Source organism: Butyricicoccus faecihominis (genome assembly GCF_024462775.1).
GTDB classification, from domain to species: domain Bacteria; phylum Bacillota; class Clostridia; order Oscillospirales; family Butyricicoccaceae; genus Agathobaculum; species Agathobaculum faecihominis_A.
Genome location: NZ_JANGCE010000009.1, coordinates 1 through 57,058, shown reverse-complemented (window position 1 = coordinate 57,058; position 57,058 = coordinate 1). Strand labels below are relative to the sequence as shown.

54 protein-coding genes, 1 other RNA gene and 1 pseudogene (1 of these 56 cut by a window edge) are annotated in these 57,058 nt (G+C 58.1%); 23 read left to right on the top strand and 33 right to left on the bottom strand.

Translation table 11 applies throughout. The features are described from left to right. From NE562_RS06845 to NE562_RS06825, 5 genes are all read left to right on the top strand, one after another. On the top strand, positions 1–691 hold the 3' portion of the coding sequence (locus tag NE562_RS06845; protein WP_280961668.1) for a GNAT family N-acetyltransferase. It extends 170 nt beyond the left edge of the window; 691 of the gene's 861 nt are visible here — the last part of the coding sequence; its start codon lies off the left edge, out of view; its stop codon occupies positions 689–691. After that, a complete protein-coding gene (locus NE562_RS06840) occupies positions 684–2,018 on the top strand; it encodes an MATE family efflux transporter (RefSeq protein WP_280961667.1) in 1,335 nt (444 codons plus the stop codon). Before NE562_RS06845 ends, NE562_RS06840 begins: the two co-directional genes overlap by 8 nt. Before the next feature lie 88 nt (positions 2,019–2,106). Then, positions 2,107–2,934, top strand: a complete 828-nt coding sequence (locus tag NE562_RS06835; protein ID WP_280961666.1) for a helix-turn-helix domain-containing protein — start codon at positions 2,107–2,109, stop codon at positions 2,932–2,934. A 1-nt stretch (position 2,935) separates the two neighbouring features. Next, positions 2,936–3,850 (top strand): DMT family transporter, encoded by a 915-nt coding sequence (locus NE562_RS06830; protein ID WP_280961665.1) that lies wholly within the window; start codon positions 2,936–2,938, stop codon positions 3,848–3,850. Then, entirely contained in the window at positions 3,834–4,259 is a 426-nt protein-coding gene (locus NE562_RS06825; RefSeq protein WP_280961664.1) for a DUF2000 domain-containing protein, read from the top strand. The genes NE562_RS06830 and NE562_RS06825 overlap by 17 nt, the downstream gene beginning before the upstream one ends. A gap of 44 nt (positions 4,260–4,303) precedes the next feature. Here NE562_RS06825 and NE562_RS06820 read toward each other — a convergent pair whose 3' ends face one another. From NE562_RS06820 to NE562_RS06800, 5 genes are all read right to left on the bottom strand, one after another. Further along, the gene (locus NE562_RS06820) at positions 4,304–5,128 is read right to left on the bottom strand and encodes a zinc ribbon domain-containing protein (protein ID WP_280961663.1); all 825 of its coding nucleotides are present in this window, start codon (positions 5,126–5,128) and stop codon (positions 4,304–4,306) included. A gap of 79 nt (positions 5,129–5,207) precedes the next feature. Beyond that, entirely contained in the window at positions 5,208–5,876 is a 669-nt protein-coding gene (locus tag NE562_RS06815; protein ID WP_280961662.1) for a putative ABC transporter permease, read from the bottom strand. A gap of 84 nt (positions 5,877–5,960) precedes the next feature. Then, positions 5,961–6,773, bottom strand: a complete 813-nt coding sequence (locus NE562_RS06810) for a hypothetical protein (protein ID WP_280961661.1) — start codon at positions 6,771–6,773, stop codon at positions 5,961–5,963. Next, positions 6,767–7,474 (bottom strand): ABC transporter ATP-binding protein, encoded by a 708-nt coding sequence (locus NE562_RS06805; protein ID WP_280961660.1) that lies wholly within the window; start codon positions 7,472–7,474, stop codon positions 6,767–6,769. Before NE562_RS06805 ends, NE562_RS06810 begins: the two co-directional genes overlap by 7 nt. Then, positions 7,458–7,847: a GntR family transcriptional regulator gene (locus NE562_RS06800; protein WP_280961659.1), complete on the bottom strand. Its 390-nt coding sequence runs from the start codon at positions 7,845–7,847 to the stop codon at positions 7,458–7,460. The genes NE562_RS06805 and NE562_RS06800 overlap by 17 nt, the downstream gene beginning before the upstream one ends. A 147-nt stretch (positions 7,848–7,994) precedes the next feature. Here NE562_RS06800 and NE562_RS06795 point away from each other — a divergent pair, with 147 nt between their 5' ends. Beyond that, positions 7,995–8,573, top strand: a complete 579-nt coding sequence (locus NE562_RS06795) for a hypothetical protein (protein ID WP_280961658.1) — start codon at positions 7,995–7,997, stop codon at positions 8,571–8,573. A gap of 191 nt (positions 8,574–8,764) precedes the next feature. Here NE562_RS06795 and NE562_RS06785 read toward each other — a convergent pair whose 3' ends face one another. The 7 genes from NE562_RS06785 to NE562_RS06755 form a co-directional block, all read right to left on the bottom strand. Beyond that, positions 8,765–9,448, bottom strand: coding sequence for a MarR family winged helix-turn-helix transcriptional regulator (locus tag NE562_RS06785; protein WP_280961656.1), 684 nt, complete (start codon positions 9,446–9,448; stop codon positions 8,765–8,767). 131 nt (positions 9,449–9,579) lie between these two features. Further along, positions 9,580–11,175 carry a peptide chain release factor 3 gene (locus NE562_RS06780; protein WP_280961655.1) on the bottom strand — a complete coding sequence of 532 codons (1,596 nt, stop codon included), beginning with the start codon at positions 11,173–11,175 and terminating at the stop codon, positions 9,580–9,582. Positions 11,176–11,225: 50 nt separating this feature from the next. After that, positions 11,226–11,825, bottom strand: a complete 600-nt coding sequence (gene recR / locus NE562_RS06775; RefSeq protein ID WP_280961654.1) for a recombination mediator RecR — start codon at positions 11,823–11,825, stop codon at positions 11,226–11,228. After that, positions 11,825–12,187, bottom strand: a complete 363-nt coding sequence (locus NE562_RS06770) for a YbaB/EbfC family nucleoid-associated protein (protein WP_280961653.1) — start codon at positions 12,185–12,187, stop codon at positions 11,825–11,827. The genes recR and NE562_RS06770 overlap by 1 nt, the downstream gene beginning before the upstream one ends. A 31-nt stretch (positions 12,188–12,218) precedes the next feature. Then, entirely contained in the window at positions 12,219–13,838 is a 1,620-nt protein-coding gene (gene dnaX / locus NE562_RS06765) for a DNA polymerase III subunit gamma/tau (RefSeq protein ID WP_280961652.1), read from the bottom strand. A 111-nt stretch (positions 13,839–13,949) separates the two neighbouring features. Next, positions 13,950–14,216, bottom strand: an RNA gene (ffs, locus tag NE562_RS06760) — signal recognition particle sRNA large type. Positions 14,217–14,276: 60 nt separating this feature from the next. Next, on the bottom strand, positions 14,277–16,751 hold the full coding sequence (locus NE562_RS06755) for a transglycosylase domain-containing protein (RefSeq protein ID WP_280961651.1): 2,475 nt from the start codon (positions 16,749–16,751) through the stop codon (positions 14,277–14,279). Between the two features lie 313 nt (positions 16,752–17,064). Between NE562_RS06755 and NE562_RS06750 the strand changes: the two genes are divergently transcribed. The 3 genes from NE562_RS06750 to NE562_RS06740 all read left to right on the top strand — a co-directional run bounded on the left by NE562_RS06750 (position 17,065) and on the right by NE562_RS06740 (position 18,889). Beyond that, complete coding sequence (locus tag NE562_RS06750) at positions 17,065–17,400, top strand: BofC C-terminal domain-containing protein (protein WP_280961650.1); 336 nt, start codon at positions 17,065–17,067, stop codon at positions 17,398–17,400. Between the two features lie 75 nt (positions 17,401–17,475). Then, on the top strand, positions 17,476–18,321 hold the full coding sequence (locus NE562_RS06745; protein ID WP_280961649.1) for a tyrosine-type recombinase/integrase: 846 nt from the start codon (positions 17,476–17,478) through the stop codon (positions 18,319–18,321). Between the two features lie 295 nt (positions 18,322–18,616). Continuing rightward, positions 18,617–18,889 carry a hypothetical protein gene (locus NE562_RS06740; protein WP_280961648.1) on the top strand — a complete coding sequence of 91 codons (273 nt, stop codon included), beginning with the start codon at positions 18,617–18,619 and terminating at the stop codon, positions 18,887–18,889. Between the two features lie 137 nt (positions 18,890–19,026). Here the strand turns inward: NE562_RS06740 and NE562_RS06735 are convergent, their stop codons facing one another. Further along, positions 19,027–20,895: a copper amine oxidase N-terminal domain-containing protein gene (locus NE562_RS06735; RefSeq protein ID WP_280961647.1), complete on the bottom strand. Its 1,869-nt coding sequence runs from the start codon at positions 20,893–20,895 to the stop codon at positions 19,027–19,029. A gap of 184 nt (positions 20,896–21,079) precedes the next feature. Here NE562_RS06735 and NE562_RS06730 point away from each other — a divergent pair, with 184 nt between their 5' ends. The 4 genes from NE562_RS06730 to NE562_RS06715 all read left to right on the top strand — a co-directional run bounded on the left by NE562_RS06730 (position 21,080) and on the right by NE562_RS06715 (position 24,119). Beyond that, entirely contained in the window at positions 21,080–21,916 is an 837-nt protein-coding gene (locus tag NE562_RS06730) for a polysaccharide deacetylase family protein (RefSeq protein ID WP_280961646.1), read from the top strand. A gap of 72 nt (positions 21,917–21,988) precedes the next feature. After that, entirely contained in the window at positions 21,989–23,104 is a 1,116-nt protein-coding gene (locus NE562_RS06725) for a DUF362 domain-containing protein (protein ID WP_280961645.1), read from the top strand. After that, entirely contained in the window at positions 23,101–23,592 is a 492-nt protein-coding gene (locus NE562_RS06720) for an AAA family ATPase (RefSeq protein WP_280961644.1), read from the top strand. Before NE562_RS06725 ends, NE562_RS06720 begins: the two co-directional genes overlap by 4 nt. Beyond that, positions 23,586–24,119: an ECF transporter S component gene (locus NE562_RS06715; protein WP_280961643.1), complete on the top strand. Its 534-nt coding sequence runs from the start codon at positions 23,586–23,588 to the stop codon at positions 24,117–24,119. Before NE562_RS06720 ends, NE562_RS06715 begins: the two co-directional genes overlap by 7 nt. Positions 24,120–24,207: 88 nt before the next feature. On the opposite strand, the gene aroF is transcribed toward NE562_RS06715, so the two are convergent. Both aroF and NE562_RS06705 read right to left on the bottom strand, forming a co-directional pair. Next, positions 24,208–25,227, bottom strand: coding sequence for a 3-deoxy-7-phosphoheptulonate synthase (aroF, locus tag NE562_RS06710; protein ID WP_280961642.1), 1,020 nt, complete (start codon positions 25,225–25,227; stop codon positions 24,208–24,210). 263 nt (positions 25,228–25,490) lie between these two features. Next, on the bottom strand, positions 25,491–26,894 hold the full coding sequence (locus NE562_RS06705) for a spore germination protein (RefSeq protein WP_280961641.1): 1,404 nt from the start codon (positions 26,892–26,894) through the stop codon (positions 25,491–25,493). A 188-nt stretch (positions 26,895–27,082) separates the two neighbouring features. Between NE562_RS06705 and NE562_RS06700 the strand changes: the two genes are divergently transcribed. The 3 genes from NE562_RS06700 to NE562_RS06690 all read left to right on the top strand — a co-directional run bounded on the left by NE562_RS06700 (position 27,083) and on the right by NE562_RS06690 (position 32,025). Beyond that, the gene (locus NE562_RS06700) at positions 27,083–29,077 is read left to right on the top strand and encodes a DNA gyrase/topoisomerase IV subunit B (RefSeq protein ID WP_280961640.1); all 1,995 of its coding nucleotides are present in this window, start codon (positions 27,083–27,085) and stop codon (positions 29,075–29,077) included. A 232-nt stretch (positions 29,078–29,309) separates the two neighbouring features. Continuing rightward, positions 29,310–29,531 carry a hypothetical protein gene (locus NE562_RS06695; RefSeq protein ID WP_280961639.1) on the top strand — a complete coding sequence of 74 codons (222 nt, stop codon included), beginning with the start codon at positions 29,310–29,312 and terminating at the stop codon, positions 29,529–29,531. 286 nt (positions 29,532–29,817) lie between these two features. Beyond that, positions 29,818–32,025 carry a DNA gyrase/topoisomerase IV subunit A gene (locus NE562_RS06690; RefSeq protein ID WP_280961638.1) on the top strand — a complete coding sequence of 736 codons (2,208 nt, stop codon included), beginning with the start codon at positions 29,818–29,820 and terminating at the stop codon, positions 32,023–32,025. A 56-nt stretch (positions 32,026–32,081) separates the two neighbouring features. Here the strand turns inward: NE562_RS06690 and NE562_RS06685 are convergent, their stop codons facing one another. The 6 genes from NE562_RS06685 to pepV all read right to left on the bottom strand — a co-directional run bounded on the left by NE562_RS06685 (position 32,082) and on the right by pepV (position 39,094). Continuing rightward, a complete protein-coding gene (locus NE562_RS06685; RefSeq protein ID WP_280961637.1) occupies positions 32,082–33,437 on the bottom strand; it encodes an MATE family efflux transporter in 1,356 nt (451 codons plus the stop codon). Between the two features lie 102 nt (positions 33,438–33,539). Further along, on the bottom strand, positions 33,540–34,115 hold the full coding sequence (locus NE562_RS06680) for a TetR/AcrR family transcriptional regulator (protein WP_280961636.1): 576 nt from the start codon (positions 34,113–34,115) through the stop codon (positions 33,540–33,542). 448 nt (positions 34,116–34,563) lie between these two features. After that, positions 34,564–35,493 (bottom strand): cysteine synthase A, encoded by a 930-nt coding sequence (cysK, locus tag NE562_RS06675; RefSeq protein ID WP_280961635.1) that lies wholly within the window; start codon positions 35,491–35,493, stop codon positions 34,564–34,566. A 596-nt stretch (positions 35,494–36,089) separates the two neighbouring features. Beyond that, positions 36,090–36,593, bottom strand: a complete 504-nt coding sequence (locus NE562_RS06670) for a hypothetical protein (protein ID WP_280961634.1) — start codon at positions 36,591–36,593, stop codon at positions 36,090–36,092. A gap of 25 nt (positions 36,594–36,618) precedes the next feature. After that, positions 36,619–37,710 carry a dipeptide epimerase gene (locus tag NE562_RS06665; protein WP_280961633.1) on the bottom strand — a complete coding sequence of 364 codons (1,092 nt, stop codon included), beginning with the start codon at positions 37,708–37,710 and terminating at the stop codon, positions 36,619–36,621. Positions 37,711–37,729: 19 nt separating this feature from the next. Then, positions 37,730–39,094: a dipeptidase PepV gene (pepV, locus tag NE562_RS06660; protein ID WP_280961632.1), complete on the bottom strand. Its 1,365-nt coding sequence runs from the start codon at positions 39,092–39,094 to the stop codon at positions 37,730–37,732. A gap of 216 nt (positions 39,095–39,310) precedes the next feature. Here pepV and NE562_RS06655 point away from each other — a divergent pair, with 216 nt between their 5' ends. From NE562_RS06655 to NE562_RS06640, 4 genes are all read left to right on the top strand, one after another. Continuing rightward, complete coding sequence (locus tag NE562_RS06655; RefSeq protein ID WP_280961631.1) at positions 39,311–40,474, top strand: DUF819 domain-containing protein; 1,164 nt, start codon at positions 39,311–39,313, stop codon at positions 40,472–40,474. 71 nt (positions 40,475–40,545) lie between these two features. Further along, positions 40,546–41,136 (top strand): tRNA (mnm(5)s(2)U34)-methyltransferase, encoded by a 591-nt coding sequence (locus tag NE562_RS06650; RefSeq protein WP_280961630.1) that lies wholly within the window; start codon positions 40,546–40,548, stop codon positions 41,134–41,136. Positions 41,137–41,142: 6 nt separating this feature from the next. Then, positions 41,143–41,676: a hypothetical protein gene (locus NE562_RS06645; protein ID WP_280961629.1), complete on the top strand. Its 534-nt coding sequence runs from the start codon at positions 41,143–41,145 to the stop codon at positions 41,674–41,676. A gap of 24 nt (positions 41,677–41,700) precedes the next feature. Then, complete coding sequence (locus NE562_RS06640) at positions 41,701–41,949, top strand: hypothetical protein (RefSeq protein ID WP_280961628.1); 249 nt, start codon at positions 41,701–41,703, stop codon at positions 41,947–41,949. A 171-nt stretch (positions 41,950–42,120) separates the two neighbouring features. On the opposite strand, the gene NE562_RS06635 is transcribed toward NE562_RS06640, so the two are convergent. From NE562_RS06635 to putP, 6 genes are all read right to left on the bottom strand, one after another. Then, positions 42,121–43,272, bottom strand: coding sequence for an IS481 family transposase (locus NE562_RS06635; RefSeq protein WP_280961627.1), 1,152 nt, complete (start codon positions 43,270–43,272; stop codon positions 42,121–42,123). A 140-nt stretch (positions 43,273–43,412) separates the two neighbouring features. Then, a complete protein-coding gene (locus tag NE562_RS06630; RefSeq protein WP_280961626.1) occupies positions 43,413–43,790 on the bottom strand; it encodes a hypothetical protein in 378 nt (125 codons plus the stop codon). Then, positions 43,756–45,021, bottom strand: coding sequence for a diaminopimelate decarboxylase (locus NE562_RS06625; RefSeq protein ID WP_280961625.1), 1,266 nt, complete (start codon positions 45,019–45,021; stop codon positions 43,756–43,758). The genes NE562_RS06630 and NE562_RS06625 overlap by 35 nt, the downstream gene beginning before the upstream one ends. Positions 45,022–45,059: 38 nt before the next feature. Beyond that, the gene (locus tag NE562_RS06620) at positions 45,060–45,293 is read right to left on the bottom strand and encodes a DUF3006 domain-containing protein (protein WP_280961624.1); all 234 of its coding nucleotides are present in this window, start codon (positions 45,291–45,293) and stop codon (positions 45,060–45,062) included. Next, complete coding sequence (locus NE562_RS06615) at positions 45,290–46,177, bottom strand: ComEC/Rec2 family competence protein (RefSeq protein WP_280961623.1); 888 nt, start codon at positions 46,175–46,177, stop codon at positions 45,290–45,292. The genes NE562_RS06620 and NE562_RS06615 overlap by 4 nt, the downstream gene beginning before the upstream one ends. A gap of 4 nt (positions 46,178–46,181) precedes the next feature. Continuing rightward, complete coding sequence (gene putP / locus NE562_RS06610) at positions 46,182–47,681, bottom strand: sodium/proline symporter PutP (RefSeq protein ID WP_280961622.1); 1,500 nt, start codon at positions 47,679–47,681, stop codon at positions 46,182–46,184. A 216-nt stretch (positions 47,682–47,897) separates the two neighbouring features. Between putP and NE562_RS06605 the strand changes: the two genes are divergently transcribed. Next, a complete protein-coding gene (locus tag NE562_RS06605) occupies positions 47,898–49,289 on the top strand; it encodes a glutamate synthase-related protein (protein WP_280961621.1) in 1,392 nt (463 codons plus the stop codon). Positions 49,290–49,348: 59 nt separating this feature from the next. Here the strand turns inward: NE562_RS06605 and NE562_RS06600 are convergent, their stop codons facing one another. The 6 genes from NE562_RS06600 to NE562_RS06575 form a co-directional block, all read right to left on the bottom strand. After that, positions 49,349–49,837 carry a transposase gene (locus NE562_RS06600; RefSeq protein WP_280961620.1) on the bottom strand — a complete coding sequence of 163 codons (489 nt, stop codon included), beginning with the start codon at positions 49,835–49,837 and terminating at the stop codon, positions 49,349–49,351. 89 nt (positions 49,838–49,926) lie between these two features. Then, entirely contained in the window at positions 49,927–50,520 is a 594-nt protein-coding gene (locus tag NE562_RS06595; protein ID WP_280961619.1) for a CYTH domain-containing protein, read from the bottom strand. Next, positions 50,520–51,767, bottom strand: a complete 1,248-nt coding sequence (locus NE562_RS06590; protein ID WP_280961618.1) for a glutamate-5-semialdehyde dehydrogenase — start codon at positions 51,765–51,767, stop codon at positions 50,520–50,522. Before NE562_RS06590 ends, NE562_RS06595 begins: the two co-directional genes overlap by 1 nt. Then, positions 51,764–52,729, bottom strand: coding sequence for an alpha/beta fold hydrolase (locus NE562_RS06585; RefSeq protein WP_280961617.1), 966 nt, complete (start codon positions 52,727–52,729; stop codon positions 51,764–51,766). Before NE562_RS06585 ends, NE562_RS06590 begins: the two co-directional genes overlap by 4 nt. 24 nt (positions 52,730–52,753) lie before the next feature. Further along, positions 52,754–53,557 carry a glutamate 5-kinase gene (gene proB / locus NE562_RS06580; RefSeq protein ID WP_280961616.1) on the bottom strand — a complete coding sequence of 268 codons (804 nt, stop codon included), beginning with the start codon at positions 53,555–53,557 and terminating at the stop codon, positions 52,754–52,756. 110 nt (positions 53,558–53,667) lie between these two features. Continuing rightward, positions 53,668–54,462: a ZIP family metal transporter gene (locus tag NE562_RS06575; RefSeq protein WP_280961615.1), complete on the bottom strand. Its 795-nt coding sequence runs from the start codon at positions 54,460–54,462 to the stop codon at positions 53,668–53,670. Positions 54,463–54,641: 179 nt separating this feature from the next. Between NE562_RS06575 and NE562_RS06570 the strand changes: the two genes are divergently transcribed. After that, positions 54,642–55,718: a glycosyltransferase gene (locus tag NE562_RS06570; RefSeq protein ID WP_280961704.1), complete on the top strand. Its 1,077-nt coding sequence runs from the start codon at positions 54,642–54,644 to the stop codon at positions 55,716–55,718. Positions 55,719–55,776: 58 nt separating this feature from the next. Further along, a pseudogene (locus NE562_RS06565) lies at positions 55,777–57,058 on the top strand (collagen-like protein); the annotation flags it as partial.

The following is a 57,058-nucleotide window of genomic DNA, read 5'->3' as shown; positions in this document are numbered from 1 at the left end:
CCGCAGACTGACCGAGGCCGCCAAGCTTCTGGTATTCTCGGATCGCCCGATCATCGAGATCGCGCTGCTCGCGGGCTATGAAAGCCAACAGGCCTTCACGGACACCTTTCGGGCCATGTATAAAAAGGCGCCGGGCCAGTTTCGGGACGAGGGAGAGTTTTATCCGTTGCAGCTTCGATACGAACTGCACGCCTCGCCCACGCCGGTCAAGGGCGAGATCGATTGGCGACGCGATATCGTGCCCGCCGCGGAGCGCGACATCCCCGCTTGGATGGCGCTGGTGCGCATGGTCGTGGACGGCTTTCCGCATTTGAACGAAGCGGAATATTTGCGGACGCTGCACCGGCGGATCCAAGAAAAGCGGGCGCTGATCATGAAGGACGGCGAGGTCGCGATCGGCATTTTAGCCTTTTGCCCGGAAATGGGCAGCATCGACTTTTTCGGCATACACCCCCAGTACCGAGATCGCGGCATAGCCCAAGCGTTCGTGCGGCGGGTACTGGACGAGCTGACCGAGCAAACGCCCGTCAGCATCACGACCTTCCGCGAGGGCGATAAAGCCGATCCCGGCCACCGCGCGGTCATCAAGAGCCTCGGCTTTGCCGAGGCCGAGCTTTTGACCGAGTTCGGCTATCCGACGCAGCGCTTTATTCTGCGCAATAAGCAAACGGAGGGCGACGGCGATGTGTAAACCGGAAAACGCCCTTGCGCGTGATTTTGATCTGTTTTCCCTGCTGCGCTTTGCCGCGCCCACCATCGTGACCATGCTGTTCATGGGCCTTTATACGATCACCGACACGATATTCGTCGCGCGGTTCGCCGGGACGGACGCGCTGTCCGCGCTCAATATCGTATGCCCCATGATCAATCTGATCGTCGGGTTGGGCGCCATGCTGTCCACCGGCAGCAGCGCGGTCATCGCCCGGCAAATGGGCGCGGGCGCGCACACAAAGGCGCGGCAGAATTTTACGCTGGTCGTGCTGACCGGCGCGGCGCTCGGCGTGCTCGTCGCCCTGTTGGGCACGGTATTCGCCGACCGCATCATTTACGCGCTCGGCGCGAGCGAACGGCTGGTTCCCTATTGCCGGGCGTACCTCGTTCCCCTGCTGCTCTTCACTCCGGCCAGCATGCTGCAGGTGCTTTTTCAAAGCCTGATCGTGGCGGCCGGCCGCCCCGGCCTCGGCATGGCGTTGTCCACCGCAGCGGGCGTAATCAATATCGCGCTCGACTATTGTTTCATGGCGCCGCTGGGTCTGGGCATCACCGGCGCGGCGCTCGGCACCGGCGCGGGGTATCTGGTGTCCGCCGCGGCCGGGCTCTTATTCTTCCTTGGCAGCAGGGGGCCGCTTCGGTTTTGCCGCCCCAAATGGGATTTTCGCATGCTGGCGCAAAGCTGCCTGAACGGTTCGTCCGAGCTTGTCAGCCAGCTTGCGGCGGCTGTTACCACCTTCCTCTTCAACGCCGTCATGATGCGGCTGCTGGGCGAAGCGGGCGTTGCCGCGATCACCATCCTGATCTATACGCAGTTTTTACTGACCACGTTTTTTATCGGCTTTTCCATGGGTGTGGCCCCGGTCGTCAGCTACCAATACGGTATGGGCGATCATACCCGTTTAAGGCAGCTGTTTCGGGTCTGCCTTACGGTTATCAGCGCGGCGTCGCTGCTTATTTTTTTGCTTTCTTTTGTTTTTGGCGCGCCCTTGGTCGGTATTTTCGCGCCGCCCGGCACCGCAGTCTACCAGATCGCGCGCCATGGTTTTTTCATTTTTCCCTTCAGCTTTCTCTTTTGCGGGATCAATATTTTTGCTTCGGCGTTTTTTACCGCGCTGTCAAACGGCAAGATATCCGCCGGCATCTCCTTTCTCCGCACCTTTTGCCTGCTGCCGTTGGGGATTTTAACGCTGCCTCTGTTTTTTCAGGCGACCGGGGTATGGCTGGCCGTGCCGCTGGCCGAGTTGACGGCGCTGTTCGTTTCCTGCCTATGCCTGCGCCGTTACCGCGCGGTGTACCATTACTAATTTTTTCTTTGCCATAAAATGAAGATATTGTACAAGCCTTTTTACCCTTCAGGGTGGTACAATAGGAAACGGCAAGGAGGAAACACCCATGAAAAAAGAAACGCGCACCGTGGTGTACGATGAGGAGCTGCGGATCGAAGCCTACCGGCTGGAAGGCATTGTGCAATGCTTCCCCAACCATTTTCACGAATATTTCGTGGTGGGCCTGATCGAGGGCGGCCAGCGCCACCTGTGCTGTAAAAATAAGGAGTACAATCTAGAGCGGGGCCATCTTGTCCTTTTCAATCCCGGCGACAACCACGCCTGCTCCCCGATCGGCGACAGTCTGCTGGATTACCGGGCGCTCAATATTCCAACCGATGTGATGCTGGAATTGGCGGAAGAGGTGACGGGCAAGCGCGAGCTGCCCGGTTTTTCCGAAACCATTGTGATCGACGAGGAGATCGCGTGTTGCCTGCACCCGCTGCACGAAATGATCATGAACGGCTCGCGCGAATTTTCCAAGGAAGAAGAGCTGCTTTTTCTGCTTTCCCTGCTGATACAGAAATACGGTGGGCCGTTCGCGAGCTGCATCCCCGAATGCCGCGAGGAGATCGAGCGGGCCTGCGCTTTTCTGTCCGCGCACTACGCCGAGCGCATATCGCTCGACCAAATCTGCGATTGCGCCGGGCTGAGCCGGTCGACGCTGCTGCGCGCCTTTACCAAATCCAAGGGCGTGACGCCCTACCGCTATTTGGAAACCGTGCGCGTGGGCGAGGCGAAAAAGCTGCTGGAAAAGGGGCTTTCGCCGCTTGAAGCCGCGATGCAAACCGGCTTTTCCGACCAAAGCCATTTTACAAGCTATTTCAGCCGCTTTATCGGGCTGACGCCCGCCGCTTACCGGGATATCTTCAAAGAACAGACGGGGGGCAAATAATATGGAACGCCAAGGCACGTTGGGCCATCTCGCCGCCCTCGTCACGATCTTGATCTGGGGCACGACCTTTATCTCCACCAAGCTTTTACTGACCGTGTTCCAGCCGGTGGAAATTTTGTTTTTCCGCTTTTTGATCGGCTTTTTCGCACTGCTGCTCATCTGTCCGCGCCGCCTGACCGGCACAGACCGCCGGCAGGAGCTCACCTTTGCCGCCGCCGGTCTGTGCGGCATCTGCCTGTATTACTTGCTCGAAAACATCGCGCTGACCTATACGTTCGCTTCCAATGTGGGCGTGATGATCTCGATCTCGCCGTTTTTCACCGCCATGCTCAGCCATTTCGTCATCAAGGACGGCGAAAAGCTGCGGGGGCAGTTCTTCATCGGCTTTGCCGTCGCTATGACCGGCATCTGCCTGATCAGCTTCAGCGGCGCGCGGCTGGAACTCAACCCCATCGGCGATCTGCTGGCGGTACTGGCGGCTTTTGTCTGGGCCTGCTACGCGGTGCTGACCAAGCGGATCAGCTCCTTTGGCCAGCCCATCCTGCTCACGACCCGGCGGGTGTTCTTATACGGCATGCTCTTCATGCTGCCCACCCTGTTCTTTTTTGACTTTCAGTGGGGCTTCGCGCGCTTTGCCGATCCGAAAAACCTATTCCAGATCCTGTTTTTGGGTCTGGGCGCGTCCGCTCTGTGCTTTGTCACTTGGAACTTCGCGGTACAGGTGCTGGGCGCGATCAAGACCAGCCTGTATATTTACATGGTGCCCGTGATCACCGCCGTCGCCTCCGTGCTCGTTCTGCACGAAAGGGTCACCCCGCTCGCCTGCGTGGGCATTGTTTTGACACTGACGGGCCTGCTTCTCTCGGAGCGCCGAACAACTGCAAAGGAAGGGAAAACAAATGGACTACCAGAATGAAAAATGCGTGATGGTGATCGATGAGAATCTGCCGCTCGGCCTGATCGCGAACACCGCGGCGATTTTGGGCATCACCTTGGGCAAGAAAATACCCGAAGCCGTCGGGGCCGACGTGACCGACGGCACGGGCAGCGAGCACCTCGGCATCGTCGCGCTCCCCGTGCCTATTCTAAAAAGCAACGCGGAACAGATCAAGTCGATCCGCCAGCGGCTTTACGAGCCCGATTTCGCCGATTTGACCACGGTGGATTTCTCCGATGTGGCGCAGGGCTGCAATACCTACGACATATTTATTGATAAAATGAAAGCGGCGAGCGAAAACGATCTAACCTACCTTGGCGTCGCCATTTGCGGCGCCAAGAAAAAGGTGAACAAGCTTACCGGCAGCCTACCCCTGCTGCGCGACTAACTGCATAAAAAAAGCTGCTCAAAATCCTTTGAGCAGCTTTTACTTTATCCTTTTTGTATCGATTGCAGCGGCAGGAATTGGTTGCCGCCGAAAAACACACCGGCGTCGCCGTAGGCGTCGTCCAGCACGATCGATCCGTCTGTTTGCGACACGTAGACAAGCATCCACATTTCGCCTTGCTCGATATGCGCCGCGATGGTTTCAGGCTGCGTGCCGCCTACATCGCCGGCTTCCTCAAAATCCAAACACAGCGTATAGCTATCATACTGATCCGGCGTGTAGATATCCTGATACAGTTCTTGCTCGGGCGGGTTATAGACGCACCATGCCCAGCCGGACTCGTCATAGCGCCAGCCATCGCCCTCAAAAGCAAAAATATAATTATCCTCATCATCAAGCATCAGGATAAAATCGCCCAATCCCGTGTCCACCGCCTGATATTCGCCTAGCACCTCCGCCGGTACAACGCGATTGGCTTCGTAATCATAATAGTCCGATTCCGGCTCGGGTTCCGGGGTGCCTCCTTGCGCGCTCCAGCCGACTTGCTCGACGGCCTGCCGCATTTCCTGTAAAACTTCCGGTATCACGGAAAGCAGCATGCCCAGCACGATCACCACCACGATGACCAGCACGTTTTTGGAAGAGTTTTTTCTCTGCCCCGCGCCGGACGACGCGGAACGCGCGGGCTGCTTGCTTGTATATTTTTGCGTAAAGGTGCGATGGGTGCAGGAGCCGTCCGTGTGATCCGTATGTCCATACTCGGTGTAATGCGGCATATACCGCTTTTTACCCGCGCCGGCCGGTGTGCCGCACATAGGACATACGCGATCCTCATCGTCGAAATTAACGCCGCAGTTATTGCATTTCATAAAAAGCGCGCCCCCTTTCTCTCACAGTTATCATACCAGAGAAAAAGGGGGCGCGCAAGCCTTTCGGCTCAAACGAAATTTATTGGTGCGGGTATACGACCGTAAGCGCCATTAGGTTCAGCTGCGACACTTCGGTAGGGTCCACCTGCACAAAGGCCTGACCCGGGCCGTCGTCTGTGATGCCCTTGCCCGTGTTCGGGGAAATGGTGGAATACACAAAATCCGCGGCAAACAGCAGGATCAGAGCGGCGCACAGAACGCGCCTTGCCGTTTGCGGCAAGCTGCCCAGCCGGTTCGCGATGGCAGGCGCCGCGATATAAAGCGCGATGCAGCAGCCGATGCCGAAGCCCACCGTCGTTTCCAGACAGACGCGGCCGTCGATGTTGAAGGTGTAGGCGCTGTAATCCCACCAGCGCAGTCCGTACACCGCTTCCAGATAAACGCTTGCGATAAACTCGATGGCGGCGCACAGGGCGGACGAAGCGAAGAACACCGCGACGGGGCGGTCGGCCAGCCGCCGCAAAAGCGCCGTCACGATAGCGCCGCCCACACCGTAGATCGGCAGCCACGGGCCTAGCATTGTCCCGCGGTTGACAAGCTCGCCGTCAAACATGATGTGCAGGAAAACCTCCCACACCCAGCCGATCATCGCAAAGGCGAAGAACAGCATGGCAAGCTCGTAGGCGTTGTAGCGCCGCGCCGCGCGCGCGGTGTGTCTTTTCAGCGTTTGTGTGATAACGGCTGTCATGCGGTTCCCCTCCCTTCCATGGTCTTATCATACCGTGAAATTCTTTCGCCGGACGTGGTATATTTCTTAAGAAATCCGTATTATTTATTCAAGATTTAATTTATTTTTCAGCACATAGCGCGTACCGAGGAAAAAGATCGCCCCGGGAATCGCCGCGCCAAGGCACAGTACCAGCAGGCCCACATGGATAGCGACCGCCTCTGGGATATGATTGACCCAGCGGAACATTGCTTCAAAGACGTTCTGGCCGCCCGTGGTGAAGAAGATCATGCTGAACAGGAACTGCATCACCGTGGTGAGCACAAAGTACCAGACGATGGCCATGGCCACGCGGTGTTTTTTCGCCAGATGGCCGAGCGCGATGCACAGATAGATAAACAGCAGGCCGGCCAAGCTGAACAGTACGACCAGCAGGATGGCTTCGATCATATAGAACACACTGTTTGCCGCGCCGTACTCCGATCGGGCGAACATATGGAAAATTTCGGAGATAAACTGCGCGATATCGCGCGGCAGCCTGCTGTTTGCCGACAGGATCACCACGCTGAGCACAGAAGCGACGCAGCTTAAAAAGCTCATCACAAGCGCGATGATGGACTTGGCCCAGATGTGCTGGGTCACGGTGACCGGCAGGGTGAACATCAGATAACCCTCGTCGCCGAGCAGGCTTTTGTAAAAGCGCTGGATGAGGATGACTGTCGTGACGACGAACACCGCCACCATAACGCCGAAGTAGGCCATGGCGGCCAGCACCTCGGGCATGCCGCCCAAAAAGCGGCCCATGTCTAAAGCGGAAAATACGCGGTTGATCAGCGCCACTACCAGCAGCGCGCCGTACACCGGCAGGCAGGCGCGCGCGCACGCCTTCCACTCGTACCCTATCAGTTTCCTTAGCATGCGAACACCTCCCTGAACAGCATATCGACGGATTTTCCGTGCTCCTCGCGAATGGTATCCACGCTCTCATGCAGCGTCAGCACACCGTTTTTCAGGAAGATCACCTCGTCGAGCACGCGCTCGATATCGGCGATCAAATGCGTGGACAGCAGCACGGTCGCGTCCTCGCTGTAATTGGAAAGAATTGTGTTGAGAATATAGTCTCGCGCGGCCGGGTCAACGCCGCCGATCGGTTCGTCGAGCAGATAAAGCTGCGCCTTGCGGCTCATGACCAATATGAGCTGTACCTTTTCCTTGGTGCCCTTGCTCATCGTTTTCAGCCGGTCGAACGGGCTGATCTGCAAAGCCTTAAGCATATCGTTGGCCTTTACCTTGTCAAAATCCTTATAGAAGTTGCCGATAAAGTCCAGCAGATCGCAAACCTTCATCCAGTCGTTCAGATAGGGCCGGTCGGGCAGGTAGCTCACCACGCTGTGGGTGTGTACGCCGGGCGCGTGTCCATCGATCGTGACCGTTCCGCTCGTCGGCTGCAGCAGACCGTTGAGCAGCTTGATCGCCGTGGTCTTGCCCGAGCCGTTCGGGCCGAGCAGGCCGATAAAGCGGCCGCGCTCCAAATTCAAATTCAGGTTGTCGAGTGCGCGCACTGTGCCAAATACCTTGGTCAGCCCTTGGCAAACGACAAGATCATTTGTTTTCTCCATGCTTCTCCCCCTCCTTGATGCTGCTCTTATCCAGCAGCGCTATGATTTGTTCCTTGGTAAACCCCAGTTGATTCATGCCGGATAGAAACTCCGCGATGCGGTCGGCCGCTATCCGTTCGCGTACCGAATCGATCATTTTCTTATCCTCCGTAACGTATCGTCCGCTTGTTCGGTTGGTATACAGCAGGCCTTCCCGCTCTAAATCTGCCAGCGCGCGCTGCATTGTGTTTGGGTTCACGCCCGCTTCCGCCGCAAGCTCGCGCACCGGCGGCACTTTGTCGCCCGCCCCAAGTACTCCGCTTACGATCTGCTCGGTCAGCTGTTCCATCAGCTGCTGATAGATCGGCCGGTCGCCCCTCAGTTGCCATTGCATAGCCGTGCTCCTCTCTGTACTTCTGTACTATGATGGTAATACAATAATACATTCGCACACACTTGTCAAGAGGTTTCCCAAAAATAATTTAATTTTTCTTATTTCCATGTTATACTATAGGAAGATTAAAGGAGGCAAATAAACCCTATGAAAATCTATACGAGCCTGCGCGCCATCTGGATCGCCCTGTTGATCTCGGCGCTGGCAGGGCTGACCGGGCTGACCGATTCTTTTGCCGTAAACGTCGCCGGCAGCCTGCTTTCCCTCGCGGCTTACGCCATCATGGTGCTTCATCTCAAGCGCCTTGCGGACGAATCCGTGCGCTTTGGCCGCGCCTTTGCGTATCAGATCATCACGGTCGTGCTGCTTGCCCTTTCGATCGTCTGCTCGCTGCTGATGCAGCGTCAGATCGCGGTCGACACGCTTTCCATCTTCGCGCTGCTGCTGATCATGACCGGGGGCATCTTCAACCTGCTCAGCGAATTCAATTTGTTTTGGGCGCTGGATGAGCGCATCATCCCGCAGGGCTACGCCTTTCCCGCGCGCCGGATTCGCTGGTGCTTCTACGCGCCGCTGCTTTGCTCGGTCGTCGCGGCGACCTTTCAGATGATGGAGCAGTACATGCTGAGCATCGCGGCGCAGTATGTGGGCTATATCATCATGCTCGCGCTGTTTTGGCTGTATCTTCGCGCGGTAAAGGCCCGTGAGGACGATCCCCTCACATAAACACAAATAAAACGCGGCCCGTATGGAACCCATTCCATGCGGGCCGCGTTTTCTTCAGTTATCCGCCGCGAGCAAGCTTAAAACACCCGCCCGGTCAAACTGTTCGGGCAGCGGTATCCGAACGCCATCGGCGTGATGGCAATGGCTATCACGCCGTCGCTGAATTCCTTAACACGCATAGCAAGCCCCCTTTACGGCTGCTCACGGCCGTCGTCCTCGGGAGGTTGCCCCTCATCGGACGCATCGGCCCAGCCGCGGGGAAAGGGCGGCCTTCCATGCGGCGCGCCCCATCCGCCCATCCGGTCAAGCGGGCCGCGGGGACCATGCGGCTCATGCGGACCGCCGAACGCTAAACGCGGGTCCGGGCCGCCGTGGTGCGGGCCACGGTGCGGCGGGCCGTCGAAGCCCGGCCGCCGGTCGTCCGCGCCGGCTTGCGCCAAGGTTTCCTCCAGCGAGGCGATCAGGCGGGCCAGATATTCCTCCAGCTCGGCCTTCTCTTCGTCGGACAGGGAAGCAAAAAGCTTATCGGTATCGCCTTGGTCGTCCCCCACGCTGTTTGCCGCGGCTTCGCCCTCCGGCGTCAGCTCGATCATGGCCGTGCGCCGGTCGGTCTCCGACGGCTTGCGGGTCAGGTAGCCCTTTTGCTCCAGCTTGCCCAGCAGCTCGCCCAGCGACTGGTTGCGCATATCAAGCAGATAGCTCAATTCCTTCTGGCTGATTTTGGGTTGCAGCTTTAAAATAGACAGCACCCGCCCCTGCCCACGGTGCGGATTGCCCAGCGGCCCGCGATCCCGGTAGCGCAGTATCTGGAACCGGTGCAGCTGTGCGCTGAGTTGCAAAAGCTGTTCCAGTAATTGTTCGTTCAGATCAGACATGGATCACGCCTCCTAAAAAAATAATAGCAAGGTACCTTGTATTTTCATTATACAGGTACCTTGCTATTATGTCAAGTTTATTTTTGAAGGTACCTTTCTTTCCTAGGCACCTCTTTTGATCGGCAGAACGCTCAGGTGTTTTCCGAAAATTCGGCCAAGCGCAGGCCCTCGTTGTGGTCGGTCGCATAGGTGACGTTCCAAGGCGAGGTGAACAGGAGCAGATAATTGCCCCGGAAGTCCTGCACCGGCTTGGTATCGCTCGTGAGCACGAGCGACTTGATATCAAAGTCCTCCTCGTCGTTTTCGACCCAGCGGAGGTGCTCATAGGGAAGCATCTCACGGATGATTTCGACGTTATACTCGTTTTTCAGGCGGTATTCGAGCACTTCAAACTGCAAAACGCCCACCACGCCGACGATGACCTCCTCCATGCCGGAGTTCGGCTCGCGGAAGATCTGTATCGCGCCTTCCTGCGCGATCTGTTCCACGCCCTTGACGAACTGCTTCCGCTTAAGCGTGTCCTTTTGCCGGACGCGCGCGAACAGCTCGGGCGCAAAGGTCGGAATGCCGGAATAGACGCATTTGCGCTTGGGATCGCACACCGTGTCGCCGATGGAAAACACGCCGGGATCAAAAATACCGATGATATCGCCCGCGTACGCCTCGTCGACGACCGAGCGGTCCTGCGCCATCAGCTGCTGCGGCGCGGCAAGGGACATTTTTTTACCCGACTGTACATGCAGCACATCCTGCCCGCGCTCGAACTTGCCCGAGCAGATGCGCATAAAGGCCACGCGGTCGCGGTGGGCCTTGTTCATATTGGCCTGAATTTTAAAGACAAACGCGGAAAAATGCTCGTCAAACGGGTCGATCACGCCGATATCAGCCTTGCGGGGGGACGGCGGCGTGGACATTTCAAGGAATTTTTCCAAAAACGGCTCCACGCCGAAATTGGTCAGCGCCGAACCGAAGAATACCGGCGACAGCTTGCCCGCGTGCACCGCTTCCAGATCGAACGCATCCCCCGCGCCGGAGAGCAGCTCAATATCGTCGCACAGGGTATCATACTGTTCCTTTGGCATCGTGCCTTCCAGAATCGGGTCGTCGATCGACAGGCGGGTCGCCTTGATCTCATGCCGAAAATCCGCGCCGTCAAATTGGATCACCTGATCGTCCATGCGGTCATACACGCCGCGGAAACGCGGGCCGGAGCCGATGGGCCAGTTGACCGCATAGGTGCCGATGCCGAGCTCGTTCTCGATCTCCTCCAGCAGCTCGTACGGGTCGCGCGCTTCACGGTCCATCTTGTTGATGAAGGTAAAAATGGGCACGCCGCGCATCGCGCACACCTTGAACAGCTTGCGCGTCTGCATTTCCACGCCCTTGGACGCATCGATGACCATAACGGCGGAATCCGCCGCCATCAGCGTGCGGTAGGTATCCTCAGAAAAGTCCTGATGGCCCGGCGTGTCCAGAATATTGATGCACTTGCCGTTATACTGGAACTGCAAAACCGAGCTGGTGACTGAAATACCGCGCTGCTTTTCGATCTCCATCCAGTCGGACACGGCGTGGCGGCTGTTTTTCTTGCCCTTTACCATACCGGCTTCCTGAATGGCGCCGCCGTACAGCAGGAATTTTTCCGTGATTGTGGTTTTGCCGGCGTCAGGGTGCGAAATGATCGCAAATGTGCGCCGGTTTTCAATTTCTTTGACTAGGTTTGACACAGGTTGGTTTCCTCCCGGTGGATGAATTAAAGCAGGTGGCGGGCGGGGCGTTACAGCTCGCGGCGGCCCTCTAGGGCGCGGGTCAGCGTGACCTCGTCCACATATTCCAAATGGCCGCCGACCGGCACGCCATAGGCCAGCCGCGTGATTTTGATCTCAAACGGGCTTAAAAGGCGCGAAATATACATCGCGGTCGCCTCGCCTTCGGTATCCGGATTGGTGGCCAGAATGACCTCCTGCACATCCTCGTCGGCGACACGCTGCACCAGCTCGCGGATGCGGATATCATCCGGCCCGACGTGGTTCAGGGGCGACAGCGTGCCATGCAGCACATGGTACAGCCCCCCGTACTCCTTGGTGCGCTCAAACGCGATCACATCGCGCGGATCGGCCACCACGCAAACCGTTTTCTGGTCGCGCGAAGCGTTGGCGCAGATGGGGCAGGTCTCGCTGTCCGACAGGTTCTGGCACCGCTTGCACAGGCAGGTCTTCGCCTTCGCGTCGCGGATAGCGTCCGCAAAGCGGTCGGCCGCTTCGATGGGCAGCGTCAGAACATGAAAAGCCAGCCGCTGGGCGGTCTTTTGTCCGATGCCCGGTAGCTTGGCAAATTCTTCGATCAGCCGCTCCACGGGCGGCGCAAAGTAGTCCATCAGAACAGGCCGCCGCCCATGCCGCCTAAGCCGCCCATACCGCCGGTGATCGCGGACATCTGGCTCTGGCTCTTCTGCTGGGCCGTGCGGAACGCCTCGTTCACCGCCGCGAGAATCAGATCCTGCAGCATTTCAATATCGTCGGGATCGACCACCTCGGGCTTGATCTCGATTTTTTTCAGTTCGCTCGTGCCGGAAACGGTCACGGTCACCGCGCCGCCGCCGGCGGTCGCCTCAGTCTCCATCTGGGCGATCTCTTCCTGCGCCTTGACCATATCGGCCTGCATCTTCTGCGCCTGCTTCATCATCGCCTGCATGTTCATGCCGCCTCCGCCGAAGCCGCCAAATTTTCCCTTTGCCATATGAAACGATGTCCTCCTTTAAATTCGTATCTTACAATTCATGTATTTCTATATGGAATGCTTTTGCGCGATCCATCAGCTCATCCGCGCCGCCGGTCTGCGGCGGCGGAGCGGCGTCCGCTTCCCGCACCTTTACCTTAATCGGCGCGCCCGCCAAAACGGCCGCCTGCTCGCGGATGGCCTTCATGGTCGGTTCAGCCTTTGCCAACATGGCGGTAATCCCGTCCTCGCACAGCAGAACGAGCGCGCCGTCCTCCATCACGCCCCGCGCGGAAAGCTTTAAGTTCGTGTGCGCGCCCGTATTGATCTTGCCGGTGAGCGCTTCCAGCAGACGCGGCCACGCGGGCCAGCTATCTACCGGCTTTGCCGCGGGCTTCGCGCTTTGCGCCGCGCCGCCGTCCTCTTCCGCGAGGAGAGGCGCGTCCTCATCGCCCGGCGGGGGCGGGCCGTCTTCCGGCGCCGCTTGCGCCGCCGGAGCCGCCGCCGCGAACGCGACCGGCACGCCGTTTTTCAGTTTTTCCTCAATCGCTTCCAGACGTCCGCCAAGCGAGTCATACTGCTCCGCGCCCATCGTGCATAAACGCACGGCGCATAGCTCGGCCTCGATCCGGCGGTTGGAGGCGCTGCGCATCCGGTCAAGCGACGCGCCGATGCCCCGGCTCCACGCGAGCAGCGTGGAAGCCGCCAATCCGTCGCACAGCTTTTTGAGCGTGCTCACCGAATAGGCGGGAGAGATCAGCGCCGCGAGGGCCGCGTCGTCCTGCCGCGCGGTTTTGATCAGCAGCGCGTCGCGAATCAGCGTGAGCATTTGGTCGTACACAGCGGCAAGGTCGCGCCCCGCGTTGTAGTATTCGCCAAGCAGCGCGATCGCGCCCGCTAAATCGCCTTTTTTAAAGTATTCGGCCAGACTCACCGCGTCGTCCTGTCCAAGGATGCCGAGGGCGCTCGTCACCGTGTCCTCGTTCACCGCGCCGGAAGCCGCCGCGCGGTCGAGCATGGAGAGCGCGTCGCGCATGGCGCCGTCCGCAAGGCGGGCGATCAGCCGGGCCGCGCCCTCGGTCAGCTCGATTTGTTCCTTTGCCGCGATGTCGAGCAGCCGGCGGGCGATGTCCTCCGCCCCGATGCGGCGGAAATCAAACCGCTGGCAGCGGGACAGGATGGTGGCCGGCACCTTGTGTATCTCGGTCGTCGCGAGGATGAACAGTACGTGCCCGGGCGGCTCCTCGAGCGTTTTTAGCAGCGCGTTGAACGCGCCGGTCGACAGCATGTGCACCTCGTCGATGATGAACACACGTTTTTTTACCTGCGCGGGCGTATAGCGGGTTTCATCCCGCAAATCGCGGATATTGTCCACGCCGTTGTTGGAAGCCGCGTCAATCTCGGTCACATCGAGCACCGAGCCGTCCAAAATGCCGCGGCAGGCCGGGCATTCGCCGCAAGGGTCTCCGTTTTGCAGGTTTTCACAGTTGACCGCGCGCGCTAGTATCTTGGCGCAGGTGGTCTTGCCCGTACCGCGCGTGCCCGTAAACAGGTAGGCGTGGCTGAGCCTGCCGGAAACGAGCTGCGCGCGCAGCGTATCCGTGATATGCTGCTGCCCGATCACATCCGCGAACGTCATGGGCCGCCATTTCCGATACAGCGCCTGATACATGCACACCGCCCCTTTCCATCAAGAATACCATAAAGAGGCGGGCGTATGCCCGCCTCAGTCTATGAACTTTATGCAAAAGCGCATTTGATCTTTTTTCAGCGCCCCACAAGACCGCACGCGGGAAATTCGAGATCGCCTTCCCGATTGCCTTTCCGCACGTCGAGCTCAAGATCGGCAGATCTGCGGCACACGATGGTTTCTGCTTAATGCTGCTCGGTTCCCCGCCTGACATGGTTCGCAGTCCTCCGTTGCGCAGTACCGGTCTCTCATCGCTCTGTGGGCGGACGCCGCATCGAAACGACGTCCCTCCTTCCCCGCATCATCCCCGCTATAGCGGATTGCGGGTACAGGGCACCGCTGCCTCCCCGATGTGTGCGGCCTTGTGCGGCGCTGAAAAAAGTTTTGCTGTTTTGCTAGTTTGTGCTGTTTTGCCGGGCGTTATGCCTCCGGGTCGTCCGGCGAAGGCTCCGGCTCGGGTTCCGGCGTACCGCCGGGATCGGTCGTGCCGCCCGGATCGGTCGTACCGCCGGGGTCGGTCGTCCCACCCGGGTCAGTCGTACCTCCGGGATCGGTCGTTCCACCCGGATCGGTTGTGCCGCCGGGATCGGTCGTTCCGCCCGGATTGGTCGCGCCGCCTTCCGGATCAGTGGTGGAAGGCAAGCCGGTTTCCGGGTCGACCGTCGAGGGATCGACCGGTTTTTCCTCCGGCTTTTCTTCCGGCTTATCCTTATCATCGGGTTCCTTGGTCTCGTCCGGCACGTCGATGCCGCCGCTCAGGTTATATTTCTGATAGCCCTGATGCTTACAGATCTCCGTGGGCACCTGATCCTTGTAGAAGCGTCCGGTCGCAACGCGGCCCGCCGAACGGCACGCGCCCGAGGGAGCGAGACCGCTGTCCATGCAGTAGCTTGCGTTGACGAAATCCTGCGGATGCGAATCGAACACAAGGCCCGAATCGCCCTCATGCACGCGCCGCATGATCGTGGTCCATATCGCGGCCGCGTTTCGGCCGTATAGGCCGTTCAGCGTATAGTTTTTGTCATAGCCGACCCAGACAGCCCCGGAATACTTTGGCGTCAGGCCGCAGAACCAGATATCGTAGTTCGCGCTCGTCGTACCGGTCTTACCGGCGGTCTGTACGCCGGGGATGGTCGCGTTGGTCGCGGTGCCGAACGAGGTGGTGCCCTGCATGCATTCGAGCATGTAGTAGGCGGTCCGCACGTTTTCAAAGCCGAGATCGGTGCGCGGATTGTTTTCCAGCACCACATTGCCCTCGGAATCGAGCACCTTGGTATAGGTGCGCGTACCGCCGAACACGCCGTCGTTGATGAAGGCGGAGAAGCCGCCCGCCATCTGACGTACGGTCACGCCGTCGGTCAGGCCGCCGAGCGCCAGCGGCGCAAGATCGATATCGGAGGATACCGAGCCGTCCGCGTTCTGCCGGTTTGGAACAAGAGATTCTTGGAAGCCCAGCCGCTGGGTCAGGAAGTCAAAAGAAGCCTGCGGCGTGAGCATATTCATGATCTGCACCGCCACAGTGTTGACCGAGTGGGCCAGCGCGGTCTTGACGACCATCGGCCCGCCGGTATAGCGGCCGGAGTCGTTGCGCGGCCACATCTTGCCGTCCACTTCCTTGAGCGGCTTGTCGTAAACGCTGGAGGTGGGCACGATAATGCCCTTGTCCATCGCGGGGCCATAGGTGGACAGCGGCTTGATCGACGAACCGGGCTGACGCTTGGCGTCCGTCGCGCGGGAGAAGGACAGCTTGCCCTTCTTTTCGCCTCGACCGCCGACGATGCCGCGAATGTTGCCCTGCTTATCCGTGATGACCATCGCGCTTTCCGGCAGCATGCCGTCGCGCTCATAGTTCGGGAAGTTTTCCGCGTTATTATACTCCTCGTCCATGATCTGCTGGACGCGGGTATCGATCGTCGCGTAAATTTTCAGGCCGCCGGAGTTTACCATGTTGGACGCAACCAGTTGTGATACGCCCTTCTGATCCATCAGGTCCTTAATCACGTCCTTGATGACGGCGTCGGTGAAATAGGTGTACGGCTCGGACAGATCTTGGTTATACAGTTCGACCGAACGGTAATTCAGCTCCTCGGCCACCGCCGCGTCGTGCTCCGCCTGCGTGATCATCCCCTGCTTGAGCATCTGCTCCAGAATGGTCTCCTGCCGTTTTTTGATGTTGCTCGGGTAGGTGTAGGGATCGTACAGCGAAGGATTGTTGGTGATACCGGCCAAGATCGCGCACTCAGCGAGATCAAGATCGGATATTTCCTTGCCGAAGTAGGTCGCCGCCGCGGTTTTGACGCCGTAGGTGTTGCGCCCCAGATAGATCGTATTCAGGTACATTTCGAGGATGCGCTCTTTGTCGTCGATCTCTTTTTCAAAAGCGAGCGCGCGGAAAATTTCGTTCACCTTGCGCTTGACCGAGTAGTCGTCCTCTTGCGTCATGTTCTTAATCAGCTGCTGGGTAATCGTCGAGCCGCCGTATTGGCCGCCGCCGAACAGCCATGTCTGAACCGCGCCCAGCGTGCGCTTCCAGTCCACGCCCTTGTGCTGATAAAAGCGCTGGTCCTCGATCGCGACGACCGCGTTTTTCAGGTTCTGCGGGATCTGGTCGCCATCGACCCAAATGCGGTTTTCCGTGCCTTTGAGCGTTTCGTACAGCTTTTCCTCTCCGGTTTCGGGGTCGACCGAATAGATGAACGAGTTGAGGTCAAGCCCCATCCCCATGCTCATCTCGCTTACGGTCTCCTCGATCGAGGGATTGATATAAGCATGCACATAATAGGCGAACGCCATGCCGCAGAAGCAGCCGCACAGCACGCCAATAAGCAGCAGCGTAAGCAGCACGCGCGCTAAGCCGTGCCCAAAGCGATGCGATTTTCTTTTGCCAGTTGCCAATTCGGTTTCCTCCCCGCCCGGTGGTCGGTACCATGGGGCCTTTTCGATTGGGACGCGGTAAGTATCCGCTTTGTTCCCAGCATACGGTGATATTATACCACAGCGGCTGCTTTTTGTAAGCCTAGCATCCGCCGAAACGCCGCTGACGGTATAAGATTTTAAATACGCGTATCACAGCCGCCATGCGGCTATTATACCACAATGCCCTCAGAATTCCAAACTTTTTTTCATCAATCTGGTGAATAAATCCAAATTATTTGGACATCCTCCGATCAAATGAAATGAAACACTGAAAAAAGGAAGTGAAAAAAAGATGATGCAGGGCTTTTACATGCTGGCGATGCAGCAGCTGAAACGCCGCCGCCGGATCGCGCTGGCCGCCTGCGCCGCCGCGCTTATTTTTACCTTTTTCGCCGCCCGCGCTTGGTTCACCGCCGTTCCGGCGCTTAGCGAACAGGCGGTGCCGGTAAGCTACACAGCGGTAAGCGAGGACGGACGGCTTACCGTTTACCGCGACGGCGCGCTGCTCATGCGCACCGAAATCGACACGCGCTCGCTTCCTCAGGCCGACCGCGACGCGCTGAACAGGGGCGTGATCCTGTCGGACGCCGAAGCATTGGCAAAGCTGCTGGAGGATTACGGCTCCTAAAGCGGACGAAAAATCGTATATATGCCTCTCTACACGATAAAATAAGGATATTATCGTATTAGGGAGGCATTTTTTATGAACGACCGTTATGTAACCCTACAGCAGGCCGCCGCCTTCGGCGGATACCTGCAAGCCGAGGAACGCAGCCCCGGCACACGGGAAAAATATCTGCGCGACCTGCGTTCTTTTTCCCTGTGGCTGAACGGCGAGCCGGTGACAAAGGAAGCCGCCGCCGGATGGAAGGAAAATCTTCTGACCGAGGGATACGCCCCAGTCACGGTGAATTCCATGCTGGCCGCGCTGAACGCGTTTTTGCGCTTCACAGGCTGGACGGAATGCCGCGTCAAATTCCTGCGGCTCCAACGGCGGATGTTTCGCGATCCCGCAAGAGAGCTTAGTCGACAGGAGTACGACCGGCTGGTCGAAACCGCCCGCAACCAAGGCCGCGACCGGCTGGCCCTGCTGATGGAAACGATGGCGGCCACAGGGATCAGGGTAAGCGAGGTGCGGTATATCACCGTGGAAGCGGCTCGGCGCGGCCGGGCGGAAATTTCATTGAAAGGCAAAATGCGCACAATCCTGCTATCCGCCAAGTTGTGCCGCAAGCTGCTGAAATACGCCCAAAAAGAAAAGATCGCTTCGGGCGAAGTTTTCCTCACCAGAAGCGGAAGCCGCGTATCCCGGCGGCAAATTTGGGCGGAAATGAAGGGCCTGTGCTCACTGTCGGGAATAGCGCCAAGCAAGGTCTTTCCGCACAATCTGCGGCACCTGTTCGCCACGACCTTTTATAAGGCTTGCAAAGACATTACGCGTCTAGCGGATACGCTGGGCCATTCCAGCATCGAAACCACGCGGCTCTACCTTCTCACCACCGGCGCGGAGCACATCCGCCAGCTGGATCGTTTGGGGCTGGTCAGTTAGACAAAATCAATATTTTGCCTTGCTTGCTGCCGGCGCTCATGCATTTGAAATACATATTTTCATAGAATTATAGCATGTTTCGTCAAAAACCGCAAGTCATATGGGAATTTTAGGCACAGTAAACACAGGTCGCGCGCGCTTTCCTTTTGCGGCCTGCATTTGTTGCGCCCTTTCGCTCCTTATCACGACAGGATGTGACGGTTTTTTACATGTTCTGTGTTTTCTTCTGTCGCCGTCAAGGGACGCTTCTATACAAAATATTGATTTTGTACAGAAACGGCGGGAGGTGAACGATTTGGCGATCCATAAAAGATCATTGCTGGACAAGCTAGCCGAACAGTGCGGCGCTGCCCGCGTATCCGATCTGCATGATATGGACAGTGGCCAGCAAAAGAGGCTCATCGAAATACTGCTGGCGGCCCCTCCGGATACCACGGCGCTCAGCGAATGGAACCAAGCGCTGGGCTATTTGACCGGCGCAAAGCCGCAAAAAAGTGTTGAAGCAGCGCATGCGCGGCTGGTGATCCTGCTGACCCATGCGCGCGGCAAGCGGCAAGCGAAGGATTGAATCGAATATGTTAATCAGCGCGGCACCGGTCGCGGCCGCCCTCGCTCATGCGGTTCATCAAAACCGGCGCGGTACATAAAAAAGGCCGCAGCAGGCGATTCCCTCTGGAATCATCCTGCTACAGCGTTTTTTACAAACTATGGCACCATGACGGCGATCACGTTGTTTTGGCTTTCCGGCTCCGCTTCCGGCAAACCGAGCCAATCGTTCAGATCAATCACCTTGTCGTTTTCCGGCGGCCGGGCGGCCGGAGAACCGGAGGCGGGCTTTTCCGTGATCTGCATTTCCATTTCAAGCTTGCCGGTGTTGTTCGTGTGTATGCTCATTTTAAAGGCCGCGTTTTGCGCGTCGCCCTCAAATTCATAGGTCAGCAGCTGATCTCTCCAATACGTATCCTGCCGCACCGCAAGCGTGCCGCTCGCCACGCCGGTTCGGGTATTCAGCACGACCGAACCCTTCACATAGGCGATATCAAGGTCTACCAGCATGCCCGCCAGACCTTCGGCGCCCTCCTGCGGGGTCTCGTCAAAGCGGGCGGTATAGGCGTCGCCGTTTCTGGTAAATTTGCCGTCGCCCAAAAACAGCTCCAAGCCATCCGCCGCATCGTTCGCGCTCTGCCAGAACGAGGCCGCGAACCACTTTTTAAAGCTGGCTTCGTTTGGCTCGACGATCAGCGCGCCGATCGTCAGCTTGCCGCCGTTTTCCGCGATGCGGTTATACAGCCCCGCCGCGTCGAGCAGGCTTTGGTCGATCGCGTCCTCGATCCGCACCCAAGCGTCCGTCCCTTCCTTGGGCGTCATGTCGGGTTCGGCCAGTCCGATCGTCTTGAGCAGCAGCGGGCAGCGGAAATACAGGGTGTTTTCATCCGCGTTATAGATCATTTCAAAGGTAGCGTTTTGCAGATCGCCCTTTAATAGGTCGATCGCTTTGGAAAGCTCCTCGTCCACATACGGCGCTGCCTTGTCGATCAGCATGCGTACCATGGCGTACAGATCGAGCTTTAGATCCATCTGGTAGCTTTGGCCCTCTGTCAGCACGGAAAGCGTGCCGTTCAGCGGAAAGCTCTCGTCCCCATCGATCGAGTTGAAGGTCGTATAGGTGACCGCGATCGTGGCCGCCATACGCATCGCCTGATCGGTATCCCGCGCCGGCTGCGCCGCGAGCCATTGGTTGAGCACGGTAAACCGGCTGTCGATGGAATCGATCAGCGCGGCTTTATCGTAAACCACCGCCGTCTGCTGCCACTCGTCCCACTGGACGGTCAGGCCGAACGCCTCCGCGAAAAAGCGCACCGGCACATAGGTGCGGCCGGACTTTTCATAGGGTTGTACATCCATAGGCAGGTAGCTTTCGGCGCCGTCCTTTACAAGGCCTTCCGGCGCTTTGTCCGCCGGGCCCGTCCAGTACAGCTTATCGCCGCCGAGCGCGAAGCGCACGGTCGTTTCCCCCACCTTGGCGGTGACGGACGACGCCCCGCCGTCATAGCCGGTCTCGCCATGCAGGGCGTCCACCATGGCGCGCAGCGGCACCATCGTGCGCCCGTTCACGGTTTCGGGCTGCGCGTCCGGAAAGGCGACCGTCTCCCCCATCAGCTGCACGGAAAGCGTGGGCGGTTCGGGCTCTTCCCAGCCATAATTCCAACCGTAGGTCTCTTCGTATTTTTGCTCGGTCATTTCCCACGCCGCGGCCTTCGGCAGCTCCTCCACCGTCACGCCGTTCACCTCCGCCGCGGTGGGCAGCGTATAGCCGTACCAATCCACCATCAGCTGCGGATCCTCCGTGCATTGCAGCACAAAGTTTTGGTAGGTATCCTCCCACCAGTCGTAGGTTGCCTCCTCGTTTTCCGACCAGTTCCATTCGTTCAAAAAGGCCTGCTCGGATCCATAGCCAAGGTATTCATACAGCGGCGTTTGCCCGTTTCCCGCCGCAAGCGCCAAGGGGGCCATTGTGCCGAGCAGCAGGGCCGCCGTCAGCAGCGCGAGCGCCCGTTTCAGCTTTCGTACCATAAAGACCTACCTCCGTCCTTTTATTTGGTACTTATAGTTTATCATGCGCCCACAGGAATGTCACGCGCATTATTGAGGGATCCGCCGCGGCTACGCCACCCTTTTTACGCGCCGCCCGCGCACATAAAAAAGCGCATAATCCACGTCCCCCTTTCATACTGTTTGACCAAGGGGGCGTTTCACTATGTTTATTACGATCACGCGCGATACGTTATATCGCATTGCCGCGGCGGCGGCGGTCTGTGTGGTGCTGGCCGTGCTGTTCTGGCGCTTACCGGCGGACGACGCCGCGCAGACCTCCGCCGAAGCGGAAGCAGCGGTACCCGCTTCGGTTTCCGATTGGGGTCTTTCCTTCCAGACCGAGGGCCAGCCGCCCGTGGGCAACGTTTCCGCCGACACGTTGCGGCAGTGGAACGCGTTTTACGTCGCGGATACCGCCAAACCGACCATTTACATCACCTTTGACGCGGGGTTTGAAAACGGCAACACGCCGGCCATTTTGGATGCGCTGAAAAAGCATTCCGCGCCCGCGTGCTTCTTCCTCGTGGGTAATTTTATCGACACCGCGCCCGAACTGGTGCAGCGCATGGTGGACGAGGGCCATATCGTGGGCAACCACACGATGCACCACCCGGATATGTCCAAAATAGCGGATCAGGCCTCCTTTGAAGCCGAATTAAACGGCCTTGCCGAAAAGTTTGAAGCGCTGACCGGCAAGCCGATGCAAAAGTTTTACCGTCCCCCGCAGGGCAAGTTTTCCGAAGAAAATTTGAAGCAGGCGCAGTCCCTCGGCTACACGACCGTGTTCTGGAGCCTTGCCTATGTGGATTGGTATACCGACAATCAGCCCACAGATGAGCAGGCCTATTCCAAGCTTTTGCCGCGCATTCACAACGGCGCGATCGTGCTGCTGCACTCGACCTCGTCCACCAACGCCCGCATCCTTGACGAACTGCTGACCAAATGGGAGCAGGCGGGCTATACCTTCGGCGCGCTGACCGACCTGACGCAGGCGGGCTGATTGCCCATTGCCCGCCGCCTTTTCGCGTGCTATACTGAAAATAACAGCAAGCATACGGAAAGGAAGTGCACTATGCCAGCATCCAAGGTTTATTTTGCGGATTTTCACGCGTCGATGAACGAAAACCTGCAACAAAAGCTGACCCGCCTGCTAAAGACGGCAGGCATGGGCGATATCGACTTTGACAAGAAATTCGCCGCCATCAAGATCCACTTCGGCGAGCCGGGCAACCTCGCGTTCCTGCGTCCCAACTGGGCCAAGACCGTGGTGGACTTTATCCGCGAGCGCGGCGGCAAGCCCTTTTTGACCGACTGCAACACCCTGTACGTCGGCGGGCGCAAAAACGCGCTCGATCATTTGGATTCCGCCTATCTCAACGGGTTTTCCCCCTTCTCCACCGGCTGCCACTGCATCATCGCGGACGGCCTGAAGGGCACGGACGAAGCGCTGGTACCCGTCGAAGGCGGCAAATATGTGAAGGAAGCCAAAATCGGCCGCGCCATGATGGACGCTGATATCTTCATCACCCTGACCCATTTTAAGGGCCACGAGGCAACCGGCTTTGGCGGCACCTTGAAAAACATCGGCATGGGCTGCGGCTCGCGCGCCGGTAAGATGGAAATGCATTCGGCGGGCAAGCCGCATGTTCTGCACGGCCACTGCATCGGCTGCGGCATGTGCCAGAAAATCTGCGCGCATTCCGCCATTACGATCGCGGAGAAAAAGGCCACGATCGACCATGCCAAATGCGTCGGCTGCGGCCGCTGCATCGGCGTATGCCCGCGCGACGCGGTCGACGCCGCGAACGACGAATCCAACGATATCCTCAACTGCAAGATCGCCGAGTACACCAAGGCGGTCGTGGACGGCAGGCCCTGCTTCCATATCTCGCTGGTGCTCGACGTTTCGCCCAACTGCGACTGTCACGCCGAAAACGACGTGCCGATCGTGCCGAACGTCGGCATGTTCGCCTCGTACGACCCGATCGCCCTCGATCAGGCCTGCGCGGACGCGGTAAACGCCATGCCCGCCAACCCGGATTCCTATGTGCACGAGCATGCTTCTCACGGCGGGCATGCGCACGATCATTTCCACTACGCCCACCCGGATACGAACTGGGTCGTCGCGCTCGACCACGGCGAGGCACTCGGCCTCGGCACGCGGCAGTACGAGTTGGTGAAAATTTGATCACGATCTTATGCGGCCGCGTCGCCGCCGGCAAAACGGCGCTCGCGCGGCGTTTTGCCGATCAGGGCGCGGTCGTCCTCTCGTGCGACGAGCTGATGCTCACCCTGTTTGACGGCTGCCTTGGTCCCCGGCACGATGAAACCGCCCTGCGCTGCCTTTCCTACCTGTTTTCTCTCGCCGCGCAGCTTGCGGAAAAGGGCGTGGACGCTGTTTTGGACTATGGCTTTTGGCTGCGCGCCGAACGGGACGCGGCGCGCGCCTACTTTTCGTCGCGCGGCCTTGCCGCGCGGCTTTTGGTCGTGCAAGCGGCGGAACCGGCAAGGCTCGCGCGGCTTTCCCGCCGAAACGAGGGCCTGCGACACGAAACACGGCGCGTTTACCTGATCGAAGGCGCGTTGCTCGGCCGTATGGACGCGAAATTCGAGCCCCCCGGAGCGGACGAGCATGCCGAAATCTTTGACAACACAGAGGAACGACCCACATGGTAAAACAAAAGGACTTTACACGCCGCCTATGCGCGGCTTCCCTGCTCATCGCGGTCGGCGTGCTGCTGCCGCAGATCTTTCATCTGATCGGCGGCCGGGCCGCCGGTTCTGTCTTTTCGCCCATGCATCTGCCCGTGCTGATTTGCGGCCTGCTGCTCGGCCCCGCTTGGGGCGCGGCGGCGGGCCTTGCCACGCCGCTGCTCTCGGCCCTGCTTTCGGGCATGCCGCCGATGGCGCTGCTGCCCTTCATGCTCTGTGAGTTGACGGCCTACGGCGCGGTATCGGGCGCGCTCGCCAAGAAACTGCCCCTTTATCCCGCGCTGATCGGCGCGCAGGTCGCCGGGCGCATTGTTTACGCGCTGGCGCTGTTTGTCGGCGGCACGTTGTTCGGCATGCAGTGCGCCGCGCCCGCCTCCGTGCTGACGAGCGTCGTCACCGGTCTGCCCGGCATCCTTTTGCAGCTGATCTTTGCGCCGCTGCTGGTCACGCTGCTGCGGCGGCAGTTAACCTTTTTGCGTGTATCTAGATAGCCGCCAGCCTTTCAGACTGTCAAAATTCTTTTTTTGGCAGCCCAACGCCCGCCGCAACGAAGGTTGCGGCGGGCGTTTCTTTTTGTTCTTATTCGGTAATAAACGTTCTGCCTTCAAATTCGGCGCGGCGCTTGATATCGGCCATGACCTCGTCGAACTGCGGCAGGTCGAGCGACTGCGCGCCGTCGCACAGCGCGCAGCGCGGGTTGTTGTGCGCTTCGATGATCAGGCCGTCCGCGCCCGCGGCGATTGCCGCGCGGGAAAGCGGCTGCACCATGTCGCGCCGTCCGGCCGCATGGCTCGGGTCGATGATGATCGGCAGGTGGCTGAGCTTTTTGACAAGCGGCACCGCCGTGATATCCAAATTGTTGCGGATCATGTTTTCAAACGTGCGGATGCCGCGCTCGCACAGGATAACGTTGCGGTTGCCTTCGGCGAAGATGTATTCGGCGGCCATCAGGAACTCCTCCATGGTGGCGGAAAGGCCGCGCTTGAGCAGGATCGGCTTATCCGAACGGCCCAGCTCCTTGAGCAGCATAAAATTCTGCATGTTGCGCGCGCCAAGCTGGATGATATCGACGTCCGCGAATAAATCGAGATGCTTTTCGCTCATGATCTCGGTCACGATGGGCAGGCCGGTCTGGCGTTTGGCTTCCAGCAGCAGCTTCAGGCCCGCGTCCTCCAAGCCTTGGAAGGAATAGGGCGAGGTGCGCGGCTTGAACGCGCCGCCGCGCAGAAACGACGCTCCCGCGCGCTTGACGCTTTCGGCCACCTCCAGAATCTGCTCCTCGCTCTCGACCGAGCACGGGCCCGCCATCACGTTGAAATAGCCCGCGCCGATCTTGCGGCCCGCTACCTCAAGCACGGTATCGTCCGGGTGGAACTTGCGGTTGACGGCCTTGAACGGCTCGGTCACGCGCTGTACCCGCTCGACTACTTCATAGGCCAGCACATCGTTTTCATCGATGCTGGACGTATCGCCCATCAGGCCAAGAATGGTGGTGTTCGCGCCCTCGGAATAGTTGATTTTCAGACCAATATCTTCAAAGTGCCGGATCAACCGGTCAACACGCGTTTTTTCAGGGTTCTGTTTCAGTACGACGATCATGTCAGTTTACTCCTTTATCAGATAAAATGCAGAACCAGTATAACACGAAAAAACGCAAAAGAAAAGGCTGTAAAATAAGTTCCCACAAATGAATAGAAAACTGTTGCAAAGCGAAGAATGCTACCAATTTTGTCATTCTGAGGAGCGAAGCGACGAAGAATCTCGCGCGAACGCGCGTTCGCGCGAGATTCTTCACTTCGTTCAGAATGACATTTGGTTACTCTTCTATTTTGCAACAGTTTTTTTGTAACCCCGCGTTTGTTTTATTGGCGGCGGACCGAGGGGCGAAACAGCTTTTTCATCAGCAGCTTGCCGTTAAAGGGGATCAAGGGGTACAGATAGCTGTGCCCCGAAAAGGTTTTGCACGAGAGCAGGATGACCAGAATAGCGAGCAGGCCGAGCAAAAAGCCCCAAACGTTCAGTGTGACGGTCAGGATCAGCAAGCCCATGCGCATGAATTTCATCGCATAGCCCAGCTCGAACGAAGGCTGGTTGAACCCGCCCAACGCGACAAAGGCCATATACAGCATGGCTTCGGAGGAAAACCAACCGGATTTGACCGCGAAATCGCCCACCACGATACCCGCTATGACCGAAAGCGAGGTCGTCAGCATCGAAGGCGTGTTCAGGGTGGCGAGCTTGAGCCCGTCGATGCCGAGTTCTAAAATGATCAGCTGCCAGAAAAGCGGCACCGCGGGCGGCTCGGAGGGAATGAGGAACGCAAGCCCCTCCGGCAGCCATGTGGGATTTTGGTTGACCAGCAGCCAAAGCGGCGTGACCAGCAGCATCAGCAGCAGCACGAGAAAGCGCGTCAGCCGCAAGTAAGAGCCGGTCAGCGGCGGGAAATAATAGTCGTTCGCCTCCTCCATGATGTCGAAAATAGAGGTCGGCAGCGTCATGGCGGCGGGGGAGTTGTCCACCAGAAGGACAACGTCGCCCTCGAGCACCTGCGCGGCGGCGGCGTCCGGCCTTTCGGTGTATTTGAAGCGGGGGAACGGGTTATACCATTTATGGGGCAGCAGCAGCTCGGCCAAGCTTTCACTGTTCATGGTCAAAGCGTCCACCTGCTGTCCGTCCCGCGTCAGGCGGTCGCGCAGCTTTTTCAAAAGCGCGTCGTCCGCGCGGTCGGCCATATAGCAGAGCACCACGTCGGTTTTGCTCGCGGCGCCAAGCGTGAAAGCCTCCATCCGCAAGTGCGGCGAGCGTATACGGCGGCGGATCAGTGCACAGTTTAAAACCATGGTTTCAACAAAGCCGTCGTGCGAACCGCGAAAAACCTTGTCCTTCTCCGGCTCGGCGGTGTCGCGCTGGGGATAGGTGCGGATATCAAGCAGCACGTACTGCGCAAAACCTTCAATCAGCAGCGCGGTCTGCCCGGCGAGCACGGCGGTGACGACCTTGCTCTCATCCTGTTCCAGCGCGGCTTCGCAGTAGGGCACGGCAAGGTCTAAAAAGGCCTGTTCATCGGCAAAGCAGGGATCGTCCTGCTTCAGGGAGTAGAAAAACTCCATGATCTTTTCAAACAGCTCGTCCTTGACAAAGCCGTCTATCAGCGTGAACATGGCGCGCCGTCCGGCGAAGCGCACCGGCCGCTCGAGCAGGTCAAAGCTTTTGTTAACGGCAAGCGCCTGCCGCAGCGCGCTCACCCGGGAATCGAAAGAAGACATGGCATTTCGTCCTTTCAGGGAGAATTACGGTTAGTTTGTGCGTAAATTGGGAGAAAATACACCGAGAGCAGTGCATCCAATTTGACGAAACGCAAGATGTGGTATATAATATAGTTGTGGTAATATGTATAAATTTTGACACCGGCGAAAGCGCCGGTTTTATTTGGGTATAGGAGTGCAAAAAAAGCATGAGTAAGGCAAAGCAGCATTACGGAAACGAAAGTATTTCCTCGCTCAAGGGCGCGGATCGCGTGCGCAAGCGCCCGGGCGTTATCTTTGGCTCGGACGGGCTGGAGGGCTGCGAGCACGCGGTTTTTGAAATACTTTCCAACTCAATCGACGAAGCGCGCGAGGGCTACGGCAGCGAGATCACCGTGACCCGGTACGAGGACGGTTCGATCGAGGTGGCCGACCAAGGACGCGGCATGCCGGTGGAGTGGAACGCGGCGGAAAACCGCTATAACTGGGAGCTGATCTTTTGCGAATTGTACGCGGGCGGCAAATACCAAAACGACACCGGCGAAAACTATGAGTTTTCGCTGGGTCTTAACGGCCTTGGCACGTGCGCCACGCAGTACTCCTCCGAATATATGGACGCTACCGTCGTGCGCGACGGCTTTGAATACAGCCTGCACTTTGAAAAGGGCGAAAACAAGACCGGCACCAAGGAAGGCTTCATTAAAAAGGAGACGACCTCGAAAAGGACCGGCACCAAGATTCGCTGGAAGCCCGATCTTGAGGTGTTCACCGATATCCGCGTGCCGCTCGATTATTATCAGGACACGCTCAAGCGGCAGGCCGTGGTCAACAATAAGCTGAAATTCATCCTGCGCGACCAACAGGGCGGCAAGTTTGAAACAAGCGAGTTTTTATATCAAAACGGCATTGTCGACTATGTGCAGGAGCTGGCCGGCGGGACGCCGCTCACCTCCGTGCAGTTTCTGGAAAACGAAAGGCGCGGCCGCGATCGCGCGGACAAGCCGGAATACAAGGTGAAGCTTTCCTGCGCGTTCTGCTTTTCCCCAAGCGAGCAGCGGCTGGAATACTATCATAACTCCTCGTGGCTGGAGCACGGCGGCGCGCCGGACAAGGCGGTGCGCTCGGCTTTTGTTTCCGCGATCGATGGGTATATCAAGCAGATCGGCAAGTACACCAAAAGCGAGAGCAAGGTCACCTTTCAGGACGTGGCGGACAGCCTCGTGCTGGTGACCAACTGCTTTTCCACCCAGACCTCGTACGAAAACCAGACCAAAAAGGCCATCACCAATAAATTCATTCAGGAAGCGATGACCGACTTTTTAAAGCAGGGTCTGGAAATCTATTTTATCGAAAACAAGGCCGAAGCGGACAAGATCGCCGAGCAGATTCTCATCAACAAGCGCTCGCGCGAGCAGGCCGAAAAAGCGCGCCTTAACATCAAGAAAAAGCTTTCCGGCAACCTTGATCTGGCCAACCGCGTGCAGAAATTTGTCGACTGCCGCACCAAGGACGTTGCGCGCCGCGAGATATACATCGTGGAGGGCGATTCGGCGCTCGGTTCGGTCAAGCAGGGCCGCGACAGCGAGTTTCAGGCCATCATGCCGGTGCGCGGCAAAATACTCAACTGCCTGAAAGCCGATTACGATAAAATTTTCAAAAACGATATCATCACCGATCTTTTAAAGGTGCTCGGCTGCGGGGTAGAGGTGCGCAACAAAGCCTCCAAGGACCTTTCCGCTTTTGACCTGAACAGCCTGCGGTGGAATAAAGTCATCATCTGTACCGATGCGGACGTGGACGGCTTCCAGATCCGCACGCTGATTCTGACCATGCTGTACCGCCTAACGCCCACGCTGATCGAAAAGGGCTTTGTCTATATCGCGGAATCGCCGCTTTATGAGATCGAGTGCAAGGGCAAAAGCTATTTCGCGTTCGACGAAACCGAAAAAGCCGCGATCATCAAAAAGCTGGAAGGCAAAAAGATGCTCATCCAGCGCTCCAAGGGCCTTGGCGAAAACGAGGCCGACATGATGTGGGAGACCACCATGAACCCGGAGACCCGCCGCCTGATCCGCGTCGAGCCAGAGGAAGCCAAGGCGACCAGCGATATGTTCGACCTGCTGCTCGGCGACAACCTCGCGGGCCGCAAGGAATATATCGCGGAAAACGGATATTTATATTTAGAGCTGGCCGATATCTCGTAAGAAGATCCATTATGCTTTGCGGGGTGTCTGAAGATAGTTGTTGGGGCGCGTTTACCCGGAACGGAGAGATTTTGTGCGGAAGGTCAAAATTGTGTGCGCGTTCTGGATTTTAGCAATGGCGGACTTTTGGCTTTTTTGCTGGTCCTATCGGAAACCGACGGTGCTATTTTTTATTGGCGGCGCAGTATCGCTTTATATCTTATCAAAGATACCGCAAGGGATCGTCCGGCGGTTGGCTAAACAAAACGGCAAAGCGACGTTTGAGCACCTGTTCGGCGTTTGGCAAAACGCCAAGTGGCGCAGAAGTAAGGAAGAACTGCTTGCCGGTCCGCCAGAAATGCGGCGGGATCTAACGCTGATGGAAGCGCTGCGGCAGTGGATCGCCCTTGCCCCATTGTTTGGCGTATGCGCCGTATTCATATGGTTGGGTGCGATATTGCTGGAAATTTTATAGCATACCTAACGTGCGCGGTGAGGTCACCAATGTCGTTAAGATAAGTTTTATTGCATTGTCATTCTGAGGAACGTAGTGACGAAGAATCTCGCGCGAATGCGCGATTTTATGATGGGACCGCGCGTTCGCGCGAGATCCTTCGCTTCGCTCAGGATGACAAAATCATTAACCAAATGACATTGGTGAGGTCACCCCGCGGCGCGCCCATACCCTTCCTCATAAATCTGCTTTCGATAAAGATTTCCATGCGGCACATATGCCGCTGGCTGAAAAGGTGAACAAATAAATGGCTAAAAAACCCGAGAAAAAAGAATATAAAGAGCATCCGTCCACGCCGCAGCGCATCACGGATACGCTGCGCGAGAACTATATGCCCTATGCGATGAGCGTGATCGTGTCCCGCGCCATCCCGGAGATCGACGGCTTCAAGCCCTCGCACCGGAAGCTGCTGTACACGATGTACAAAAAGGGGCTGCTGAACGGCAACCGCACCAAGTCCGCCAACATCGTGGGCGAAACGATGAAGCTCAACCCCCACGGCGACGGCGCGATCTATGAAACCATGGTGCGCCTGACGCGCGGCAACGAAGCGCTTTTAAATCCCTTTGTTGATTCCAAGGGCAACTTCGGCAAGGTCTATTCGCGTGATATGGCCTATGCGGCCCCGCGTTACACCGAAGCAAAGCTGGACGCTTTCTGCGCCGAGCTGTTCCGCGACATCGATTGCGACGCGGTTGATTTTGTGGACAACTACGACGGCACGATGAAGGAGCCTTCGCTGCTGCCGACGACCTTCCCGAACATCCTCGCTTCCGCGAATACGGGCATCGCGGTCGGCATGGCGTCGAACTTTTGCGGCTTCAATTTGGCCGAGGTGTGCCGCACCGCAATCGCCTGTATCAAGGACCCGGCGCACGATCTGCTTTCCACCTTGCCCGCGCCCGACTTTTCGACCGGCGGCGAGCTGATCTACGATGAAAACGAAATGCGCGCCATTTATGAGAGCGGCCGCGGTTCGTTCAAGGTGCGCGCTAAGTGGGAATATCAAAAAAAGGAAAATATCATCGAGGTCACCGAGATCCCGTATACGACCACGATCGAAGCCATTATCGACAAGGTGGCCGAGCTGGCCAAGGCGGGCAAGCTGCGCGAAATCGCCGATATCCGCGACGAGACCGATCTTTCCGGCCTGAAACTGGCAATCGATCTCAAGCGCGGCACCGACCCGGATAAGCTGATGGCCAAGCTGATGAAGATGACGCCGCTCATGGACAGCTTTTCCTGCAATTTCAACGTGCTGATCGGCGGCTTGCCGCGCGTTTTAGGCGTTCGGCAGGTGCTGGACGAGTGGACGGCGTGGCGCACCGAATGCGTGCGCCGCCGCGTATACTTCGATTTGAACAAGAAGAAGGACAAGCTGCATCTGCTGCACGGCCTTGCCAAGATTCTGCTCGATATCGATAAGGCGATCCGCATCATCCGCGAGACCGCCGAGGAAGCCGAGGTCATCCCGAACCTGATGATCGGCTTTGGAATCGACCAGATTCAGGCCGAGTATATCGCGGATATCCGCCTGCGCAACATCAATAAGGAATATATCCTTAAGCGCACGCAGGAGACCGAAGCGCTTGAAAAAGAGATCAAAAAGCTCGAAGAGATCGTGGGCAGCAAGGCGAAGATCCGAAATATCATCGTCGCGGAGCTGGAGCAGGTGATCAAAAAGTACCCGTCCGAGCGGCGCACCAAGCTCGTCACCGCCGAAGCCGTGCCCGTGTTCGACGAGACCGAACACATCGAGGATTACCCTGTGCTGCTCTTCTTGACGCGCGAGGGCTACTTTAAGAAAATTACGCCTCAATCCTTCCGCATGGGCAGCGAGCACAAGCTCAAGGAAGGGGATGAGATCGTTTGGCAGACTGAAACGACCAACAAGGCGGAGATCATCTTCCTGACCAACATGCAGCAGGCCTACAAAGCCCGCCTGTATGATTTTGACGACTGCAAAGCCTCCGCGCTGGGCGACTATCTGGCCTCTAAGCTCGGCATGGACGAAGGGGAAACGCCGGTGTTCGCGTTCCAGCCCGGCGATTACAAGGGGATCATGGCGGTCGTGTTCCAGAACGGCAAGGCCGCCCGTTTCTCGATCGACAGCTTTGAAACCAAGACCAACCGCCGCCGCCTGACGGGCGCGTACTCGGGCAAGTCGCCCGCCGTTCAGTTCTTCTTCCCGGTGGATGAAACGACCGAGATCACCATGTTTTCCACCGCGAACCGCGCGCTGACCTTCCGCGCGGGCATGCTGGATATCAAGGCCAGCCGCTCGACACAGGGCGTACAGGCGATGGTGCTGCGCGGCAAGCACACGGTCACCCGCGCCGTCCGCATGGAGGACGCGGCGCTTACCGATAACGGCCGCTACCGCTGCCGTTCCATTCCTTCCATTGGAGCTTTGCTGACGGATGAGGATCTGCCGGATAAGCAGCTGACGCTTTAATGTCGTATGGCTGAAAGGGCTGTGAAAACCGTAAAGGTTTTCACAGCCCTTTTGTCTTAACTTGCGGACGTGCTTTCGCTTTGCCATGCGTTTGCTTTCAGAACAAAAAACACGGTTAGCAGGGTCGAAAAAAGGTCGGCCGCCGGCTGTACGCAGATCACGCCGGTCAGGTCTAACAGCCGGGGCAGGATGAATATGAGAGGAAAGAAGAAAATACCCTGCCGGCTCAAGCTGAGCGCGCTGCCGATCAGGCTATTTCCAATCGCCAGATAGAGGGAAGCGTACACCATTTGAAATCCAAAGGTGATGAGCAGCACGGCGTTCAGCCGCAGCGCCTTGCTGGCCAGCGCGATCATCTGCGCGTCGCTTCCGAAAAGGGAAACCACCGGCCCGGCAAATACGATCAGCGCCGCCGCCGCGATCACGCAAAAGGCGGTCGACCAGATCAGGCACAGCTTGATGGATTGTTTCAGCCGAGCCGATTGCTTTGCGCCGTAATTATAGCCTGCAAACGGCTGAAAACCCTTTAGAAAACCGAACACGACATAGGTGGACACGGTCATGATACGGGTGACGGCCCCCATGGCCGCGACGGCATAATCGCCATAGGGCTTGGCAGCCGTATTGATCAGCCCCATGGACGCGCTTGCCAGAAATTGAAACAGGAGCACGGGAACGCCTATTTTTAAAATTTCGCCGTAAATTTTTCCCGAAATTGTGATCTTGCGCGGCGAGAAACGCAGCACCCCCTTCTTTTTTGCGATATAGCCTAGATAAAGCGCCATATTCAGGCACAGAGAGAGCACGGTGGCAATCGCCGCGCCCTCGATGCCCAGCTTCATGCCATAAATCAGGATGGGGTCCAAAATCACGTTTGCAAGGCTGCCCGTCAGCATAGCGGCCATGGTAAAGCGGGTAGCACCCTGCGCGGTAAGCAGGTTGTTCATGGATACGGTGAACACGTTGATGATAGAGCCCGCGACATAGATTTTCGCGTAGGCGCGCGCATAGGGCAGAATCGTTTCCGTAGCGCCGAGAGAGGTCAGTACGGGATCGAGAAAAAGAAGGATGACCGCGATGATCGCGCCGCCTAATAAGATACCGGAGAAAAGCGCGGTCGAAGCGGTCCGGTCCGCCTGCTCGTGATCGCCTTTGCCGAGCAAGCGGGAAATGTAAGAGGAAGCGCCCGCGCCGAACATCATGCCAAGGCCAATGATGATTTGCACGATCGGGAACACAACGGATACGGCGCCCATTTGGCTGAGCCCTAACCCGCCCACGAAATATGCGTCGATCACGTTGTACAAGGCGGAGATCAGCATGCCGACCATCGTCGGTATGCCCAGCTTGAGCAGGGCGGAAGCAACGTTCGCTTCCCGCAAAAGATAGAGGTGCGTGGATTTTTCAGACATGGTCATGTCCTCCTAAAATGGTTTTATATGATCGGCAAAGCCGGGATCATTGACGAAAAATGAACGTTAGTTCAATATTGTTCAATAAAAAAAGGAACCGGCCTAAAGGCCGATTCCGGATAAATACATTTTGGATAATTTATGAAGGGTCATAACAGCCCATTCCTTTCCCTTATCATGATACATGATCTGCATCAGGCCATCAACAAAGTTGCTTGCAATGATATGGACAAAAACCTCATCCGCGGTCTCGTCGTTACAGTGCTGCGCCAAATGTTTCTCTATTTCGGCGATAAAGCGATCCTTTTCATGGTCGTACTTGGTGCCGCCGCTTTGATCGATCAAAATAATAAATTCCTCGCGGTGGTCAAATAGGTCGAGCAAGCAGTCGATCTCGGCTGTGCTCAGTCCGTAAATAGCGTTGCCGCCGTGCATCCGCTGGGGTTCCTGCCGGTCACCCGCGCAGAGGACGCGCTCCCAATCGTACAGAACGGGGAGGAGTACGGCGTCGAAAAGCGCCTGCTTGTTTTTATAGTAAGAGTAGATCAGGCCGGTCGGTATTTTGGCCCTTTGGGCAATGCTGCGCATAACAGCCGCCTGATAGCCCTTTTCAAAAAATTCCGCCAGCGCGGCCTTTAAAATATTCTCGCGGATTTCATCCTTTAACACCTGCGGCATAGCGTCCTCCAATATTGAACTTATGTTCAATTATAAGGCGGAGCATACGCTTTGTCAAGGAACAAAAAAGCGCATTGCAGAAAATTCCGCAATGCGCCACAGCTTATCAAAGAACCCTTCGCGCCGCAGCGCGTATAAAATAGGATTTTGTTTCAAGAAACAAAATTCATAAAAACCGGGAGCAGAAGGTGAATTGGCCGTAGGCCAAGAGAGGCCGGCCTGGGCCGTGTATCTCGGTTTGCTCTCATTTAATCGCCGCACGGCGGCGGTCAGTGGATAGAGGCCTACGGGCTATACAAACCGACTTCAAGTGTGCCTAAAAGGCGCGCGCAGAAGCCGGAATTCTCGATCGAAATGGGGCTTTGTTTCGATCGACAGACTGTCAAAACTTGTTTTTTGACAGTCTGAAGCGCATTGCAGAAAATTCTGCAATGCGCCCAGCGATGTATCATTCGTCGAACAGTGGGGTGGAGAAGTACCGCTCGGCGGTGTCGGGCAGCACGGTAACGACCGTTTTGCCGGGGCCGAGCTTGCGCGCCAGTTGGATCGCGGCGGCTACGTTGGTACCGCTGGAAATGCCGCACATCAGCCCTTCCAGACGGGCGAGGTCGCGCGCGGTCTGAATGGCTTCGTCGTCGGACACAATGTACAGGTTATCGTAAATTTCCGTATTCAGGTTTTTGGGGATCACGCCGTCGCCAATGCCCATTTGCAGGTGCGTGCCGATCGACCCGCCGGACAAAATGGCCGCGTTTTCCGGTTCGACCGCCCAAATTTCCAGTCCCGGGTTATGCTCCCGCAGCACCTCGCCGATGCCGCTGATCGTACCGCCCGTACCAAAACCGGCGCAGAAGCCGTCGATCGGGCCGCCAACCTGCTCTAAAATCTCAAGCGCGGTGTGCGCGCGGTGCACGGCGGGATTTGCCGGGTTGTCGAACTGCTGGGGAACAAATACCTTGGGATCGCTCGTGGCCATATCCATGGCCTTTTGCAGGCACTGATCGATGCAGTCCCCAATATTGCCCGCGTCGTGCACGAGGATGACCTCGGCCCCGTAATGGCGGACGAGCTTCCGGCGTTCCTCGGATACCGAATCCGGCATAATGATGACCGTGCGGTAGCCCTTTACCGCGCCGCACAGCGCAAGGCCGATGCCTTGATTGCCGCTTGTCGGCTCGACAATGATGGTGTCCGGGCCGATCAGACCGCGCTTTTCCGCGTCCTCAATCATGTTCAGCGCGGTGCGCGTTTTGATCGAACCGCCTACGTTAAGGCCTTCGTACTTGACCAGCACCTCAGCGCCGCCCTCGGGCGCCATATGGCTCAGTCGCACCATCGGCGTGTGGCCAACGGCCTCTAGAATATTGCTGTAAACCATGTTAAATGATCTTCCTCTCAAACGTGTTGTCCAATAGCTATTATTATAACACAGTTCATTCTATATGGGTAGGAGAGAATTTGTTTAAAAAGGTGATACGGTCAGTATACAAAAATGAAGTTCTCAGTGTATGAACTGAGAACTTCATTTGGTGTTTCATTGGAGCGGCGGTGAGGTCACCAATGTCCTTCGGTTAAGAATAACTGACTCCTATACAACATAGCGCCGCCCTTTGGCCTCCCCTCGTCGGGGCATATGCGTAAACTGAAGCAGCGTATGCATAGAGCGCTCTTTGGGCTTCCCCCGACGAGGGGAAGCTGGCACGGCGAAGCCGTGACTGATGGGGGGCGCATGAATGGGCAGCATGATGTGCGTGGCTGCCTTAAAGTGCGCTATTCGTTACGCCCCCCATTCGTCACGCGCCTACGGCGCGCGCCACCTTCCCCTCGTGGGGGGAAGGCTAGAAAACGGTCTTTGGCCCCCGCGCATTGCTTAAGTTTACGCATATGCCTCGTCGGGGGAAGCCCAAAGGGCATTTGCTACCCAATTAGTACTTACTCACTCTTAACTAAATGACATTGGCGGGTCACCCCGTCCTACGGCATATGTGATTCATGATGCCTTTCCGCCTTTTTACCGAACAGCACAAATAAGTACGGCACAAAGAGGGACACGATGATACCGCCCCAAAGGGGAAACGCGGGAAAAATCTGAAACACGCCCTGCAAAAAGGCAGAGGAAAACTGTATGGGCAGGCCAAGCAGCAAAAACAGGGTTATAGGATAAGCCCCCATCAACTGCACGACCTTTTCAAGAACCAGAAAAACGACGTGATACACTACGACGAGCGAGGCGGACAGGGCGAGTTCACGGCGGGTCATGCGCCGAGCAAACAGCAAACCCACCAGAAGGAACAAAACCAGACCCATACCGACTAAAATCAACGTATGGGGAAGATTAATCACCTCGGAGCTATACACGCCGTTCGCGTCCGGCAGCAGCGCCCGCGTAAGTTGAAACGCAGAAACGAAGTCTGTGATCGTCAGCACAATGCCACAGACCGTGCAGAGCAAGGGAATACGTAAATAGGGATGGTCCATATCAAGCACCTCCCGGCACGATACATTAATCGAGGTATGTAATCTTTTCGATCCCCTTAATCCCAAGACCCGGCTCGTCGGAAACGGTGATGTCCTTTTCATGGAACACCGCGCCGCCGAGGATAGGATCCTCCAGACAGAGCACGGGGCCGTCCAGATCGACCTTGGTGATGATCTGCTTAGCGCAGGCCAGATGAATCGCCGCGTTGACCGAAATTTTTGCTTCCAGCATACAGCCGATCATACACTCGACGCCGTAAACCTCGGCGGCGGACGCAATCTTGAGCGCGTTGTACAGGCCGCCGCACTTCATCAGTTTAATATTGACCAGATCGGCCGCGCGCATCTGCATGATGGTCAGCGCGTCGGAGGGGCCCTGCACGCTTTCATCCGCCAACACGGGAATCGATACGTTGTCCGTCACGTATTTCAGACCGACAAGGTCGTGCTGATGCACCGGCTGCTCGACAAATTCGATGTCCAGCCCCTTGTCCTCCATCTGGCCAAGGATGCGCACGGCTTCCTTGGGCTTCCAGCCCTGATTCGCGTCGATGCGGATACGCACATCCGAACCGACCTCCTTGCGGATGGCCTCCAGCCGCTTCAGGTCGAGCGGCGCGTCCTTGCCGACCTTGCATTTCAGGCAGTCGTATCCACGGTCGATCGCGTTGCGCGCGTCGCGGGCCATTTCCTCCGGATCGTTCACACTGATGGTGATGTCGGTAACGATCTTACTGCGGCTGCCGCCCATCAGCTTGTAAACGGGAATGCCGTAAAGCTGGCCGTAAAGATCCCACAGCGCCATATCGACCGCGGCCTTGGCGCTTGTATTCTTGAGGATACAGGCGTTCAGCGCGAGCATCAGGTTTTCAAAATCATCCACCTCGCGGCCGAGTATAGTGGGGACGATGTGGTCGCGGATCGCGCCGATGATCGCGCCCGCGGTATCGCCCGTGACCGCGCCGGTCGGCGGCGCTTCGCCATAGCCGATCGCGCCCGTGTCGGTGTGAATCTCAACGATAACGTCCTCCACCGAGGAAACCGAGCGCACCGCCGTTTTGAACGGCACGCGCAGCGGCACGGAGATCTTGCCCAGTCTTACTTTGGTGATTTTCATATAATGTTACGCTCCCTTCTCACTTCGCCAGCTCGAACATGGCCGAGGCGATGATCTCGGCGTTTTGCAGCAGGCGTTCAACCTCCATATACTCATCCGGCTTGTGTTCGCGCACCTCGTCGCCCGGGAAGATCGGCCCAAAGGCCACCAGATTCGGGATCGACTTGGCATAGGTGCCGCCGCCGATGGATTTTAAAACCGCTTTGTCGCCGGTCTCGGCTTCGTAAACGCGGGATAGCTTTGCAATCAATTCGCTTTCGGGCGGCATATAAATGGCGGCCTTGTGGCGCATTTCGGTTTCGGTAAAGCCCGCTTCGGCAAAGGCGGCGCGCAGCGGGGGCGCGGCTTCGTCAAAGGTCCTCGTAACGGGGTAGCGCACGGAAAGCGTGACGGATACCTCGTCCTCGCCGCCGCGGATCACACCTAGGTTGACGGTCAGATCGCCCGAAAGCTCATCGCGCATGGCAAGACCCAAATGCTCGCCGCGCGTTTCCATGCCAATGCGCTCCGCCAAAAAGGTCAGCGTTTCCTTTACATCGCCTTCGGTCAGCGGCAGTTGTAAAAGCGCCTGCGCCAGACGGCCAATGGCGTTTTCGCCTTGCTCTGGCGTGGAACCATGCGCCGAAACACCCTGCGCTTCCACACGGATGCCGCCTTGGATTGGCGTTGCGGTCACTTTATCGACATGTATCCGATCCGCCGCTTCGGGCGGGCAGGAAAGTTCGGCAAAGGCGAAGGCGGGGGACACGTTGGACGCCGTGCCGCCCTCGATCCGGCGCAGGTGATACGCGCCGTTTTGGCGCAGCTTGCGGCTGTAAGAGCAGTTCATAATGCCCTTTTCACCGTTGATGATCGGATATTCGCCATCCGGCGTAAAGCCCATGACGGGGATTTCGCCGCCCTTTTCCAAATAGTACTTCATATCCTGACAGCCGGTCTCCTCATTGGTGCCGAACAGCAGACGGATGCGGCGGGAAAGCGGCGCGCCCGCATCCTTTAACGCGGCCAGCGCGTACAGTGCCGCCACGGTGGGGCCTTTATCGTCCATGGTGCCGCGCCCATATATGCGGCCGTTTTCGATCTGGCCGCCAAAAGGCTCGCGCGTCCAGCCGTCGCCCGCGGGAACGACGTCCAAATGGCCCAGAATGGCCACCATTTCCTCGCCCTCGCCATACTCGCACCAGCCCACGCGCCCGTCCATATCGGTGGCCGGAAAGCCCAGCTTTTCGCAAAGCGCCAGCATCTGGTCAAGACTTCGCCGGACCTCGGCCCCGTAGGGCGCGCCGTTCTCCGCCGGGCCTTCGACGCTGGGGATGCGGATAAGCGACGCTAGATCGGCAAGCAAGTCGTCCTGATGCTGCCGGAGATAAGCTTTAAAATCCATCCTTGTCCTTCCTTTCCTTATGTTCCATATGCTTATTGTACCCGAAAATACAGTGTATTGCAAATAAATGCACAAAAAACTTATGCCCAAAAGCAAAATAATTAAGCATATTGCAATGGGAGGAAAAATCATGTATAATGGGAGCAGACAACTGCCGCGCTCCGTGGGGAATTTGGTGGGGCGGGGGAGAAAACTGAAAAAAGAGAGGGAAACTGTATGATCACCAACGGCTTTACTTACATTGCGGTTCTGGTATTTCTGGCCGCCGTTTTGGTCGGCGCGGAAAAGCTGACCAAATGGAAATTCTTCAAGTTTGTGCCGCCTGTCGTGCTGCTGTACCTGCTGACCATGGTGCTTTGCACGGTCGGCGCATGGGATATGGAGGCGACTGCACCCGCGTATGGTGCGATGAAAAACAACATTCTGTACGCCATGCTTGTGTTGATGTTGCTGCGCTGCGATATCCGCAAAATCCTAAAGCTCGGCCCGCGTATGCTGGGCGGCTTTTTCGCGGCAAGTATCTCCATCGCCATCGGCTTTATCGCTACCTACGCCATAATGCACTCCCAGCTCGGTGCGGACGCATGGAAGGCGCTCGGCGCGCTTTGCGGCAGCTGGATGGGCGGTTCGGGCAACATGGTTGCCGTGCAGGAGGCGCTGCATATCGGCCCGGCTGACATGGGCTACGCGCTCGTCATCGACTCGATCGACTATTCCGTTTGGGTCATGTTCCTGTTGTGGGCGATCTCGTTCGCGCCGCAGTTCAACAAGTGGACAAAGGCTTCCACCTCCACGCTCGACGAGGTATGCAAGCGTTTGGAAGACGAGCAGTTGGCGAATGAAAGCCACATCACCTTTGCCGGTTTGCTGTTTCTGGTGGGCAGCGCGCTTTTGGTGTCGGCGGTGGGTCAGAACATCGGTGCGGCTATCAACGGCGTTGCTCCGTGGTTGGATAAGGCGACGTGGACGGTGCTGTTCGTCACGGTTGTCGCGCTGATAGCGGCGGTTACGCCGATGGGCAAGATTGCCGGTTCGGCCGAGCTTTCCAACGTGTTCCTGTATATCGTCATCGCGCTTCTTGCCTCGCGCGCGAGCCTGCTCGAGATGACAGACGCGCCGATGTGGATTCTGTCCGGCTTTATGATTCTCGCGATTCACGGCATCATCCTTGTCGTGCTCGCCAAGATCTTCAAGCTCGATATGTTCACCTGCGGTGTGGCCAGTCTTGCCAATATCGGCGGCACGGCCTCCGCGCCGATTCTGGCGGCGTCCTACTCGGGCGCGCTGGTTCCGGTCGGCGTGCTAATGGCGCTGATGGGTTATGTCATCGGTACCGGCGGCGGTATAATTGTTGCAAATATTATGAGATTGTTTGCGTAAACGCATACTCGAAAATGGACGCTTTCGCGTCCATTTTCTATTTAATTCGGACAAGGGAAGGGAAGATCGCTATGCAGCTCAATACCTTGGGCGCGGTACATGAATTTTTGAGGCGGCAGGTGCGGCCCGGCGCGGTGTGCGTTGACGCGACGGCGGGACGAGGGCGAGACACGGCGCTGCTTTGCAGGCTCGCGGGTGAAGCGGGGCGCGTTTTAGCGTTCGATATCCAACCGGAAGCGATATGGCAAACGCGCGCGCTGCTGGAAAAAGAGGGACTTTGCGCCGAGGTAATACAGGATAGCCACAGCCATATGGAAGCCTACCTGCCGCCTGAAACGGCGGACTGCGTGGTTTTCAATTTCGGCCGCCTGCCGGGCGGCGATCCAGCCGTCTTTACGACGGAGATCACCTCGCTGCCCGCGATCGACGCGGGACTGCGGCTTCTCAAGCCGGGCGGCGTAATGGCGCTGGCGCTGTATTACGGCGGCGCGAACGGCTACGCCGAACGGGACGCGGTGCTGACGCACCTGCAAACGCTGGACGCAAAGTCCTTTACCGTTTTGCGGTGCGACTGGCTCAACCGTCGAAACGACCCGCCGATCCCGATTTTTATCTGGAAAGAACAGGGGCTATGTGGTACAATGAAGCAAAAAGGAGAGTGAAACGATATGCCATGGTGTCCCAAATGCGGGGCGGAATACCGCGAAGGCTTTACGGAGTGCGCGGAATGTCACGTCGCGCTGACCAATATCGAGCCGCGTCCGGAGGAGAAGGAACCGGAACCCCAAGAAGAGTTGATGCCGGAAGGGTTTGAAAATCCCATCGCTATTTATACCGCGTCTTCCAAGGAGGACGCCGACATGCTCTGCGAAGCCCTTCGGGAAGAGAATATCACCGCGGCCACGCGCATGGCGGTGTTTTCACAATTAAACCGCGTCTATGGCGGCGGTTCGGCGCGTTACGGCGTTCAGATTATTGTGGAGGCGAGTCAAACGGCTGCCGCCCGCGCGGTGATCGAGCGTTTCATGAGCGACTTGAAGGACGCCTCGATCGACGACGACGAGCTGGCCCGTCTGGCTGAGGAGCAGGCAACGGAAATGCCCGAGCAGCCGATGGAGGATAACGCTTCTTTCAAAATGATGCCGGTGATCGCGGGTGTGATCGCCTTAGCGCTCGTTTTGCTGTACTTTATCACACGCTGAGCTTAGGAAAGGGGGAGACCTTGCATGCCTTGGTGTCCCAAATGCGGCGCGGAGTTCCGGGAAGGGTTTACAACCTGCAACTCCTGTCATGTGCCGCTGATCGACCATGAGCCGGACGGCACCGAGGAAGTGCCGCCCGAGCCGGAATACGGCGAAAAGTGGCTGCAAAACGATAAGAAGCGCGCCCGGACGCTTACCGCCCTGCGCGCGCTGATCGCCCTGTTTCTAGCAGCGGCCGTTCTGCTGCTCATCGCGGATAAAGGTATTTTTTAAGCCGCGAATCGCTCGCAAAATCATATACGAAAAGGCCGCCCAATCTTGTCAATGTCATTCAGATAAGGTCAGGCAAAGCAAAACGGTATTGCATTTACTGAAAATGTAGGGCGCGACGCCCTCTGTATAGCCCACATGGTATACAACATGTCCAAGCACATGGTATACAGTTTATGTGGCCCAATAAATGTGCTTAGAAGTAATCAATCTCTCGCTGAGATTGATGGAAGCCACACGGAAGGAGCCATAGTGGAGGTCAACAGAATTCTCCCCCGAATCCGTAAGTTGGAGGTAGGTTCCAGCGAAAGCCTCAGAGAGATAGTAGCGATGCCTACAAATGCTAACGTAGCCCTTGTAGTTGACCCTTCTAAGCCTAGCTCCATCAGGATAATCAGGTTCCGGGGGCTGCTGAAGGAACGGCCTGCTGCTGACTTTATAGTGCTTGGCAGGGACATCAAGGCCAAGCGCGGAGTGGGGACGTTCGTAGTTGTACTCATACTGCCAGTCATCAAATGCCTGTTGTGCATCACATAAGTTAAGCATTGTGCGGTGCCTAAGCAATTCTTCCTTCAACGTACGGTGAAAACGTTCCTCCTTGCCTTGGGTCTGCGGGTGCATGGGGCGGCCATGGATCGGCCGGATGTTCAGACGCATCATCCACACATCGAACATGGTGATACCCCCCTTGCTGTCGCCCCAGAGCTTCCCATTGTCGCACAACAGTTCATGCGGTAGACCGTACATCTCGAAAACTTGGACAAGGGCAGGATAAAACCTTTCGTAGGACAATGAGTCCTCAGCCTTTAGGCACAGAGAAAACCGGGAGTGGTCATCCAAAATCGTCAGTGGATAGCACCGCTGCCCATTGAGCATCGTAAAGTCGCCTTTGTAGTCCATTTGCCACAAATCGTTAGGACATTCTCTGGCAAAGCGATTAATGGGCTTGTGTTTCTGGCTGATTTCCGGTTCGATTCGCTCGTTTCGCTTAAGAATATTGCCGATTGTGCTTTTGCATGGCAGTTCTGTGTAGCCTTTATTTTGCAAATATCGCTCCAGCTTTCTGGGACCCCACGCCGGATGTTCATCCCGCGCGGACAATATCAGTTCTTGCGTTGCTGCCGATGTCTGGGTTCTTTGATGCGTCGGTGCCCGACTGCGGTCGGTCAGTTCCTCTCCAGCCTGAAACCTTCGTAACCACTTATAACCTGTTTTTCGTGTGATTTCGTGTTTTCTACATAGAGCGCTAAAACTTATCTCTCGTTGATGCGCCTCCTTTACAAACGTTTCTCGTTCTGACTTTACTGTTTTCTCTTTCCACGGCATAAGCAATTCTCCTTTTCCCACTTATACCGTTATTTTACTCCTAAACTGTATACCATGTGCTTGGACAAACTGTTTACTATGTGACTGGGCTATACAGCCCTCGGCGCGCCGAGAGCGAAGCACCGGGATAAGTGAGAGCATCAAACAGGCCGGTACGGCCGAGCGAAGGGACATGGTTTCTCAGGAAGCGTTACGTCCATTCGAGACGGCGCGCCGAGGGCGTCGCGCCCTACTAGCTCGGTGAATCCCTTGTTTTTTTCTATCGTTTTCTTTAACTGAATGAAATCGCCGATCTTGGGCGGCCTTTTTTCAAGCTTTCTAAAACGATTTTTGACAGTCTGTCGATCGAAACAAAGCCCCATTTCGATCAAATATTCTGGCTTCTGCGCGCGCCTTTCAGGCATACTTTTGTGCGCGCTGCGGCGCGAGGGGTTCTTTGACAAGTTGGCAAAGGCCGCCCAAAATTGGGCGGCCTTTTTCATATCAATCGATATCGTCGAACAGATGCGTAAAATCAAATGTTGCGAAGTAGTCCTTCGGGGTCTCTGCGCGGCGCATGAGCTCGGTCGTGCCGTCCTCGCGGAGCAGAACCTCGGCGGAGCGAAGCTTGCCGTTGTAGTTGTAGCCCATCGAGAAGCCGTGCGCGCCCGCGTCGTGAATGAACAGATAATCCCCGATGTCGATGCGGGGCAGGTTGCGGTCGATCGCGAACTTGTCGTTGTTTTCGCACAGGCCGCCGGTCACATCGTAGGTGCGGTCGTGCAGGGCGTTTTCCTTGCCCAGCACGGTGATGTGATGGTAAGCGCCGTACATGGCGGGGCGCATCAGGTTGGCCGCGCAGGCGTCCAGCCCGGCATATTCCTTGTGCGTGTGCTTGTGATGGATGCACTTCGTAATCAACGCGCCATAGGGGCCGAGAATGAAGCGCCCCATCTCGGTGTAGATGGCGACGTCGCCCATGCCGGCGGGAACAAGGATCTCGTCATACGCGCGGTGCACGCCCTCGCCGATCGCGAGGATATCGTTCGGCTCCTGCCACGGCTTATAGGGGATGCCCACGCCGCCCGACAGGTTGATGAACGCGATGTGCACGCCGGTTTCCTTTTGCAGCTCGGCCGCGGTCTTGAACAGGATGCGGGCCAGCGCCGGGTAGTACTCGTTCGCCACGGTGTTGGAAGCAAGAAACGCGTGAATACCGAAGTTTTTGACGCCCTTGCTCTTCATGATTTTGAACGCTTCGGAAAGCTGGTCGCGGGTCATACCGTACTTGGCTTCCTGCGGGGTGTCCATGATCTCGTTTTCGAGGACAAAATCGCCGCCCGGATTATAACGGCAGGACATGGTCTCTTTCCACGTGCCCACTCGGTCGTAATAATCCAGATGGGTGATATCGTCAAAGTTGATGATCGCGTCCAGATCGGAGGCAAGCTTGAAATCCTCATCCGGCGTGACGTTGGAGGAGAACATGATATCGTGTCCCGTGACGCCGCAAGCGCGGCTCATCTGAAGCTCCGTGTAAGAGGAGCAGTCGCAGCCAAAGCCTTCCTCGTGCAGGATCTGAATCAGGCGCGGGGTGGGCGTTGCCTTTACGGCAAAATATTCGCGGTAGCCGGGGTTCCAAGCAAAGGCCTGACGTACCTTGCGGGCGTTTTCGCGAATGGCCTTTTCATCGTACAGGTAAAACGGGGTGGGGTAAGTCTTTACCATCTCCTCCACTTCGGGGAGGGTGACAAAGGGTTTCTTTTCCATTGAAATTTTCGCCTTTCCTTTATAGCTTGAGGGGGTGGTTAGTCGTCCATATTCTTGCCGAGCAAGCGCTCGAACCGGCGGCGCATATCGTCTTCAATGCGCTGGGTCTCCAGTTCGTCAATAGCGGTGATGCGGCCATTTTCAACGGTGACGACCATACCCTCCGCTACCATGGCGGGTGCTTCGGCGCGGGGAAAACGGATCAGCTCGTCATCGATCTCGACGATGACGAAATCGCCTTCAAAGCGATCCACAATACCGGATTGTTTCATGCAGCATTCTCCTTGGTGACAGATGGTTGGTCGAACGGAAGGATCACCGCGCCTTCTTCGGCGGTGATGTGGATGGTGGAAACGCCGACCTTTTGAAGATTTTGCAGCGTATCCGGGTCGGGGTGTCCGAAATCGTTATCCTGCCCGCAGCTGATCACGGCGACGGAGGGATGAACGGCACGGAGAAACGCGGGGGTGGACGAGGTCGCGCTGCCATGGTGGCCCACCTTCAGCACCTCGCACGAGAGGCGGGGATGCTTGCTGAGAAGCGCCTTTTCGGCGGCGGCCTCGGCGTCGCCCATCAGAAGCACGCTGTGCTCTCCCGCCACAAAGCGGGTGATGAGCGACCGGTCGTTTAGGTTTTTCACTTTTTCGCGCGACGGCGCGGGGCCAAGAAATTCGAGCGCCGCGTCCGAACGGAAGCGAAGCGTTTCGCCGTCCTCGGGAACGATGGGGCGGATGCCGCGCTTTTCAAGGGCGGTGAGCAGCCTGTCGTACGCGGCGGTGTTCGCGGTTTCCGGGCCCATGTAGAAATTATCGATGGGGAAGGCGTCCACCACCTGCGCCATGCCGCCGATATGGTCGGCGTGCGGATGGGTCGCGACGGCCGCGTAAAGCTTTTTCACGCCGAGCGCGCGGAGGTATTCGACCACCGTATCGCCCGCGGAGGCCTCGCCCGCGTCGATCAGCACGGCGTCGCCGCCCGAAAGGAGCAGCGTCGCGTCGCCCTGACCAACGTCGATAAAGTGTACGGCGGTGTCCTCCGTGAGCACGGAGCCGCCGAAAGAATAACCGGCAAGGCTCAACGCGCCGTCCGCTATGACCAACAGGGCCGCGAGAAGCAGCAGTACAAGACGGAGCTTGCGATGTGCGCGGGTCTTCAAGCGATTACTCCTCGCAGGTACGGTAGGTATCGAACTTATCCGTAATCTCAGCCGAGGGGGCCGGGGTCAGCAGGCTGACGATGACGATGGCAATCAGGCCGCAGACAAAGCCGGGCACGATCTCGTACAGATCGAAAATGCCGCCGTGCAGCTGCGCCCAGACCAGATCGACCACGCCGCCGACGATGATGCCGGCAAAAGCGCCCTGCTTGTTCGTGCGCCGCCAGAACAGCGAGCACAGCACCAACGGGCCGAAGGCCGAGCCGAAGCCGGCCCAAGCATAGGAGACCAGACCGAGCACGGTGCTGTTCTGATCGGTGGCGATGAGCGCCGCGATGACAGCGACCGACATAACGCAGATGCGGGAGACCCACATCAGTTCGCCGGCGGAGGCTTTGGGCCGGATCTTGTTGTGGTAGAGGTCCTCTGTGATGGCCGAAGCGGTAACCAGCAGCTGGCTGTCCGCCGTAGACATGATCGCGGCCAAAATAGCGGAAAGGAAGATGCCGCCGATGAACACCGGGAAAATACGGCCGACCATGGTAATGTAAATCGTCTCTTCCAGACCGCTTACATTGAGCAGGCTGTCGCCCAGATACATGCGGCCCGCAACGCCGATGAGCACGGCCGCCGTCAGCGAGATCAGCACCCATACGGTTGCGATATGGCGGGATTTCTTGATGGCCGAGGGCTTTTCAATGCCCATGAAACGCACAAGGATGTGCGGCTGGCCGAAGTAGCCGAGGCCCCACGCGACCAGCGAGAGAATACCCATAAACGTGAGCGGCGTATTGGTCGCGCCGTCGACAAACATGCTCAGGAAGTTGGGGTTAAACGTCTGAACCTGCGTGAAGAAGGAGCCGACGCCGCCGAGCTCGGTGATGACGATGGTGGGCACCGCGAGCACGCAGAAGAACATCAGCAGGCCCTGAAAAAAGTCGGTCCAGCAAACAGCGAAAAAGCCGCCCGCGAAGGTGTACGAAATGACGACCACCGCGCCCACGGCCAGCGATACCAGATAGGGAATGCCGAACACGGAAGAGAACAGCTTGGCGCACGAAACGAAGCCGGAAGCCACATAAAACAGGAAAAACACCAGAATGAACATGGCGGCGATCACAGAGATCATACCGCTTTGATCCTGAAAACGGTTTTTAAAGAATTGCGGCAACGTGATCGCGTCGTTCGCGACCTTGGTATACTGGCGCAGCGGTTTGGCGACCAGCAGCCAGTTCAAATAGGTGCCGACGGCGAGACCGATCGCGATCCAGCCCGCGGAAATGCCGGAAAGATAGGCCGCGCCCGGCAGGCCCATGAGCAGCCAGCCCGACATATCGCTGGCTTGCGCCGACATGGACGTGACCCACGAACCGAGTTTTCTTCCCCCGAGGAAATATTCGGTCGTGGTACGGTTTTTGCCGTAGAAAAACATACCGATGCAGATCATAAAGATCAGATAGCACGCGAAGGCGATGATGATCACCAAGTTGTTGCTGATAAACATATTTTCAATTACCCTCCCTAAAATACTCCTTTATTATACATGGAACCGCACTTTTTTGCAATAACGTGGTGCAATATAAAGAACCCGTAAAAGGGGTTTGTGCAATTCGTCCAATTCCGGCTTGGCTGTTGCCACGGAATATATTTTAATTGACAAACCGATAATTGGTTATATAATAGTATTATATCCTAATTAGGAAAGAAAGGAAGGCTGGATATGGCAGTATACCGTTGCAAGATCTGTGGCTATGTGTACGATGAGGAAAAAATGGGCAAGCCCTTCGCCACTTTGAGCGAGTGCCCGCGCTGCGAGCAGGCGATCGGAAATTTTGAACTGGTGGAGGGAGAGCCCGCGCCCGTTCCCGCGCCTGTGCCTGCGCCCGAAACTTTGGCCTATCCGGCGGCGCACGCCAGACAGGACGCTTCGGTCCGCTACATGGATGAGATACACGAAATGGCGGTATCCGGCAAGCCGATCATCGCGGCCATGGGCACCCAGATGGCGATGCCGGGCTTTGACGATATCCTGCTGCTCGGCGCGCAGCTCAACCCGCCGCCGCTTGAGGAGCACGCCGAAGTGAATGTGCAGACTGTGATCGGCAAGCGGGCGAAAAAGCCGATGGTGCTGGAAAGCCCCATCTACATTTCGCATATGTCGTTCGGCGCGCTTTCGGCGGAAACCAAAACCGCGCTTTCCCGCGGCAGCGCGATGGTGAAGACAGCCATGTGCTCGGGCGAGGGCGGCATCCTGCCCGCCGAGCGCGAAGCCGCCTATCAATACATATTTGAATATGTGCCCAATCTTTACAGTGTGACCGATGAAAATTTGAAAAACGCGGACGCGATCGAGATCAAAATCGGTCAGGGCACCAAGCCCGGCATGGGCGGCCATCTGCCCGGCGGCAAGGTCACGCCGGAGATCGCCGCCGTGCGCGGCAAGCCGGTGGGGCAGGACGTGATCAGCCCGTCGAAATTTCCGGGTATCGATTCCAAGGAGGATTTGAAGCGGCTGGTGGACGAGCTGCGCGAACGGTCGGAGGGCAGGCCGATCGGCATCAAGATCGCGGCGGGCCGCATCGAAGATGACCTCTCCTATTGTGTATTCGCGGAACCGGATTTTATTACGGTTGATGGGCGCGGCGGCGCGACCGGCGCGAGCCCCAAGCTGATCCGCGACGCGACCAGCGTGCCGACCGTTTACGCTCTGCACCGGGCGCGCAAATATCTGGATAAGCACGGCAAGGGCATCGATCTGGTCATTACGGGCGGCCTGCGCGTGTCCGCGGACTTTGCCAAGGCTATCGCCATGGGCGCGGACGCGGTCGCCATTGCCTCCGCCGCGCTGATCGCGGCTGCCTGTATGCAGTACCGCATCTGCGGCACGGGCAAGTGTCCGGTCGGCGTGGCGACGCAGGACCCGGAGCTGCGTCAGCGCCTGCATGAGGACGCGGCGGCGCAGCGCGTGGCCAATTTCCTGACCGTTTCGACTGAGGAGCTCAAGACCTTTGCCCGTATCACCGGGCATGAGGATGTGCACGATCTGTCGGTAAACGACCTGTGCACGGTGAGCCGGGAGATATCAAAGTATACGGATATCAGACACGCTTGAGAGCTAGGAGTTAGAAAATAGGAATTAGGAGTTGGGGCGGCGTTTGCCGCCCTTTTCCTTTAGAAATACGCGTCGTCCGCCCATTTTGCGGGGTTCTCGTCGATATATGTCCAATGAGTTTGCAGGTCCGCGTCATTGCGGATGATATGGTCGTAATAGCCGGTTTGCCATAGGCTGCTGCCGCAAGCACGCCGCGTCATGGCCTTAAATCCTTTTATAATATTCGGCACCGACGTTTGGGTAGGGCGGGGTGACCCCACCCCGCCGACATCCGGAGAAAGTTCCAGCAGAATATGTATATGGTTTGGCATGACGACAAAATGCAGTAAACGAACATTATGATATGCTTCGGACATGGTCTGAATTATTTTGCATACTTTTTTGCCGGTTGCCGTGAGCACGGTGAGCGGCGGGGTGAGGTCACCCCGCCCTACAATCTCGCCCAGCGAATGGACCTTGTTTTTGGTGCAGATCGTCAGGAAATACACGCCGGTTTTGCTGTAATCGTAGGCTTTCAGGCGTGGATGCTTTCTTTTAGGAAGCTGCATACGGGTATCTCCACCTTTGTAAAATGACGTAAGACATTTTGTATAGAAAACCGGCGGTGCGAAAACACCGCCGGTTTTGCTGTATTTTGTTATAGCTTCATTGCCCGGGCGAGCTTGCTTTCGGGCTCCGGGACGAGGGAGAGATGCTCGGCAAGCTCGGCGGCAAGGGCGTGGAAGGGTTCTTCGCTGCCCACGATATGCTCAAGCTCGATCTCGCACAGCGGCGCCGTTCTGCCTTCATGCTGCAATTCGCCCTGATCGAGGGCGAGCTCGCACACCGTGTCGTTTTGCTGGATGAGCACGGCGACGCGCATGAAATCCACCGTGCATTGCACGGCAAGCTCGGCCGAAGCGGCCTTGGCGCACAGATCCTTTGGCGCGCCGGCTTCCGGCAGGCGGGCAAGGCCTTCCTCAATCGTGGCGGCCTCGCACTCGTATTCCTCGTGCGTCCGCATGCCTTCCGGCGTTGATACGTTGCGCAGCTTCATGCAGCACACGCCGCGGCTGTTTTCCAGCCGCAGACGAAGCGCCGCCTCGTTTTGCTGTAAAAGTCCGTCTGCGGAGTCAAAATACTGCGACCTCATGTGGATGGTTCGGCTGGCGCTGCCCAGCCTGCCGGAAGCCCACAGCAACGCGCCGCCGAGCAAGGCTTCGTCCGCACGCCATTTGTATTCACGTTCCATTAACGCACCTGTCCGTTTCCATATACGATATATTTGGTGGAGGTGAGCGCGGTCAGGCCCATGGGCCCGCGCGCGTGGAGCTTTTGGGTGGAAATGCCGATCTCGGCGCCAAAGCCGAACTCAAACCCGTCGGTAAAGCGGGTGGAAGCGTTGACATAGACGGCGGCGGCGTCGATCTCTTCCAGAAAACGCTGGGAAGACGCGTAATCGCGGGTAACGATACTCTCGGAGTGGCCGGTGTTATAGCGGTTAATGTGATCGATCGCTTCGTCCAGCGAATCGACCACCTTGACCGAGATCTCAAAATCGAGGTACTCCTTGCCCCAATCCTCATCCGTGGCGGGCAGGACGGCTTCGCCTAAGATCTCCTGCGTGCGCGGACAGCCGTGCAGCTTGACGCCGCTCGGCGCGAGGCCCTCGGCCGCCATGGGCAAAAAGGCCGCCGCAACGTCGCGGTGGACGAGCAGACTCTCCGCCGCGTTGCACACGGAGGGGCGTTGGCACTTGGCGTTGACCAGAATGCTCTGCGCCATGGCGAGGTCGGCCGTGGAATCGACATACACGTGGCAGTTGCCGGTGCCCGTTTCGATGACCGGCACGGTCGCGTTTTGCACGACCGTTTGGATCAGCCCGGCCCCGCCGCGCGGGATGAGCACGTCGAGATAGCCGTTCAGGCGCATCATTTGGTTCGCGCTGTCACGCGTCGTATCCTCCACAAGGTTGATGGCGTTCTCCGGCAGGCCCTCGGCGGCGAGCGCCGCGCGCATCAGCCCGGTCAAGCACAGGGAAGAGTGGAACGCCTCCTTGCCGCCGCGCAGGATGCAGGCCGAACCCGCCTTGAAGCATAATGCCGCCGCGTCCACGGTGACGTTGGGGCGCGCTTCGTATATGATGCCGATCACGCCCATGGGCACGCGCTTTTCGCCGATGTTCAGGCCCGAGGGCGTTTTGCGCATCCAAAGCATTTCCCCGATTGGATCGGGCAGATCGGCCACCTTACGGCAACCCTCCGCTATGCCCGCGATGCGCTTTTCATCAAGCATCAGCCGGTCGATCAGCCCCTCGCCAAGGCCGCTCGCGCGGCCCGCCTCGATATCGGCGCGGTTGGCGGCGATGATCTCGTCCGTGTGCGCCAAAAGCGCGTCCGCAATGGCCGATAGGCCCCGGTTTTTGTCGTTCGTGCCCAGCTTGGCAACGGCGCGCTTTGCTTCGTTCGCGTCGCGGGCAATGTCCATCAGTTGTCTCATTGGTGCACCTCTTTTTCTGCTTTTGCCAGCTGCTCGCGTATATGGCGCGCGAACAGATCAGGTCGATCAATCATCGGGCTGTGGCCACAGTCCGCCATCACGACAAGCTGCTTTTCCGGCGCGTCTATGCGGTCGAAGTAGCGTTCGACCGGCGCAAGGTGGGTGATATGATCGCGCGCGCCCTGTATGAACAGCGCGGGAACGCGCCAGTGCGCGCTGAACCGGGTAAGATCGAAAACGTTCATGCAAGCGCACAGCAGCGGCGTGCTCGTCAAGTTGCCGCGGATAATATCGATCAGGTCGCGTTTTTGAAGCGTGGGGCTGCGCCGCACGGCGGGGATCAGCGGTACCGGGTTCGGCTCGCGCAGGCCGTATTTGTTGCGCAGTTTGGTCATGGCGGCGTAGTGGCGCAAGCCTTTTTTATCCCAGTGGTCGGGCGGATAGGGCTGCATGGAAGCGAATCGAGCCTGATCGCGCGGCGTGCCGCGTTCGGCCAGCGCCTTGCGCAGCGCCGCGGTCGAAGCCTGCTCGGCCGCCGTCATGGAAACGACCTGTCCAACGCCGATATAGCGCGCGATCCGCTCCGGATGGCGCAGCGCGTACAGCGCGCCAAGCACCGTGCCCCAAGAGTGGCCCAGCAAAACGATGGGGGAGCCGGGAAAACGCTTTTTCAGTAGCTTGATCACGCCGTCCAAATCATGAAGCATCAGGCCGATCGAAAGCGGCGCGTCGGGATTACGGCGCAGCGTGCGTCCCGCGCCGCGCTGGTCGTAAAAGGCAAGGGTGCAGGCGTCGCCCAACATGTCATGGTAAGCATATGCAAAGCAACTTTCGCTTACGCCCGGCCCGCCATGGAGAAACAGGACCACGGGCTTGCCGGGCGCGGCGGGCAAGGTGAGCAGATAGGTCTCCGTGCCGTTCAGCGGAATGAATTCTTCAATCCAGTTTTGCGCCTGCTTCATGTTTTACAGCTCCCTTCGCGCCTATCAGGCACGCTCTCTGGCAAACAGCGTGCCCACCGGTTTACCATCCACGATGTCGTATAAAATATCGGCGTTTTCGCCGTTAGCCACCAGCATGGGGATGCCCGCGTCCATGCACAGCTCGGCGGCGGTCAGCTTGGTCGCCATGCCGCCCGTGCCGCCGGACGAGCCCGGCCCGCCCGCCATGCGGCGCACCTTCGCGTCGATGTTGGAGATTAGGGGCAGCAGCTTTGCCTGCGGGTTTTTGCGGGGATCGGAATCGTAAAGACCGTCGATATCGGTGAAAATGATGAGCAGATCGGCTTCGCACATGCGCGCGACAACGGCGGAAAGCGTATCGTTATCGCCGAAGTTTTCGATATGCACCAGCTCGGCGGTGGCGACGGTGTCGTTTTCGTTGATGATCGGGACGACGCCGGTCTGCAAAAGCGCGGAAAAGGTGTTGTGTATGTTTTCCCGCTGGCCGTCGTTCGTGATATTTTCCCGTGTCAGTAATATTTGCGCAACATTGATGCCGTATTCCAAGAACATTTTGTCGTATATATGCATCAGCTCGCATTGGCCTACCGCGGCGGCGGCCTGTTTCATGGAAAGCTTATGCGGCCGCTCCCGCAGACCGAGCTTGGCCGCGCCCACGGTTACCGCGCCGGAGGATACCAAAACCATTTCAAAACCGCGGTTTTGCAAATCGCAGATGCAGCGGACGAGCTGCTCGATGCGCCGGATGTTGAGCTTGCCGTTATCATAAGTAAGCGTAGAGGTGCCGACCTTGACGACGATACGCCGCACCTCGTTGATGTTGAGCATGGTAATATCTCCTTGTTACACACATTTGTATCCAGCTTTATTTTAGCACAGCAAAACGTCCCGCACAAGGCAAACAAAAAATGTTTCTTTTTCCGCCGGTATCTCGGAAGTCAGCCCAGCGCCACGTCGAGGATCATCATCGCGAGAAAGCCCGCCATGACGCCCATGGTGCCAAGGTTGGAATGCTCGCCCAAATGGGCTTCGGGGATCAGCTCCTCCACCACGACGTAAAGCATCGCGCCCGCCGCCGCCGCGAGCAGCCACGGCATCAGAGGGGCGATATCCTTCGCCAGCAGCACGACTAAAATGCCAAAGATCGGTTCGACGACGCCGGACAGGCTGCCGTAAAGGAACGAACGGCGCGCGGAAAGGCCTTCCTGCCGAAGCGGCAGGGCGACGGCCGCGCCCTCCGGAAAGTTCTGTATGCCGATACCGACGGCGAGCGCCAGCGCGGCGGCATACATGGCGGGATCGCCCCCGTGCTGCGCCGCCAGCGCGAAGGACAGGCCGACTGCCATGCCCTCCGGTATATTGTGCAGCGTCACCGCGAGCACCAAAAGCGTGGTGCGGTGAAGCGGAGAGGGCAGGCCCTCGGGCGTATCGCCGTCCGGGTGAAGGTGGGGCAGCAGTTGGTCGAGCAGCAGCAGCAGCCCCACGCCGAGCAGGAAACCGCCTGCGGCGGGGACCCAGCCGACCATGCCCTGCGCTTCCGCTTCCTCAATAGCGGGCACCAGCAGGCTCCATACGGAAGCCGCGATCATCACGCCCGCGGCAAAACCAAGGCACAGGCGCTGCAACGTTCTGCTTTGGCCGCGGCGCACCAGAAAAACAAGAGCCGCGCCAAGCGTTGTCATGAAAAATGTAAAGCCGGTACCGGCGGCCGCGTAGGCGAGTGGACTGGACATAAAAAACACTCCTTTTCAAATTGGATGATAACCGCGCTTGCAATTTCTCATTGTATGCGTGACGCGGGTGAGAGGGTTTGGGTTAGCTTGTGCTAACTTAAAGTATAGCGCGGTTTCTCATCTGTGTCAAGCAGCCAAGCCGCGGCATACAATGCGGGGAGGAAAGGGGCGTGTATCGCATGGTTTCGATCAGCCTGTGCATGATCGTGAAGAATGAGGAAGAGGTGCTCGCGCGGTGTCTGGACAGCGCGAAGGATATAGCGGATGAGGTGATCGTCGTCGACACCGGGTCGACGGACCGGACAAAGGAGATCGCCGCGCGTTATGGAAACGTATATGACTTTGTTTGGTGCGATGATTTTGCGGCCGCGCGCAATTTTGCGTTCGCGCAGGCGACAAAGGATTATTGTATGTGGCTCGACGCGGATGATGTGATCGCGCCCGCCGACCGGGAGCGCTTTTTAAAACTCAAGCAAACGCTTGATCCGGCGGCGGATGTCGTCATGTTGCCCTACCATACCGCGTTCGATGAGCGGGGCGCGCCGTGCTTCACCTATTTTCGCGAACGGCTGCTGCGCCGCGCGCGCGGCTTTCAGTGGCAAGGGGCGGTGCATGAGGTCATCGCCCCGTCGGGGTTCATCCTTTATGGGGACGCCGCGGTGGAACACCGAAAGGAACGGCCCGGCGACCCAGACCGCAATTTGCAGATCTATGAAAAGCTGCTGCGCGAAAACGGCTCGCTCGATCCGCGCGGCCAGTTCTATTATGCCCGGGAGTTGCTTGCCCATAAGCGCTATGCGGAAGCGGCGGATGCTTTTGCCAATTTTTTATCCAGACCGGATGGGTTTGTGGAAAACCGTATCGAAGCCTGCCGCCAGCTGGCGGAGTGCCGGAAAGCGCTCGGCAAGCCGGAGGACGCGCTGATGAGCCTTTTTCAAAGCTTTGCTTTTGCCGCGCCGCGGGCCGAGACCCTGTGCGCGCTTGGCGCGTTTTTTATGGAGCGGCAGGATTATGAGCAGGCGGCTTTTTGGTACGAGGCCGCGCTCCGCGTCAAGCAGGATGCAAAAAACGGCGGCTTTACCGTGACCGAGTGCTACGGTTATTTGCCCTGTATCCAGCTTTGTGTGTGCTATGACCGTCTGGGCGAGCGCGAAAAAGCGCGGACGTGGAATGAGAAGGCCGCGGCCTTTCGGCCCGATTCGCCAGCCGTGCGGCACAATCGTCAGTATTTCGCGGGCAGCGGCGGGGCCGGCTGAATAGAATGCTTTAGCCGCGCGTGTGAAAAGCGTGCGGCGTATGGAAAGGATGGATCGAATGAACGACAGAATGAATCGCGGCGGCTGCGGCGGTTCGCTGAACGGCTGGATGGATGAGCTGCGAAGCGAATGTGGCTGCGGCCAGCCGACGACGCCCTGTCCGCCGCCTTGCCCGCCCGGGCCCACCGGGCCGACAGGCCCGCGCGGCGAGCGGGGATATATGGGTCCCGCCGGTATGCCCGGCCCCAGAGGGCCGGAAGGTCCGAAGGGCGATCCCGGCATGCCGGGCCGTCCCGGCGCGACCGGGCCGACCGGTCCGATGGGACTGCGCGGACCGACCGGCGCCACTGGCGCTACGGGTGCGACCGGCGCCACGGGTGCGACCGGTCCGATGGGGCTGCGCGGGCCGACAGGCGCGACAGGTGCCACCGGCGCGACAGGTGCGACCGGCGCTACGGGTGCGACCGGCACACCGGGCTCGGCCAGTATGACCGGTGCTACCGGCCCCACCGGGCCAACCGGCGCGACCGGTGCGACCGGCCCGATGGGGCTGCGCGGATCGACCGGCGCGACCGGTACGACTGGTGCCACGGGCGCTACCGGCACTACCGGCACGCCCGGCCTGACCGGCGCCACCGGTGCTACGGGCGCTACGGGTGCTACCGGTGCGACTGGTCCGACCGGTGCGACCGGCCCCAGAGGTGCGACCGGTCCGACCGGCGCGACCGGGCAAAAGGGTGACGCTGGCGCGGCGGATACCATTACCGTAAGCACGACCACGACCGGCGAGCCCGGCGACGCGGCCGCTGTTGTAGACGTCACCGGCAGTCCGGACCACGTGCTGGAGTTCAATATTCCGCGCGGTGCGACTGGCGCAGCAGGAACAACCGGCGCGACCGGGATGACCGGTGCGACCGGCCCGCAGGGCGTGCAAGGCATCCAAGGGCCGCAGGGTCCGCAGGGAGAGCGAGGCCCGCAGGGCATTCAAGGACCTCAAGGTGAGCGTGGAGCAACCGGCCCCACCGGTCCGACTGGCGCAACCGGCCCCACCGGTCCGACCGGCGCAACCGGCGCCGCAGGTGCGAACGGCACCACCCCCGTCATCACAGTGGCGGGCACCGTGACCGGCGATCCCGGCAGCGATGCGAGCGTTGATGAGACCTTTACGCCGCAGGGCGCACAGCTACTATTCACCATCCCTGCCGGCGTGACCGGCCCGACAGGCGCTACCGGCACCGCAGGTACGGCGGGAGCAACCGGAGCAACCGGCCCGACCGGCCCGACGGGCGCGACCGGCACGGCAGGCGCGGCAGGAGCGACAGGTCCCACCGGCCCGACGG

Excerpts from the sequence above, each read along its gene's own strand:
- NE562_RS06840 (WP_280961667.1), top strand. The coding sequence starts at position 684 with ATGTGTAAACCGGAAAACGCCCTTGCGCGTGATTTTGATCTGTTTTCC.
- NE562_RS06835 (WP_280961666.1), top strand. The coding sequence starts at position 2,107 with ATGAAAAAAGAAACGCGCACCGTGGTGTACGATGAGGAGCTGCGGATC.
- NE562_RS06830 (WP_280961665.1), top strand. The coding sequence starts at position 2,936 with ATGGAACGCCAAGGCACGTTGGGCCATCTCGCCGCCCTCGTCACGATC.
- NE562_RS06825 (WP_280961664.1), top strand. The coding sequence starts at position 3,834 with ATGGACTACCAGAATGAAAAATGCGTGATGGTGATCGATGAGAATCTG.
- NE562_RS06820 (WP_280961663.1), bottom strand. The coding sequence starts at position 5,128 with ATGAAATGCAATAACTGCGGCGTTAATTTCGACGATGAGGATCGCGTA.
- NE562_RS06815 (WP_280961662.1), bottom strand. The coding sequence starts at position 5,876 with ATGACAGCCGTTATCACACAAACGCTGAAAAGACACACCGCGCGCGCG.
- NE562_RS06810 (WP_280961661.1), bottom strand. The coding sequence starts at position 6,773 with ATGCTAAGGAAACTGATAGGGTACGAGTGGAAGGCGTGCGCGCGCGCC.
- NE562_RS06805 (WP_280961660.1), bottom strand. The coding sequence starts at position 7,474 with ATGGAGAAAACAAATGATCTTGTCGTTTGCCAAGGGCTGACCAAGGTA.
- NE562_RS06800 (WP_280961659.1), bottom strand. The coding sequence starts at position 7,847 with ATGCAATGGCAACTGAGGGGCGACCGGCCGATCTATCAGCAGCTGATG.
- NE562_RS06795 (WP_280961658.1), top strand. The coding sequence starts at position 7,995 with ATGAAAATCTATACGAGCCTGCGCGCCATCTGGATCGCCCTGTTGATC.
- NE562_RS06785 (WP_280961656.1), bottom strand. The coding sequence starts at position 9,448 with ATGTCTGATCTGAACGAACAATTACTGGAACAGCTTTTGCAACTCAGC.
- recR (WP_280961654.1), bottom strand. The coding sequence starts at position 11,825 with ATGGACTACTTTGCGCCGCCCGTGGAGCGGCTGATCGAAGAATTTGCC.
- NE562_RS06770 (WP_280961653.1), bottom strand. The coding sequence starts at position 12,187 with ATGGCAAAGGGAAAATTTGGCGGCTTCGGCGGAGGCGGCATGAACATG.
- dnaX (WP_280961652.1), bottom strand. The coding sequence starts at position 13,838 with ATGTATCAGGCGCTGTATCGGAAATGGCGGCCCATGACGTTCGCGGAT.
- NE562_RS06750 (WP_280961650.1), top strand. The coding sequence starts at position 17,065 with ATGATGCAGGGCTTTTACATGCTGGCGATGCAGCAGCTGAAACGCCGC.
- NE562_RS06745 (WP_280961649.1), top strand. The coding sequence starts at position 17,476 with ATGAACGACCGTTATGTAACCCTACAGCAGGCCGCCGCCTTCGGCGGA.
- NE562_RS06735 (WP_280961647.1), bottom strand. The coding sequence starts at position 20,895 with ATGGTACGAAAGCTGAAACGGGCGCTCGCGCTGCTGACGGCGGCCCTG.
- NE562_RS06730 (WP_280961646.1), top strand. The coding sequence starts at position 21,080 with ATGTTTATTACGATCACGCGCGATACGTTATATCGCATTGCCGCGGCG.
- NE562_RS06725 (WP_280961645.1), top strand. The coding sequence starts at position 21,989 with ATGCCAGCATCCAAGGTTTATTTTGCGGATTTTCACGCGTCGATGAAC.
- NE562_RS06715 (WP_280961643.1), top strand. The coding sequence starts at position 23,586 with ATGGTAAAACAAAAGGACTTTACACGCCGCCTATGCGCGGCTTCCCTG.
- aroF (WP_280961642.1), bottom strand. The coding sequence starts at position 25,227 with ATGATCGTCGTACTGAAACAGAACCCTGAAAAAACGCGTGTTGACCGG.
- NE562_RS06705 (WP_280961641.1), bottom strand. The coding sequence starts at position 26,894 with ATGTCTTCTTTCGATTCCCGGGTGAGCGCGCTGCGGCAGGCGCTTGCC.
- NE562_RS06700 (WP_280961640.1), top strand. The coding sequence starts at position 27,083 with ATGAGTAAGGCAAAGCAGCATTACGGAAACGAAAGTATTTCCTCGCTC.
- NE562_RS06690 (WP_280961638.1), top strand. The coding sequence starts at position 29,818 with ATGGCTAAAAAACCCGAGAAAAAAGAATATAAAGAGCATCCGTCCACG.
- NE562_RS06685 (WP_280961637.1), bottom strand. The coding sequence starts at position 33,437 with ATGTCTGAAAAATCCACGCACCTCTATCTTTTGCGGGAAGCGAACGTT.
- NE562_RS06680 (WP_280961636.1), bottom strand. The coding sequence starts at position 34,115 with ATGCCGCAGGTGTTAAAGGATGAAATCCGCGAGAATATTTTAAAGGCC.
- cysK (WP_280961635.1), bottom strand. The coding sequence starts at position 35,493 with ATGGTTTACAGCAATATTCTAGAGGCCGTTGGCCACACGCCGATGGTG.
- NE562_RS06670 (WP_280961634.1), bottom strand. The coding sequence starts at position 36,593 with ATGGACCATCCCTATTTACGTATTCCCTTGCTCTGCACGGTCTGTGGC.
- NE562_RS06665 (WP_280961633.1), bottom strand. The coding sequence starts at position 37,710 with ATGAAAATCACCAAAGTAAGACTGGGCAAGATCTCCGTGCCGCTGCGC.
- pepV (WP_280961632.1), bottom strand. The coding sequence starts at position 39,094 with ATGGATTTTAAAGCTTATCTCCGGCAGCATCAGGACGACTTGCTTGCC.
- NE562_RS06655 (WP_280961631.1), top strand. The coding sequence starts at position 39,311 with ATGATCACCAACGGCTTTACTTACATTGCGGTTCTGGTATTTCTGGCC.
- NE562_RS06650 (WP_280961630.1), top strand. The coding sequence starts at position 40,546 with ATGCAGCTCAATACCTTGGGCGCGGTACATGAATTTTTGAGGCGGCAG.
- NE562_RS06645 (WP_280961629.1), top strand. The coding sequence starts at position 41,143 with ATGCCATGGTGTCCCAAATGCGGGGCGGAATACCGCGAAGGCTTTACG.
- NE562_RS06640 (WP_280961628.1), top strand. The coding sequence starts at position 41,701 with ATGCCTTGGTGTCCCAAATGCGGCGCGGAGTTCCGGGAAGGGTTTACA.
- NE562_RS06635 (WP_280961627.1), bottom strand. The coding sequence starts at position 43,272 with ATGCCGTGGAAAGAGAAAACAGTAAAGTCAGAACGAGAAACGTTTGTA.
- NE562_RS06625 (WP_280961625.1), bottom strand. The coding sequence starts at position 45,021 with ATGGAAAAGAAACCCTTTGTCACCCTCCCCGAAGTGGAGGAGATGGTA.
- NE562_RS06620 (WP_280961624.1), bottom strand. The coding sequence starts at position 45,293 with ATGAAACAATCCGGTATTGTGGATCGCTTTGAAGGCGATTTCGTCATC.
- putP (WP_280961622.1), bottom strand. The coding sequence starts at position 47,681 with ATGTTTATCAGCAACAACTTGGTGATCATCATCGCCTTCGCGTGCTAT.
- NE562_RS06605 (WP_280961621.1), top strand. The coding sequence starts at position 47,898 with ATGGCAGTATACCGTTGCAAGATCTGTGGCTATGTGTACGATGAGGAA.
- NE562_RS06600 (WP_280961620.1), bottom strand. The coding sequence starts at position 49,837 with ATGCAGCTTCCTAAAAGAAAGCATCCACGCCTGAAAGCCTACGATTAC.
- NE562_RS06595 (WP_280961619.1), bottom strand. The coding sequence starts at position 50,520 with ATGGAACGTGAATACAAATGGCGTGCGGACGAAGCCTTGCTCGGCGGC.
- NE562_RS06590 (WP_280961618.1), bottom strand. The coding sequence starts at position 51,767 with ATGAGACAACTGATGGACATTGCCCGCGACGCGAACGAAGCAAAGCGC.
- NE562_RS06585 (WP_280961617.1), bottom strand. The coding sequence starts at position 52,729 with ATGAAGCAGGCGCAAAACTGGATTGAAGAATTCATTCCGCTGAACGGC.
- proB (WP_280961616.1), bottom strand. The coding sequence starts at position 53,557 with ATGCTCAACATCAACGAGGTGCGGCGTATCGTCGTCAAGGTCGGCACC.
- NE562_RS06575 (WP_280961615.1), bottom strand. The coding sequence starts at position 54,462 with ATGTCCAGTCCACTCGCCTACGCGGCCGCCGGTACCGGCTTTACATTT.
- NE562_RS06570 (WP_280961704.1), top strand. The coding sequence starts at position 54,642 with ATGGTTTCGATCAGCCTGTGCATGATCGTGAAGAATGAGGAAGAGGTG.